Below are 57,297 nucleotides of genomic sequence, written 5' to 3' on the forward strand. Positions count from 1 at the left end.
TCGCCCGCGCCCGCGCGGGCGGACGGCGTTGATGCGCCGGGGGCGCTGCCGACGGGTGGGCGGGCCGGGTCGGGAGATCCGGGCCGGGCCGGTGGGACAGACGCCTGCGGACCGGTGCCGGGCGCGCCGCAGGACGCGGGCGTGGTGCCCGGGGAGCCGGGTGGGACGGCTGTCACCCGGCCCGGGGCGTCCGGGCCGTGGGCCGGTGTCGCCGGGGGAGGCTCGGCGCCCGACGCCCCCGTGGAGGCGGGCGGGCCGGCGTCGCATCCGGAGGACACGGTCACGGGGCCGGCGGAGCCCGCCCCTCCCCACGGCACCGCGGTGACACCCCAGGACCCGCCCGCCGGCGGCGGTGAACCGCTGCCGGCGGCCGGTCCGCCGGCTGCGGGCGCTGCGGACGCCGGCGCGTCGGTGGGCCGCGCTGCCGGGGCCGGCCCGGTGGCGGGCGGGGACAGCGCGGCGGGCGGGGACACCACGGGGGTGCGCACGGGGTCCGGGGCCCGGGAGGCACGCCGGACGGCGGGCCCGGAGGCCGCCGACGCGCCCGGAGTGTCGCGGCCCGCCGGTGCGGACGGGCCCGGCGTCGGCGGGGCCGGTGCGGAGGAGGGGGACGGGCGGTTCACAGTCCGGCTGGCGAACTTCGAAGGGCCGTTCGACTTGCTGCTTCAGCTGATCGCGAAGCACAAGCTGGACGTCACCGAGGTCGCCCTGTCCCGGGTGACCGATGAGTTCATGGCCTACATCCGGGCCATGGGGTCCGACTGGGACCTCGACGAGACGACCGAGTTCCTGGTCGTCGCGGCCACCCTGCTCGACCTCAAGGCGGCCCGCCTGCTGCCCACCGCCGAGGTGGAGGACGAGGCGGACCTCGCCCTGCTGGAGGCCCGCGACCTGCTGTTCGCGCGGCTGCTGCAGTACCGCGCGTACAAGCGGATCGCCGACATCCTCGACCGGCGGCTGGAGGAAGAGGGCCGGCGCTACCCCCGTACCGTCGGACTCGAGGCGCACCACGCGGAGCTGCTGCCCGAGGTGGTCATCAGCATCGGCGCCGAGGGCTTCGCCCGGCTCGCGGTCAAGGCCATGCAGCCCCGGCCCGAGCCCCAGGTGTACGTCGACCACATCCACGCACCGCTGGTCAGCGTGCGGGAACAGGCCGGGATCGTCGTCGCGCGGCTCAGGGAGCTCGGCGAGGCGAGCTTCCGGGCGCTCGTCGAGGACACGGACGACACCCTGACCGTCGTCGCCCGGTTCCTCGCCCTGCTGGAGCTGTACCGGGAGAAGGCCGTCGCCCTCGACCAGGAGACCGCGCTGGGGGAGCTGACCGTGCGCTGGACCGGCGGGGCGGGGGACGCCGCACCGACGGTCACCGACGAGTTCGACCGGCCCCCCGAGCAGCCGCAGGATGAGAGGACGCCGTGAGCGAGGAGACGACCGGGACGCCCGCAGGACCGCGCACCGTGGCGGACCTCGACCTCGGGCCCGCCCTGGAGGCGGTCCTCATGGTCGTGGACGAGCCCGCGACCGAGGAGCATCTGGCGAAGATCCTGGAGCGGCCCCGGCGGCAGGTCGCGGACGCGCTGCGCCGGCTGGCCGACGAGTACACCGTCCAGGGCCGCGGCTTCGAGCTGCGGCTGGTCGCGGGCGGCTGGCGCTTCTACACCCGCCCCGAGTACGCCCCCGCCGTCGAGCGCTTCGTCCTGGACGGCCAGCAGGCCCGGCTCACCCAGGCCGCCCTGGAGACCCTGGCGGTCGTCGCCTACCGCCAGCCGGTCAGCCGCAGCCGCGTCTCCGCCGTGCGCGGAGTCAACTGCGACGGCGTGATGCGTACCCTCCTCCAGCGGGGTCTGATCGGGGAGGCGGGCACGGAACCCGAAACAGGTGCGATCCTGTACACGACGACGAACTACTTCCTGGAGCGGATGGGCCTGCGCGGTCTGGACGAGCTCCCGGAGCTCGCGCCCTTCCTCCCGGAGGCGGAGGCGATCGAGGCCGAGACACTGGAAGGGGTCCCGTCGTTCGATCCGGACGCCCCGGATTCCGAGGACGCAGACGACAAGACGGAACTTTGATGCGAAGCAGCAGCGGCAGGAACAGCAGCGGAAACAACGGCGGGAGCCGTGGTGGCAACAGCGGCGGCCGCGGCGGAAGCGGCGGTGGCCGCGGCAGTCACCGCGGTGCCGGCAACGACCGCGACGACCGGCAGGGCGGTCGTCCGAAGAAGCCGCGCCCGGAGGAGCGGCGCTACGACGTCGGCCCCGGCGCCACCCAGGAGGGGCCCAAGTCGGGCCGCGGGCCGGCGGCCCGCGGAGGCGCCAAGGGCGGGCCGAAGAAGCCCCTGCAGCGGGGGCGCTCGGTCCCGGCCACGTCCCGCGAGTACGAGGCACGGGCCGAGGAGCGCAACCGGGAGCGGTACGCGGGCAAGAAGGACGTGAAGCTCCCGAAGACCTTCCCCGGCGCCGAGCAGGAGGGCGAGCGGCTGCAGAAGGTGCTCGCGCGGGCGGGCTACGGCTCCCGGCGGGCCTGCGAGGAGCTGATCGACCAGGCACGGGTCGAGATCAACGGCGAGATCGTGCTCGAGCAGGGCCGCCGCGTCGACCCGGAGAAGGACGAGGTCAAGGTCGACGGCCTGACGGTCGCCACGCAGTCGTACCAGTTCTTCTCACTGAACAAGCCCGCCGGTGTGGTGTCCACCATGGAGGACCCGGAGGGCCGGCAGTGCCTCGGTGACTACGTCACCAACCGTGAGACCCGGCTCTTCCACGTGGGCCGGCTGGACACGGAGACCGAGGGCGTCATCCTGCTCACCAACCACGGCGAGCTGGCGCACCGGCTGACCCACCCCCGGTACGGCGTGAAGAAGACCTACCTCGCGCACATCGTCGGCCCGATCCCGCGCGACCTGGGCAAGCGCCTGAAGGACGGCATCCAGCTCGAGGACGGCTACGCGCGCGCGGACCACTTCCGCGTCGTGGAGCAGACCGGAAAGAACTACCTCGTCGAGGTGACGCTCCACGAGGGCCGCAAGCACATCGTGCGCCGCATGCTCGCGGAGGCCGGCTTCCCGGTCGACAAGCTGGTGCGCACCGCGTTCGGGCCGATCACCCTGGGCGACCAGAAGTCGGGCTGGCTGCGGCGGCTGTCGAACACCGAGGTCGGGATGCTGATGCAGGAGGTCGAGCTCTAGGGGTTGTGCGTTCCGCCCGCACCCCCCTTTAATAGTCACACCGACTATTAAAGGGGGGTGCGGGTCATGGACGGCTACGACAAGTACGCCTTCGAGCCGTTCGCCGTCACCGTCGACCTCGCCGTCCTCACCCTCCGCGCGGACGCGCTGCACGTGCTGCTCGTCGAGCGCGGCCAGGAGCCCTTCGCCGGGCGGTGGGCCCTGCCCGGAGGCTTCGTCCTCCCGGACGAGTCCGCGGAGCACGCCGCCCGGCGTGAACTGGGCGAGGAGACCGGGCTCGCGGACGTCTCCGGCCTGCACCTGGAGCAGCTGCGGACCTACAGCGACCCCGGCCGCGACCCCCGGATGCGGGTCGTCTCCGTCGCCTTCGCCGCCCTTCTTCCCGACGCCCCCCGGGCGCACGGCGGCGGCGACGCCGCGCAGGCCCGCTGGACGCCGTACGAGGCGGCGCGGGGCCTCGCCTTCGACCACGACCGGATCCTCGCCGACGCGCGGGACCGGGTCGGAGCCAAACTCGAGTACACCTGCCTCGCCACCGCCTTCTGCCCGCCCGAGTTCACCCTCGGGGAGCTGCAGCAGGTCTACGAGACCGTGTGGGGCACCGCACTGGACCGGCCCAACTTCCGGCGCAAGGTCCTCGCCACCCCGGGCTTCGTCGAGGCCGTCCCCGGCGCGTCCCGTCTCACCGGCGGCCGGGGCAAACCCGCCGCGCTCTACCGCGCGGGCACCGCCGCCGCCCTCCACCCGCCGCTGCTGCGGCCGCCCCCGGAAGGACGCCCCGCATGACCACGACCACCCTCACCAAGCGCGCCGCGACAGGAACGCTCACCGGACTCGCCCTCGGGGACGCGATGGGCTTCCCCACCGAGTTCAACGACGTCCCGTCGATCCTCGCCAGGACCGGCCCCTGGCGGGAGATGGACCTGCCCCGGCCGGCGATCGTCACGGACGACACCCAGATGACCCTGGCGCTCGGACGGGGCCTGCGCACGGCCATGGACCGCGGTCCGCTCACCCCGAAGCGGCTGGAGCGGCCGGTGCGTGAGGAGTTCGTGGAGTGGTACCGCTCGCCCGAGAACAACCGCGCGCCCGGCAACACCTGCCTCGAGGCCTGTCACCTGCTGGCCCGCGAGGACCGGCTCTGGCAGGACGCCAGTCAGACCGGCTCCAAGGGCTGCGGCGCCAACATGCGCGTCGCGCCGATAGGTCTGGCCCCCGGCCTGACCGACGAACAGCGCGCGGGTGCCGCCCAGTTGCAGTCCGCCCTGACCCACGGACACCCCACCGCGCTCGCCGCCTCCGACCTCACCGCCCACGCCGTACGGCTGCTGGCCCAGGGAGCCGAGCCGACCGGCCTGGTCGGACTGCTGCGTTCCTACGCCTACGACAACCGCACCCGGTACCACGAGTTCTGGCTCGGCGACCTGTGGACCCGCGCCCAGGACCCCACCCCCGAGCACTTCATCGCCCGCGGCTGGGACGAGTGCCTGGAGATCCTCGGGCGCCTCCAGGACGCCGTGCGCACCGTCTCCCCGGAGACCGACCCGTGCCTGGCCACCGGGGAGGGCTGGATCGCCGAGGAGGCCCTGGCGACCGGCCTGCTCTGCTTCCTGCTCTTCGTCGACGAGCCCCTCACCGCCCTGCGCAGGGCCGCCTGCACCGCGGGCGACTCCGACTCCATCGCCTGCCTCACGGGAGCCTTCGCCGGGGCCCACCTGGGCGCGGACGCCTGGCCGGCCGAGTGGGCGGACCGTATCGAGTACCGGGACGACCTGCTGGCGCTGGGGACGCTCTGGGACGCTTGAGCGGTGACCGACACCCTGGACCTCCATCTGCGCCCGGTGATCGACGAACAGCCGGACCCGCTGCTGTTCGCCACCGTCTCCGGCGCGCACCTCTACGGCTTCCCGTCCCGCGACTCCGACGTGGACCTGTGGGGCGTGCACCTGCTGCCGGCCGCCGACCTGGTCGGGCTGCGCGAGCCGGAGGAGACCCGGTCCCGGATCCGGGTCCGGGACGGCGTCGAGATGGATCTGGTCACGCACGACCTGCGCAAGTTCGTCCGCCTGATGCTGCGGCGCAACGGCTATGTGCTGGAACAGCTGCTGTCCCCGCTGATCGTGCACACCACCGAGGCGCACCGGGAGCGCGAGCCCATGACGCAGGCGTAGATCGTGTGGTCGCTGACCAGGGTCTCGGGGCGCATGCCAGGTGAGCGTACGCGGCGGCTCACCCCAGGCGGATCGAATTTCCCTCCACGGTGATCCGCTCCGCGGGCAGCGGCCTGGTGGCGGGGCCCCGTTCCACCGAGCCGTCGGTCATCCTGAACCGGCTGCCGTGGCAGGGACAGTCGATGGTGCCGTTCGCGACCTCGGCCACCAGGCAGCGCTGATGGGTGCAGATCGCCGAGAAGGCCTTGAAGTCACCCTCGGCCGGCTGGGTCACCACGACTTCCGCGTCCTTGAACACCGTCCCCCCGCCCACCGGGACGTCGGAGGTGGCGGCCAGCACCTGCCCGGGGCCGCCGCTGTCCGGGGACGGCCCGTCCCCGTCGCCGTCCCCGCCGTCCGAGCCGCAGCCCACGGCCAGCGCCACCGCGCCCGTCGTCAGCAGGACCGTGCGGCGCGTGGCGTGAGGGGTCATGACGTCACTCCGGAGAAATGGGGGGGAAAGCGGCGATGACACAGTGCCCGCATCTTGACACCGAAAGCGGCACAGGTGGCGCAAGGAGCGGCGAAGTGACCCCGATCGTGCATGTCGTCCCGTCTCAGCGGGTGACCGCGCGGCGCCGCTCCCGCCCCGGTCTGACTACGCTGGATGACCGAACAGCAGGCACGCACGTCAGCAAGGAGCATCGTCGTGGCGGTACGCGCGGTCCGGGGGGCCGTCCAGTTGGAGCGGGACGAATCCGGTCACATGGCGGAGCGGGTCGGCGAACTGCTCACCGCCGTGCTCGAGCGCAACGGCCTGCACCCCGACGACCTGATCAGCATCTGGTTCACGGCCACGCCCGATCTGCGCTGCGACTTCCCGGCCGCCGCCGCCCGCAAGCTCGGCATCGTCGACGTCCCCCTGATCTGCGCGCAGGAACTCGATATCGAGGGCGCCATGCCCCGCGTGGTCAGGGTCCTCGCGCACATCGAGTCCGACCGGCCCCGCGCCGACATCGCGCACGTGTACCTCGGCGCCGCGGCCACCCTGCGCAAGGACATCGCCCAGTGAGAACCGCCCTGGTCATCGGCACCGGACTCATCGGCACCTCCGCGGCGCTCGCCCTGTCCCAGCGGGGCGTCGCCGTCCACCTCGCCGATCACGACCCGGAACAGGCCCGTACGGCCGCCGCGCTCGGTGCCGGCACGGACGAGGCGCCCGGCGGGCCGGTGGACCTGGCGATCGTCGCTGCCCCGCCCGCCCATGTGGCCGGCGTGCTCGCCGACGTGATGCGCCGCGGCGCCGCCCGCGGATACATCGACGTGGCCAGCGTCAAGGGAGGACCACGCCGCGAGCTCGAGGCGCGCGGTCTCGACCTGTCGCCCTACATCGGCACCCATCCCATGTCCGGCCGGGAGAAGTCCGGCCCGCTGGCCGCCACCGGCGACCTCTTCGAGGGCCGGCCCTGGGTGCTCACCCCCACCCGGGACACCGACACCGAGGTGCTGAACCTCGCCCTGGAACTGGTCTCGCACTGCAGGGCCGTGCCCGTGGTGATGGACGCCGACGCCCACGACCGTGCGGTGGCCCTCGTCTCCCACATGCCGCACCTGGTCTCCAGCATGGTCGCCGCGCGCCTGGAGCACGCCGAGGAGGCCGCCGTACGGCTGTGCGGGCAGGGCATCCGGGACGTGACCCGGATCGCCGCCTCCGACCCCCGGATGTGGATCGACATCCTGTCCGCCAACCCCGGACCGGTCGCCGACCTGCTCACGGACCTCGCCGCCGACCTGGACGAGACCGTACGGGCGCTGCGCGCGCTGCAGTCCTCCGACGAGGACAAGCGCCACGAGGGCGGCAGCGGCATCGAGGACGTGCTGCGCCGCGGCAACGCCGGACAGGTCCGGGTCCCCGGCAAGCACGGATCCGCGCCGCGCGTCTACGAGACCGTGGCGGTCCTCATCGACGACCAGCCCGGCCAGCTGGCCCGCATCTTCGCCGACGCGGGCCGCGTCGGCGTCAACATCGAGGACGTCCGTATCGAGCACGCCACCGGACAGCAGGCCGGCCTGGTGCAGCTCATGGTGGAACCCAAGGCGGCCCCGGTCCTCACCGCGGGGCTGCGCGAACGGGGCTGGTCGATCCGGCAGTAGCGGGCCCGGGACCCCGCGGCCGCGGGGGCCGGATCGTCCGCTTGTCGGAAGGGTTCCGGGGGGCCGGTAATCTGGTGCGGGGCGCATGTGCGCCCCGTCCACCGCACTCCACCGCACCAGGAAGGTGTTCCTCCGTGGATAACGGCGCCGCCAAGCCCGTGATTGTCGCCATCGACGGTCCCTCCGGCACGGGCAAGTCGAGCACGTCGAAGGCCGTGGCGGCGCAGCTCGGCCTGCACTACCTGGACACCGGCGCCCAGTACCGGGCGATCACCTGGTGGATGGTGAACAACGGCATCGACATAGATGACCCGTCCGCGATCGCCGCCGTCGCGGGCAAGCCGGAGATCGTCTCCGGCACCGACCCCAAGGGCCCCACCATCACGGTCGACGGCGTCGACGTGGCCGGCCCGATCCGTGAGCAGGACGTCACCTCCAAGGTCAGCGCCGTCAGCGCGGTCCCCGAGGTGCGCGCCAGGATCACCGAACTGCAGCGCACGATCGCCTCCGCGGCCGTCGCCGGCATCGTCGTCGAGGGCCGTGACATCGGCACCACCGTGCTGCCGGACGCCGACCTGAAGATCTTCCTCACCGCCTCCGCGGAGGCCCGTGCCGCCCGCCGCAGCGGCGAGCTCGAGGGCGCGGACCTGCACACCACCCGCGAGGCGCTGATCAAGCGGGACGCGGCCGACGCCGGCCGCAAGACCTCCCCGCTGGCCAAGGCCGGCGACGCGGTCGAGGTGGACACCACCGAGCTGACCCTTCAGCAGGTCATCGAGTGTGTCGTCACCCTCGTCGAGGGGAAGCGGGCGGGGAAGTGACCGACGTCCCATCGGCGCGGAGCGCCGAGGTCGGGCGGCGCATCGGCGTCGGCCTGATGTACGGGCTGTTCAGACCCCGTGTGCTGGGCGCCTGGCGGGTGCCGGCGGCCGGTCCGCTGATCTTCGCCGTGAACCACTCGCACAACCTGGACGGCCCGATGGTCATGGGCGTGGCGCCCCGGCCGACGCACTTCCTGATCAAGAAGGAGGCGTTCATCGGACCGCTCGACCCCTTCCTGACCGGCATCGGGCAGCTGAAGGTCGACCGGCACAGCATCGACCGCACGGCGATCTCCCGGGCGCTCGGTGTGCTGGAGCGGGGCGGGGTCCTCGGTATCTTCCCCGAGGGCACACGCGGCGAGGGCGACTTCGCCGCGATCCGCGCGGGACTCGCGTACTTCGCCGTGCGCGGCGGCGCGCCGATCGTGCCCGTCGCCGTCCTGGGAAGTTCCGACCGTCCCGGACGGTTGGTCACAGCACTGCCTCCACTGCGTTCCCGCGTCGACGTCGTCTTCGGCGACCCGTTCGAGGCCATCGAAGGGGCGCGAAGCTCCGGTGCGGGCGGCAGTGGAAGACGTACGCGCAAGGCGCTGGACGAGGCGACCGAACGCATCCAGAAGCAGCTCACCGCTCATCTGGAGAACGCCACGCGCCTCACCGGGCGCTAGGGTCTGCCACGGGTTCGCGTGGCACAGACCCTGCGACACTTGAGTAGTGGATCACCCGTTGTGTGCGGGGTTCCACCGATCACCACGATGAACGACGAGGTACGGACTTCATGAACGACCACATCCAGCCCGACGGCTCGGAGGCGTACGAGGGTGCGCACGAGCACGATCACGGGTCGCTGGGCGATGCCGAGTTCGCGGAGTTCATGGAGCTCGCCGCGGAGGAGGGCTTCGACCCCGAGGACGTCGAGGGCGCGATCGAGGCCGCGGGCCACGGCCCGCTGCCCGTGCTCGCCGTCGTCGGCCGGCCCAATGTCGGCAAGTCGACCCTGGTGAACCGCATCATCGGCCGCCGGGAGGCGGTCGTCGAGGACAAGCCGGGAGTCACCCGCGACCGGGTCACCTACGAGGCCGAGTGGGCCGGCCGCCGCTTCAAGGTCGTCGACACCGGCGGCTGGGAGCAGGACGTCCTCGGTATCGACGCCTCCGTGGCCGCTCAGGCCGAGTACGCCATCGAGGCCGCCGACGCCGTCGTCTTCGTCGTGGACGCCAAGGTCGGCGCCACCGACACCGACGAGGCCGTCGTCCGGCTGCTGCGCAAGGCCGGCAAGCCGGTCGTGCTCTGTGCCAACAAGGTGGACGGCCAGAGCGGCGAGGCCGACGCGTCCTATCTGTGGGCCCTGGGCCTCGGCGAGCCGCACCCGGTCTCCGCCCTGCACGGCCGCGGTACCGGCGACATGCTGGACCAGGTTCTGGAGGCCCTGCCCGAGGCGCCGGCGCAGACCTTCGGCACCGCGGTCGGCGGCCCCCGCCGGGTCGCCCTGATCGGCCGGCCGAACGTCGGCAAGTCCTCGCTGCTGAACAAGGTCGCGGGGGAGGAGCGGGTCGTCGTCAACGAGGTCGCCGGCACCACCCGGGACCCGGTCGACGAGCTGATCGAGCTGGGCGGCAAGACCTGGAAGTTCGTCGACACGGCGGGCATCCGCAAGCGTGTCCACCTCCAGCAGGGCGCCGACTACTACGCCTCGCTGCGCACCGCGGCCGCCGTCGAGAAGGCCGAGGTGGCCGTCGTCCTGATCGACGGTTCCGAGTCCATCTCGGTCCAGGACCAGCGCATCGTCACCATGGCCGTGGAGGCGGGCCGCGCGCTCGTCCTCGCGTACAACAAGTGGGACACCCTCGACGAGGAGCGCCGCTACTACCTGGAGCGGGAGATCGAGACCGAGCTCGGCCAGGTCGCCTGGGCGCCGCGGGTGAACGTCTCGGCGCGTACCGGACGGCACATGGAGAAGCTGGTCCCGGCGATCGAGGCGGCGCTGGAGGGCTGGGAGACCCGGGTTCCGACGGGCAGGCTGAACGCGTTCCTGGGCGAACTGGTCGCGGCCCACCCGCACCCGGTCCGGGGCGGCAAGCAGCCGAGGATCCTCTTCGGCACCCAGGCGGGCACCAGGCCGCCGCGGTTCGTGCTCTTCGCCTCCGGCTTCATCGAGGCCGGGTACCGGCGTTTCATCGAGCGCCGGCTGCGCGAGGAGTTCGGCTTCGAGGGGACCCCGATCCACATCTCCGTGCGGGTGCGTGAGAAGCGCGGCCGGAAGAAGTAGCGGACGAGCGGCACGGTGAAGGGGCGGTCCCGGCCGGGACCGCCCCTTCACCGTGCTCCGGTCAGGCGCCCCTGCGCGGCGCCGGCGGCAGCCCGGCCGGCACGTGGTGCATCCCGGAGGCGTTCCGGCCGACCGTGCCGACCCGCTGCCACTGGGGCTGCCCGCCGTCGGTCCGGGAGGTGCCCGCCCCGGCGCCGTACGCGCCGCTCATCAGGGAGGCGCCGAAGGAACCCGGGCTGTGGCCGCCGTACGCGCCCGTACTGCTGTGCGGGATGTTCCCGAAGGCGGTGAAGCCCATGTCCTCCTCGCCGCTGCGGTCGCCCGGCAGCGAGCGGAAGGACTTGACGTACTCGGTGTAGAGGGCGTCGTAGATCGGCGTGGCCGAGTGACCGCTCCGGGAGTCCTGCGCCGGGCGCACGGGGGCGGGGACCGAGGCGAGGGACTGGCGGCGGGGAACGTCGTATGCGTGCACGTATGTCCAAACGACCCCGCTCCGCAAGGGATGCGGCCCTTTTGGGGCTTTCGCCGGTCGCGCCGCGGCGGGTTTCCCGCGGCGCGACCGGCAGTGCTCGGGCGGGGCGGTCAGATGCCCGCGAGCGGCAGTGCCGCCGCGACCAGCTTGCCGTTCGCCGCCGCCTTGTCCAGTGCGTCGCGCAGCAGGTCCTCGCGCGGCTGACGGCCGATCGAGCCGACCGGGGCCGCGAACAGCAGCACCTGCTGGTGCTTGTTGGCGGCCGCCCGCCAGCCGTCGGTGACCTGGAGCGGCTGGTGGGCCTGCCACCAGGCCACCGGGCGGCCGCCGTTCGGGTTCGGCTGGAGCACGGCGTGCAGCTGGCCCGCGGCGAGCAGCACCGACCAGCCGTGCAGCACCGGCGGTACGGCCGACAGCTCGGTCAGCGGCATGAAGCCCTGCTCGATGAGCAGGGGCAGGAAGTCGTCGCCGGCCCCGAGCGAACCGGGCCGGGCGACCGGCGCGGTCGGTTCGACGACCAGGGCCGGGTGCAGCTCCCCGGCGATCAGGGCCAGCCCGCTGGTGACTCCCAGCACGGCCTGTTCGGGGGTGACGTGCGCGGCCTCCGGCTCCGGGGTGTGGTCGCCGATGGCCCGTACGGCACCCTGGAGCTGCTCCTCGGTGACCTGTACGACCTGCGAGGGCAGGCAGGTGGCGTGGGCGAAGGCGAGCACGGCGGTCTCGTCCCCGATGAACAGGACAGTGCTGGTGCGCTCCTGCTCGGGGTCGCCCTGGGTGCGGCAGGAGGTGCAGTCGTAACTGCCCGGGGCGGACTCTCCGGCGAGCAGGCGGGCTGCTTCTTCGTCGCCGATCTCGGCGCGTACCTCGTCGCTGACGTCGAGCATGCGCGGCACGGGTGGCTCCCTCAGGATGCGTGCGTGGCGAGGCCGGGTGGCTCCCGGCCCGTGGTCCGGGCGGGTCCCCGGCTCATGAAGAAGACAACGGGCGATCCGAGGCGGGAGTCACGCCCCGGGGCGAACGTAATCGAACCATCCGGCGCGCGGGGTCACGGAGGGCACCGCGTTCCGTGCACATCGTCAACTGGCGGAGGTGGCGCGGCTGTTGAGGGGGCGGGGCGTTCGGCGGGAAGTCCGGCGACCTGTCGACAAATCCGGAAATCAGGGAATGAAGCGGGTGGCCGGAAATCGATGGTACCCACCGCAGCGGCACAGGCCCGGCACGACAGGTCGCCGTACGATCCCGGCGGCCGGGACTTCCCGGAATCCTCACGGCCGGCGCCGGCCGGCCCGGCCGACGCGGTCAGCGCGGCTCATGACCGGATTGCTCGCTCTCCGGCTCGGGCTGGGGCGTCACGGCCGCGTACTGCGGATGGTGCAGGTCGAAGGCCGGCGACTCCGAGCGGATCCGGGGCAGCGTCGTGAAGTTGTGCCGCGGTGGCGGACACGACGTCGCCCATTCCAGGGAGCGCCCGTAACCCCACGGGTCGTCGACCTCGACCCGCACGCCGTACCTGGCCGTCTTCCAGAGGTTGTAGAGGAACGGCAGAGTGGACATTCCGAGCAGGAAGGAGCCGATGGTCGAGACGGTGTTGAGCGCGGTGAAGCCGTCCGCCGCCAGATAGTCGGCGTAGCGGCGCGGCATGCCTTCGGCACCCAGCCAGTGCTGCACCAGGAACGTGGCGTGGAAGCCGGTGAACAGCGTCCAGAACTGGATCTTGCCGAGCCGTTCGTCGAGCATCTTCCCGGTGAACTTGGGCCACCAGAAGAAGAACCCGGCGAACGTCGCGAAGACGACGGTCCCGAAGACCACGTAGTGGAAGTGCGCGACGACGAAGTACGAGTCCGTCACATGGAAGTCCAGCGGCGGCGACGCCAGCAGCACCCCGGTCAGGCCGCCGAACAGGAACGACACCAGGAACCCGGTCGCCCACAGCATCGGTGTCTCGAAGGACAGCGAGCCCTTGATCATGGTGCCGGTCCAGTTGAAGAACTTGACCCCCGTCGGCACCGCGATCAGGAAGCTCATGAAGGAGAAGAACGGCAGCAGCACCCCGCCCGTGGCGAACATGTGGTGCGCCCACACCACGGCCGACAGTCCGGTGATGGCCATGGTGGCGCCGACCAGCGTCAGATAGCCGAACAGCGGCTTGCGGCTGAAGACCGGGATGATCTCCGTGACGATGCCGAAGAACGGCAGCGCGATGATGTAGACCTCGGGATGGCCGAAGAACCAGAACAGGTGCTGCCACAGGAGTGCCCCGCCGTTGGCCGCCTCGAAGACCTGGGAGCCGAACCTCCGGTCCGCCTCCAGCACCAGCAGAGCCGCCGCGAGCACCGGGAACGCCAGCAGGACCAGGATCGACGTGAAGAGCGTGTTCCAGGTGAACAGCGGCATCCGGAACATCGTCATCCCGGGCGCGCGCATCCCGATGATGGTCGTGATGAAGTTGACCGCGCCGAGGATCGTGCCGAACCCGGCCAGCGCGAGGCCCATGATCCACAGGTCGGGACCGACGCCGGGCGAGTACTCCAGGCTGTTCAGCGGCGCGTAGGCGAACCAGCCGTAGGCGGCCGGGCCTCCGGTCACCACCAGCGAACCGAGCACGATCAGTCCGCCGAAGAGGAACAGCCAGTAGGAGAGCATGTTCAGCCGGGGGAAGGCCACGTCGGGCGCGCCGATCTGCAGCGGCATCAGTTCGTTGGCGAACCCGGCGAAGGTGGGCGTCGCGAAAAGCAGCAGCATGATCGTGCCGTGCATCGTGAACAACTGGTTGAACTGCTGGTTGTCGACGATCTGCAGGCCGGGCCGGGCCAGCTCGGCGCGCATCAGCAGCGCCATCGCCCCGGCGATCAGGAAGAACACGAACGACGTGATCAGATAGAGGTGTCCGATCTTCTTGTGGTCGGTGGTGGTCAGCCAGTCGATCACCACGCGCCCCCGCCGCCCCTCGTGCGCCGGCCGCTCCGCCGCCCGGACGGTCTGCGTCCCCATCGCTCGCTCCCTCGCTCCTCGCACACCGGGCCCGCCGGAGCCCGCGCCGCAGGTACCCCGGACCCACGTCATGATGCTCGCCTCCTTGGGTCCTCCGACAGAGGGCGTGGCGGATCGTGTGACGGGAATGGGTATTTCTTGTGAGCACGGACTTCCCCGGGTCCCGCGCGGCGGTGAAAAGGAAGGGGTCCAGGGATCACTTCTCCGGCTATTACCGCCGGGCTTTTACGCGGGGTCGGTGTGACACGCGGGAATTACGTTCGAATACCTGCGGAAGGGGGAGGCGAAGGTCCGTCCGGGTGAAGGCCACCGTCACGGACGTCTGTCGTGATCCTGTGACACAAGTGTGACCGCGGGGGTACCGCGGACCCCGCTTCCGGCGTGGACTTCCCCGCTCACGGACCAGGGCATAGCCTCGCCGTATGGCACCCATTCCGACACCCCCCGCGGAGCCCCACGACAGTCCGGACGCCTATGTCGGCCTCGCCGCCGACCGGGCCGAGCACCTCGCGCGCGAACGCGGCTGGGCGACGGTGCGGGCGCTGGCGCCGGGGACGATCATCACCATGGAGTACCGCGCGGGCCGGCTGAACTTCGAGGTGAAGGACGGCCGCGTGGCGCGCGCCTGGAAGGGCTGAGACACCCGGCGGCCCCGGTCCCGCGGCGCCTTCCGCCAGGGAACCGGGGCCGCCGGGTGCGCATACGCACCGGACGTGTCCGGCGTCCGCCGTCAGGGGCGGGTCGCCGACGTCGCCCCGCGCGGGTGGCGCTCCGGGTGCGGTGGACGGCGGCTGCCCGCCGGGGAGACCGGGGAGCGCTCCGCGCGGGTGGTGTGCGGGCCGGGCGCCAGATGGGCCGGCGGCCGGGCCGAGCGGCCCGTGGGGACGGGGCCGGCTACGGGCTCCGTGCGGTCGGTGAGCGGCTTGAGCATGACGGGCTGCCCGACCGCGTCCTTCGCCGGGGCCTTCCGGCCCGGACGCGCCAGCCAGCGGTCCCGCAGGTCGAACACGCGGGTCTCGGTGCGTGCGATCAGCGGTTCGAACCACGGCAGCGCGAGCAGGATCAGCAGGCCCGCGGCCCAGCCCAGGACCACATCGCTCAGCCAGTGCGTCCCGATGTAGACGGTGGACAGTCCCACGCCCAGCGAGGTCACCGCGGACACGGCGGACAGCCAGCGGCGCGCTCTCGGGGTGGAGGCCAGGTAGGCCAGGATTCCCCAGGTCACCACGGCGTTGGCGGTGTGGCCGCTGGGAAATATATCGCCGCCGAGCCACATCTCGCTGGAGCCGATCTCGGTCGCGTAGTGCGGTCCGAGCCGTCCCATGCCGTACTTCGCGGCACCCACGGTGACGTTGAGCAGCAGCAGGGAGACGCCCAGGGCGAGCAGCGGGCGCAGCGTGTGCTGCCGCCAGGAGCGCCAGCCCAGCCAGGACGCGACCATCACGGCGGTCGGGCCGCGCTGGCCCAGCACCACGTAGTAGTCCACGAAGGCGTGGAGCTCCGGCCACTGCTGGTAGGGACGGAAGAACATCACCTGCCAGTCCAGCCGGACCAGCCAGGAAGTGATCACTACGGCCCACACGATCGCCACGTAGAAGGCCAGGGTGGCGCCGAAGAGCACCATCCGGTGCCGGCTCATTCGCGGCATGCCGATGTGAGCCGGTCGTTCCGGCTCACGGTCCAGCCTCGCGAACACCCGGTCCAGACGGGTGTGTTTCCGTTCGGTACGCACCCAATCGACGTTACAGCGAGTGAGCGGGGAAGCCCGGCGAATCAGCGTCTTTGTGATGACGATGTGATGTGGGATTCCTCTCAGGAGGGCCTTTATTTTCTGTTGATCCGCGGTGCGGTCATGAATTCTTTAGGCCATTCAGGGGCACGGTTCTTATCGCTTTTCTGTATGCGTTCACCGCAGCCTGGTGTGGAATTCTCCCGGTGCTCACCGGCCGTCCGCCGGGTCAGGGCGGCCCGGAGCCGTTCAGCCAGAACGCCCCGTACGCCGCCGACGCCGCCGCGACCGCCCCCACGACCAGCGCCGGGCGGGGTGCGCGCAGCCGGGCCAGGGCGAGCGCGAGGGGCACCAGCAGGGGGAAGGCGGGCAGCAGCAGCCGTGGCTTGGAGCCGAAGTAGCTCGACGCGCACAGGGCGAGCGCGGTGACGACCCCCGCGTACACCAGCAGGGGGAGCGGCTGCCGCCGGCGTACGCAGACCACGTACAGCCACACCAGGAGGCCGACGCCGAGAACCAGTCCGACTCCGGCCAGGGCGGACGGGAACGACGTGAATCTGCCGGCGATGAAGCGGGCGAAGGCGTACCCGCCGTCGAACCCGTTGCGCCAGCCCGCCTGCACCTCCAGATAGGCCGGCGGGCCGTTCCCGGTCCGGTGCCCCACCCACAGGACGTAACCGGCGGCTCCCAGGGGCGCGAGCAGCATGCCGAGGACCCGGCGCAGGCGGACATCGGGGGCGCCCAGGACCCGTGGGGCGCCGTCCGGCGCAGGCGCGCGCGGGGTGGTGGCGGAGGTACCGGCGTGCTCGCCGGTGCGCGCGCCGTCCCCCGGCGCCGCGCTGCGATCCCGCCCGAAGGGGGTGTCCCCGCGAGGGGCGTCGGCGCGGTCCCGCAGGAAGGAGACCACGGCTGCCGCCCACAGCGCCGCGACCACCGCCAGCCCCACCGGCCGGGTCAGCCCCGCCAGGCCCGCGAGGACGCCCGCCGTCACCCAGCGGCCGGTCAGCACGGCGTACAGCGACCACGCGGCGAGCGCGGTGAACAGGGACTCGCTGTACGCCATCGACTGCACGATCCCGACCGGCAGCACCGCCCACAGCAGCACCGTGTACACCCCGGCCCGGCGCCCGTACACGTGGTCGACCACGGCGAAGACGCCCCAGGCCGCGGCGAGCGAGGCCACCGCCGCGACAAGGAACCCGCCGTCGGCGTACGACAGCGGCGACACCGCCGCCACCAGCCGCTCCAGCCACGGGAGCAGCGGAAAGAACGCCAGGTCGGAGTGCACGTCCCCGTTGGGCAGCCGCACTTCGTAGCCGTAACCCAGCTCGGCGACGCGTGCGTACCAGAGCGAGTCCCAGCGGGCGGTCAGCAGGGTGTACGCGCTCTTGCCGCGCGCCTCGCTCCACAGGGCCAGCACCACCAGGCCCAGGGCACGCACGGCGGCGTACCCGAGGAGTGCCGGTGCGGCCCGGCGCAGCGCTCCGGACCGGGCCGGGGTGGCGCGTGTCTCGAGATCGTTCACGGGCCCGATTATCGTCCCGGGGCGGAACCGGACCGTCCCGCAGGGGCGTGCCCACAGGGGAAAGGACGTGGTGTACGCCACACCGATCCGCCGGAACTGTGCGAGGCCCGCCACTCGACCTCCGCGTCCGCTGGCGTACTCTGACGTGTCACTCGCCGTTCGTTGCGCGGGCCGGAGACCACCGCTCCTCTCCGGCCGAGTCTCGGGGGAGTCCCCACCCCATGAGCCCGCCGAGCGCGAGGGAACATCTGGGAGGTACGTGTACATGTCCGGGACGACCACGGCCGCCGCGCTGCGCCGTCGGGCGGCCGGGGCCGGTGCCAACCGCTGGGTGGTGCTCGTCGTCCTCTGCGTCAGCCTGCTGCTGGTCGCCGTCGACGCCACCGTGCTGCACGTGGCGGTCCCCGCCGTCACCGAGGACCTCAGGCCCGGCGCGGTGGAACTGCTCTGGATCGTTGACGCCTACCCCTTGGTCTGCGCCTCGCTGCTGATCCTCTTCGGCACCCTGGGTGACCGGGTCGGCCGCAGACGCGTCCTTCTGTTCGGATACGCCCTGTTCGGTGTCGCCTCCGGCATGGCGGCCCTCGCGGACACTGCCGAGCTGCTCATCCTGGCACGGGCGCTGCTCGGCGTCGGCGGCGCGATGATCATGCCGGCGACCCTGTCGATCCTGCGCCAGGTCTTCCCGGACCGGCGCGAGCGCGCCCTCGCCATCGGTGTCTGGAGCGCGGTGGCCGCCGTGGGCGCGGCGGTCGGCCCGCTGGTCGGCGGCTTCCTGATGGAGCACTTCTGGTGGGGCTCGGTCTTCCTGGTCAACATCCCGCTGATGGTGGTCGGTCTCCCGGTGGGACGGCTGCTGCTGCCGGAGTCCAAGGGGCCCGCCGACGGACCCTGGGACGTGGCCGGCGCGCTGATGGCCGCCGCGGCGCTCTTCTCGCTGGTCCTCGGGGTGAAACGGCTCGGCGGCGGGGAATCCGTCACCGGCGTGTGGACCGTACTGCCGCTGCTCCTGGGCGCCGGACTGCTGACCGTCTTCGTGCGCCGGCAACGGCGCCGCGCCCATCCGCTGGTCGACCTGCGGATGTTCGCCCGGCCGGCGTTCAGCACGTCGGTGGGCTGCATCGTGCTGGCGATGCTCGCCCTGGTGGGCCTGGAGCTGATCGCCGCCCAGTACCTCCAGCTGGTACTGGGGCTCTCCCCGCTGGAGACCGGGCTGCGCCTGGTACCGCTGACCGTCGCGGCGATGGCGGCGGGACTGGCGGGTGCGCGCATGCTGCGCCGGTTCGGACCGCGCCGCATGGTCTGCTCCGGCTTCTGTCTGACGGCCGGCGCGGTGGTGCTGCTGACCGCGATGGGCGGACACGACAACGCCCCGCTGCTGGTCACCGGTTTCGTGCTGCTCGGCTTCGGTCTGGAGACCACACTGTTCGGCGCGTACGAGTCGATGCTCAGCGAGGCGCCGCCGGAGCGGGCCGGCGGGGCGGCGGCCATCGGTGAGACCTCCTACCAGCTGGGTGCCGGAATAGGGATCGCTCTGCTCGGCAGCGTGATGAACGCGGCCTACGGCCCCGGCGTCGCCGGCGTCCCCGGGGTTCCGGCGGCCGAGTCCGCCGCCGCACGGCATTCCCTGGGCGAGGCGCACGAGGTGGCGGCTCAGCTCGGAGGCCCGGCCGGCGAGGCCCTGCGGCAGGCGGCGCGCCACGCGTTCGTGCACGGGCTGCACGTGACCCTGCTGGTGAGCGCGGGGCTGCTGCTGCTCGGTGCGGCGATGGCGCTGAGGCTGCCGAGGGTGATGCAGTGCGAGGCCGCGCCCGTCGGGCTGCCGGCACCGCGCGAGGCCGTCGAGCCCCGTGTCCTCCTGGGCGACGGGGTGAGCCACGGCCCCGCCCACGCCCGCCCGGCCGGGGTGGACGTGCGGGAGACGGCGTCGTAACGTCGCCCCGAGCCGTGACTAGCAGTGCTAGTCGATGTCCCGGAGTTGTCCGGATCCGTCCCCGGAGGGTGTCCCATGTCCGCGTCCGCGAAGTTGCCCCCCTTCGATCCCGCCGACCCCCTCGGCCTCGACGAGCTGCTGGAGCCGGAGGACCTGGCGATCCGGGACACCGTGCGCGGGTGGGCGGCCGACCGGGTGCTGCCCCATGTCGCGGACTGGTACGAGAAGGGCGAGCTGCCCGGCATCCGGGAGCTGGCCCGGGAGCTCGGCGGGATCGGCGCGCTCGGCATGTCCCTCGACGGCTACGGCTGCGCGGGTGCGAGCGCCGTCCAGTACGGACTCGCCTGTCTGGAGCTGGAGGCGGCCGACTCCGGCATCCGCTCCCTGGTCTCCGTGCAGGGCTCGCTCGCCATGTACGCCGTCCACCGCTTCGGCAGCGAGGAACAGAAGCAGCGTTGGCTGCCCGGGATGGCCTCCGGCGAGGTCATCGGCTGCTTCGGTCTCACCGAGCCCGATGCCGGCTCCGACCCCGGTTCGATGCGCACCTACGCCAGGAAGGACGGCACCGACTGGGTGCTGAACGGGCGCAAGATGTGGATCACCAACGGGTCGGTGGCCGGTGTCGCCGTGGTGTGGGCGGGGACCGACGAGGGGATCCGGGGCTTCGTCGTGCCCACCGGCAGCCCGGGGTTCTCGGCGCCGGAGATCAGGCACAAGTGGTCGCTGCGCGCCTCCGTCACCAGCGAACTGGTGATGGACGACGTACGGCTGCCCGCCGACGCCGTGCTGCCGGAGGTGACCGGCCTCAAAGGGCCGCTCAGCTGTCTCTCGCACGCCCGGTACGGCATCGTCTGGGGCTCGATGGGCGCCGCGCGGAGTTCCTTCGAGGCGGCGGTCGACTACGCGAGGACGCGGGAGCAGTTCGGGCGTCCCATCGGCGGGTTCCAGCTGACACAGGCCAAGCTCGCCGACATGGCGGTCGAACTGCACAAGGGAATTCTGCTCGCCCATCATCTGGGGCGGCGCATGGACGCCGGCCGCCTGCGTCCCGAGCAGGTCAGCTTCGGCAAGCTCAACAACGTCCGCGAGGCCATCGACATCTGCCGTACGGCCCGTACGATCCTCGGGGCCAACGGGATCTCGCTCGAGTACCCGGTGATGCGGCACGCGACGAACCTGGAGTCGGTGCTCACCTACGAGGGCACCGTCGAGATGCACCAGCTCGTGCTGGGCAAGGCGCTCACCGGGCTCGACGCCTTCCGGTGAGCGTCCGAAGGGGCAGGGCCGGCGAGCGGCCCTGCCTCAGCTCTGGTTGAAGAAACCGTCCGAACGGTGGGCGGCCGGTTCGCCGCTGACGACCTCGGTGTCGGCCGGGCTGAGCAGGAACACCCGGTTGGACACCCGCTCGATGGAACCGCGCAGGCCGAAGATCAGGCCCGCGGCGAAGTCGACGACGCGCTTGGCGTCACCCGCGTCCATGGCCGTGAGGTTCATGATGACGGGAACGCCCTCGCGGAACAGTTCGCCGATGGCGCGGGCGTCCCGGAAGCTGTCCGGGGTGACCGTGCCGATGCGGCGGCCCTTCTCCTCGGCGACGTCCGCGGCCACCTTGACCCGCGGATCGGTGACCCAGGCCTCCCCGGTCTCGGGCCCGTCGGAGTAGTCGTCGTCGTAGTAACGCTCGTCTTCGTTGTCGTCGACGAGGCCAAGCCAGGCACTCGCCTTGCGTACCGATCCCATGGACGCCTCCTCTCACAGCGGTCTTTTCTGCTTTCCGCATCCCTATGGTCGTCCATGATGCGGATGGCGCGCCAAGTGGATAGACGCCGCACGGGGGGTTTGTGACGGTACTGGTGCACAGCGAATCCGTCGAGAGTCCGTGTTTCCCAAGGGTTTTGGTGTAAACGGATGCTGACTGTGAGTGAAATATGATTCTTCCCGGCATCCGGGTGATGAGGGGTGCGTACGGGTGAACGCGGTGAGCGCTACGATGCGGCCGCTCAGCGTCGTACAACTGCACGGGGGAACGTAGTGTTCGGAATGGTCAGGCCGTGTCGGCACCGGCTCGGGGAGAAGCTCACCACCCAGTGGATGGCCCATTTGTGCGGGCTCTGTCTCGCGCTGCGCCAAGACCACGGCCAGCTCGCGCGCATCGTCACCAACTACGACGGGCTGCTGATATCCGTTCTGACGGAAGCTCAGTCCGGTTTTGCCGAAGCGGGACGGCGCACCGCGGGGCCCTGTCCGCTGCGCGGTATGCGCACCGCTTCCGTCGCACACGGTGAGGGCGCGCGGCTCGCGGCGGCCGTCTCCCTCGTCCTCGCCTCCGCCAAGATGCGCGACCATGTCGCCGACGGTGACGGCCTGCTGGCGCGCAGACCGGTGGCGCTCGCCGCGCACCGGGTCGCTGCGGGCTGGGACCGGGCCGGGGCACGGACGGGCGCCGGCGTCGGCTTCGACACGGCCGTCCTGCTCGACGCCGTGGACCGGCAGGCCGGGATCGAGACGCTCGCCGGCCCCGGCACCCCGATCCTCACCGTCACCGAGCCGACCGAGACCGCGACCGCGGCGGCCTTCGCGCACACCGCCGTGCTCGCCGGCCGGCCGCACAACGCCGGACCGCTCGCGGAGGCGGGGCGTCTCTTCGGGCGCCTCGCGCACCTGCTGGACGCCGTGGAGGACCGGGAGGCCGATGCCGCCTCGGGCGCCTGGAACCCGCTCGCCGCCACCGGCACCCCGCTGGAGGAGGCCCGCCGGCTCGCCGACGACGCGGTGCACGGCATCCGTCTCGCCCTGACGGAAGTGGACTGGGGATCCGGCGTCCCCGGGGGGCACGGCACGGGCGGAGTCCTGGCGCACCGGCTGCTCGTCCATGAACTGCCCAACTCCGTTCATCGTGCCTTCGGTACGGTCTCCTGTGCCCATGGAAGCGGCGCCTATGCCCCGCCCGGTGGCCCCGGCGCCCCGATGCCTCCCGGGCCGCCGCGCCGGGACCGGCGGGGACTGGTCACCGGCTGCGCGGTCTGGCTGGGACTCGCCTGCACCTGTCAGATGTGCTGCGGCACCTACGAGGACCCCTGGACCGGCGAGCCCAGGCGGGGATCCTGCTCCAACTGCGACTGCAGCGGATGCTGCGACTGCTGTGACTGCTGCGGTGAGGGCGGCGGCTGTGACTGCGGCTGCAACTGCTGAACCGGGATCTGCGCGCGCAACGCCGGGAGGGGCCGACGGTCCGTCGGCACGGCACCCGGAGGGGCGAATTCCGGACACCTCGCCGTTGTTCGACCGGTCGTCAGATGGAGGTGACCGCTGGTAACGCGACTTCGCGCGTGGATCAAAACTCATACATGGTTCAAAGGTTGACGTCCAAAAGACACCCTTGCGCCGACCGGTCGTTCGGCCGAATACTCGCCACCAGCGCTTGTCAGGGGCACGGCGGGTTCGGAATCCGGACGCGTCTCCGCTGACTGCGCCTCACGGGCCCACAACCCCACGAGGGCCCCCTACTTCCTTTGTGGAGGAACGACAAGTGAGGATCAAGCGCACCACCCCCCGCAGTGGCATCTCGAGACGGACCCGGCTGATCGCCGTATCGACCGGACTCGTGGCCGCCGCCGCGATCGCGATCCCCAGTGCGAACGCGGCCGACACCCCGTCCACCTTCAGCTCCGCCGAACTCAAGGGCGTCAGCGGCTCGGTGCTGCAGGCGGACATCCCGGGCACCGCCTGGGCCGTCGACAGCAAGACCAACCGGGTCGTCGTCACCGTCGACAGCACCGTCTCCCAGGCCGAGATCAACAAGATCAAGCAGCAGGCCGGGGACGACGCCGGGGCGATCACCGTCAAGCGGACCCCGGGCAAGTTCAGCAAGCTCATCCAGGGCGGCGACGCCATCTACTCGAACAGCGGACGCTGCTCCCTCGGCTTCAACGTCCGGTCCAGCAGCGGCGCCGAGTACTTCCTGACCGCCGGTCACTGCACCCAGGGCGCGGGCACCTGGTACGGCAACTCCAGCCGGTCTCAGGTCCTCGGCTCGACCGCCGGCTCCAGCTTCCCGGGCAACGACTACGGCATCGTGCGCTACACCGGGTCGGTCAGCCGCCCCGGCACCGCCAACGGCGTGGACATCACTCGTGCGGCCACCCCGGGCGTGGGCACCACCGTCCTCCGCGACGGCTCCACCACGGGCACGCACAGCGGCCGGGTCACCGCCCTCAACGCGACCGTGAACTACGGCGGCGGCGATGTCGTCGGCGGCCTCATCCAGACCACGGTCTGCGCCGAGCCCGGCGACTCCGGTGGCTCGCTCTACGGCAGCAACGGCACCGCGTACGGTCTGACCTCCGGTGGCAGCGGCAACTGCCGCACCGGTGGTACGACCTTCTTCCAGCCGGTGACCGAGGCCCTGAGCGCCTACGGGGTCAGCGTCTACTAGGACCGGTTCCGCACCACCGGTTCCACGGGTTCCGCCGAATCCATCGGCATCCGGCAGCACGACGAGCCCCCGCACGCGAGTCCGCGTGCGGGGGCTCGTCCGTGTCCGCCTGCCGGGGCGGCGTCCGGCGGTCTTCGGGTCCGGCGCCGGAACCGGTGCGAAAGCAACTTCCGTCCACCACGCCTCGGGTGGAGCCGGACCACGAGGGTCGATTTCAAGCCACCGACGTATCCCGTGGTCCGTACCGCCGGATACCCCTGCGTAATGTTTGCTGCGCGAACGACCCTACGTGTCCATGACCAGTCAGGACATAGGGGGCGCGCGGCCGTTGCCGTACGCGCGTCCTGAAGTCGACCTTGTGTGCTCCCTGTGGGATTCGGAAGAGTGGGCGCCGTTCGACCGGCACGGGCGTGGCTTCTTTCGTCTTCCACCCCCGTGGCCGTACGCCTTCCGGTCCGGTGAGGTCCCCACAACCTTCCGGGCCGTCCCCCCACAGGAGGACGTGAGTTGAAGCACCGACGCATACCCAGGCGACGTGTGGCCATGGCGGGTGCGGGCATCGCCGCGCTGGCCGCCGGCGCGGTCACCTTCCAGACTGCGAACGCGAGCGAGGTGCCGGCGGACGCCGCGCCCCGGACACTCTCGGTCCACGCGGCCGGAAAGCTCGCATCGACGCTCGCCCAGGACCTGGGCGCCGACGCGGCGGGAACGTACTACGACGCGAAGAGCAAGAGTCTTGTGGTGAACGTGCTCGACGAGGCCGCCGCCGAGGCGGTCGAGTCGGCCGGAGCCGAGGCGAGAGTCGTGACGAACTCCCTCGCCGCGCTGAAGGGCGCGCACACCACCCTCGAGCAGGACGCCACCATCCCGGGCACCGCCTGGGTGACCGACCCGACCACCAACAAGGTCGTCGTCACCGCGGACCGCACGGTCTCCGCGGCCGAGTGGGCCAAGCTGACCGAGGTCGTGGACTCGCTGGGCGCCAAGGCCGAACTCCAGCGCACCAAGGGCGAGTACAAGCCCTTCGTCGCGGGCGGCGACGCCATCACCGGAGGCGGCGGGCGCTGCTCGCTCGGCTTCAACGTGACCAAGGGCGGCGAGCCGCACTTCCTCACCGCCGGGCACTGTACCGAGGGCGTCTCCACCTGGTCGGACTCCTCGGGCGGCGTGATCGGTGAGAGCGCGGCGTCCAGCTTCCCGGGTGACGACTACGGCCTGGTGAAGTACACGGCCGACGTGGACCACCCCAGCGAGGTGAACCTCTACGACGGCTCCACGCAGGCGATCTCCGGCGCCGCCGAGGCCACCGTGGGCATGCAGGTCACCCGCAGCGGCTCCACCACCCAGGTGCACTCCGGCACGGTCACCGGTCTGGACGCCACCGTGAACTACGGCAACGGCGACATCGTCAACGGTCTGATCCAGACCGACGTGTGCGCCGAGCCCGGCGACAGTGGCGGCTCGCTCTTCTCGGGCGGCAGCGCGGTCGGCCTCACCTCCGGCGGCAGCGGCGACTGCGCCTCGGGCGGCACGACCTTCTTCCAGCCGGTGACGGAGGCCCTGTCGGCCACCGGTACACAGATCGGCTGAGCACACCTCGTCACGATGTCCCGTCCCTCCGTCACGGCAGGGGCGGGACATCGTGCGTTTCCGGGTGTTTGCACAGGTGGGGAGGGGTCACCCGGGTGTCGCACGGGTGTCGCACACACATTCGAGAATTGGTCTATGGTGGGGGTGAGGTCAGTGGGAACAACTGTTCGAGAGTCGGTCGGGGCTCACGAGTACGGGAGGTGCGTGTGCCGGGTTTCACGCATCTGCGCACCGTCTCCGGGTTCTCCCTGCGCTACGGCGCCTCCCACCCGGAGCGGCTGGCCGAGCGGGCCTCGGAGCGGGGCATGGACGCCCTCGCCCTCACCGACCGGGACACTCTCGCCGGGTCCGTCCGCTTCGCCAAGGCCTGTGCGAAGGCCGGTGTCCGACCGCTGTTCGGCGCGGAACTGGCGGTGGCGGCACCTGCGGCGTCCTCGGCGCCGGAGGACGCGTCCGTGCGGCGCAGGGGGGTCCCCCCGCCGAGCCGGGAACGGGGCAGGCGCCGCGCCCCGGTGCGCGGCGGTGCCTTCATCGACGAGTCGGCACCGCGTGTCACCTTCCTCGCCCGGGACGGCGCCCGCGGCTGGGCCGACCTGTGCCGCCTGGTCTCCGCCGCCCACACCGCGGACGGGACCCCGCTGCTGTCCTGGGACGCCAACCACGCCGACGGGCTGACCGTCCTCCTCGGCCCCGACTCCGACGTCGGCCGTGCCCTCGCCGCGGGCCGCCCCGACCGCGCCGCCCGGCTCCTCGCCCCCTGGCGCGAGGTCTACGGCGACGCCCTGCGCCTGGAGACCGTCTGGCACGGCCGCGAGGGCACCGGTCCCGGCTCCCTGCGGCTGGCCGCCCGCACTCTGGGGTTCGCCGCCGAACAGCGCGTCCGGCCCGTGCTCAGCAACGCGGTCCGCTACGCCGACCCCGGCCTCGGCCCGGTCGCCGACGTGCTGGACGCCGCCCGCCTGCTGGTCCCCGTCGACCCGGCCAGGGGGCTGGACTCCGGCGAGGCATGGCTCAAGGGCCAGGAGGCCATGCTGGGAGCCGCCGAGCGGGTGGTGGAGGCCGCGGGCTTCCGGCGCGAGGCCGCCCTCCGGCTGCTGGACCGGACGCGGGCCACGGCCGCCGAGTGCATGGTCGACCCCGAGGACGACCTCGGCATGGGCAGCGTCCACTTCCCCGAACCGCACCTCGTCGGCGCCGGCCGCCGCACCGCCCAGCGGGCGCTGGCCTCCCGGGCGGCGGCGGGCATGGTGCTGCGCGGGTACGCCGGCCGCCGGGAGTACTGGGAGCGGATGCACCACGAGCTGGACATCATCGCCCACCACGGCTTCGCCTCCTACTTCCTCACCGTCTCCCAGGTCGTCGACGACGTGCGGGACATGGGCATCCGGGTCGCCGCACGCGGTTCCGGCGCCGGTTCCCTGGTCAACCACCTCCTCGGCATCGCCCACGCGGACCCGGTCGAGCACGGGCTGCTGATGGAACGCTTCCTGTCCAGGGAGCGGGTCGTGCTGCCCGACATCGACATCGACGTGGAGTCCGCGCGGCGCCTCGAGGTGTACCGCGCGATCATCGGCCGGTTCGGCGCCGAGCGGGTCGCCGCGGTCGCCATGCCGGAGACCTACCGGGTGCGCCACGCCATCCGGGACGTCGGCGCGGCGCTGTCCATGGACCCGGCCGAGATCGACCGGATCGCCAAGTCCTTCCCGCACATCCGCGCCCGCGACGCCCGCGCGGCGCTCGAGGAACTGCCCGAGCTGCGGGAACTGGCGGGGGAGAAGGAGAGGTACGGCAGGCTGTGGGAGCTGGTCGAGTCCCTGGACGCGCTCCCGCGCGGTGTCGCCATGCACCCTTGCGGTGTCCTGCTGTCCGACGCCTCCCTGCTGACCCGTACACCGGTCATGCCGACCAGCGGCGAGGGCTTCCCCATGGCGCAGTTCGACAAGGACGACGTGGAGGACCTCGGGCTGCTCAAGCTCGATGTGCTGGGCGTGCGGATGCAGTCGGCGATGGCGCACGCGGTCACCGAGGTGGAGCGGGCGACGGGGGAGCGGATCGACCTGGACGCGGTGCCGGAGGACGATCCGGCGACCTACGGACTCATCCGGTCCACCGAGACGCTCGGCTGCTTCCAGATCGAGTCGCCGGGCCAGCGGGACCTGGTCGGGCGGCTCCAGCCGTCGGCCTTCCACGACCTGGTCGTGGACATCTCCCTCTTCCGGCCCGGTCCGGTCGCCGCCGACATGGTGCGCCCGTTCATCGAGGCCCGGCACGGGCGGGCTCCGGTGCGCTACCCGCACCCGGATCTGGAGGAGCCGCTGAAGGGGACGTACGGGGTGGTCGTCTTCCACGAGCAGGTCATCGACATCGTGGCCACCCTGACCGGCTGCGGGCGCGGCGAGGCGGACCGGGTGCGGCGCGGGCTGTCCGACCCCGACTCGCAGGGGCGGATCAAGGTCTGGTTCGCGCAGCACGCGGCGGCCCGCGGCTATGACGCGGAAACGATTCAGCGCACCTGGGAGATCGTCGAGGCCTTCGGGTCCTACGGCTTCTGCAAGGCGCACGCGGTCGCCTTCGCCGTCCCCACGTACCAGTCGGCGTGGCTGAAGGCGCACCACCCGGCCGCCTTCTACGCGGGGCTGCTCACCCATGACCCCGGGATGTACCCGAAGCGGCTGCTGCTGGCGGACGCGCGGCGGCGCGGGGTGCCGGTGCTGCCGCTGGATGTGAACACGTCGGGGGTCGCACACAGGATCGAACTGGTGTCTGAATCAAAGGGACTGAAGGGACTGAAGGGGCCGGAGCAGAAAGGGGCGGAGGGAACGAAGGGGCCCGCGGGGGTGTGGGGGCTCCGGCTGGCGCTCTCCGACGTGCACGGCATCAGCGAGGCCGAGGCCGCCCGGATCGCCGGCGGGCAGCCGTACGCCTCCCTGCTCGACTTCTGGGAGCGGGCCCGCCCCAGCCGCCCGCTCGCCGGACGTCTCGCCCAGGTCGGCGCCCTTGACGCGTTCGGCGCCAACCGCCGTGATCTGCAACTGCATCTGACCGAACTGCACCGGGGCGCCCGCGGCGGACGCGGCGACCAGCTCCCCCTGTCCGGCGGCCGGAGGACCGCCCCGGCCGGACTGCCCGACCTCACCGAGTCGGAGAAGCTCAGCGCCGAACTGGGCGTGCTGTCCATGGACGCCTCGCGCCATCTGATGGACGACCACGGCGCCTTTCTCCAGGAACTGGGCGTGCTCTCCGCGCGGCGGCTGCGCGAGGCCCGGCACGGGGACACCGTGCTGGTCGCGGGCGCCAAGGCGGCCACCCAGACCCCGCCCGTCCGCTCCGGCAAGCGGGTCATCTTCTCCACCCTGGACGACGGCACGGGCCTGGTCGACCTCGCCTTCTTCGACGACTCCCACGACGCCTGCGCCCATACCGTCTTCCACTCCTGGCTGCTGCTGGTGCGCGGAGTGGTGCAGCGACGGGGCCCGCGCAGCTTCAGCGTGGTCGGCTCCGCCGCCTGGAACCTCGCCGACCTGCTGGAGATCCGCCGGGAGGAGGGCCTGGAGGGAGTCGCCGCGCGGCTCGCCGAGCCGGCCGGAGCCGGCGCGGAGCCCACCGGCGAGGACGACGGCGACGGTCCGGCCCGCAGGCGGCTCGCCGGTTCGGACGGGCGGCCCGCGCCGGCCGGCTCCGCGGCCCGGGACCCGATGGAGGACAGGACGATCCGCATGCCCACGGGGTACGAGATGCACCCCTGGGCCGATCTGCGCCCCGCGGGCGAAGGGCCCGCGGTGGGAAGGAAGTTGTGGCACCAGAGTCCGGGGAGTGCGGGATGACCATTCTCTGCGTACGTTTCCAGCTGCCTCCGGTGTACGAGGCGGCCCTGCCGGGGCTGCTCGGCCTGCTGGAGGAGTTCACCCCCGTCGTCCAGGCCCTGCCGCCGGACGGGGCGCTGGCCGATCTGCGCGGCGCCGAACGGTACTTCGGGCGCACCGCCCTCGAGCTGGCCTCGGTGATCCGGGTGCGCGCCCTCGCCCTGCACGGCGTCGACTGCGTGATCGGCGCCGGGCCCGGCCCGATGCTGGCCCGTATGGCCCTGCGGGAGGCCCGGCCGGGGCTGACCCGCGCGGTGCCCGAGGGCGAGGTGCGGGAGTTCCTCGCCGGCCGGCCCGTCGTCGCGCTGCCCGGCGTCGGCACCAGGACGGCCCGCACCCTGTGCGAGTACGGTCTCGACACCCTCGGCCGGGTCGCCGCCGCCCCGCTGTCCACGCTGCAGCGGCTGGTGGGCGCCAGGACGGGGCGCGAACTGCACGAGAAGGCGAACGGCGTCGACCGCGGCCGGGTCGTCCCGAACGCCGTCTCCCGGTCACTGGCCACCGAACGCCCCTTCGGCCGCGACGAACTGGACCCCGGACGGCACCGCCGCGCCCTGCTCTCGGCCGCCGGGGAACTGGGCACCCGGCTGCGCGCCCTCGACAAGGTCTGCCGCGGCCTCACCCTCACCGTGCGCTACGCCGACCGGTCCGCGACCACCCGCACCCGCACCCTCCCCGAGCCGACCGCCCACTCGGCCGCGCTCACCAGGGCGGCGTACGGCCTGTACGAGGTACTCGGTCTGCAGCGCGCCCGGGTCCGCTCGATCGCGCTCCGAGCGGAGGGCCTCGACCCCGCCGAGCGGGCATCCCACCAGCTCACCTTCGATCCGGTGGACGAGAAGGCGCGCAGGATCGAGGAGGTCGCGGACCGGGCACGGGCGAAGTTCGGCCCCCACGCGGTGATGCCGGGCACGCTGGCCGCGTAGGCGCCGTCGGCTCGGTTCGCCCACGGCGGCACGGTGCGCGTGCCGTCGAGGGCGATCAGCAGCTCGCCGTCGAGCAGACGGAAGAACCCCTCCCGGCTGACGGTGTGCGCGGGCGCCCGGCTCGTCGTGCTGACCGAGACGGGGTGGGCGCGGCCTGCGCCCGGGCGGCGGAGGCCGCGCGGGTGCGGGGTGAGGTCCTGGGGGAGGCGGAACTGCGCGCGCTGCGGGAGCGGTTGCTGCGCATCGCGCCCGGCGGCCCGATTCGTCCCGCTTGGTGACGCCTTATCAGTCGGACGCGATCGCGCGCGGGCCGATACGGGGAGTTTTTGCCGACCCGTAACTTCCCCCTTTAACTACTCACCCGTAACTTGACGAGTGAACAGCATCCTCGTGATCCGGATCACAGGGCGTAGGACCCCCACCCTTCCCCCTTGAGCCGCAAGGAGATCACACGATGCTGCCCTGGAAGCGGGTGATCAGACCGCTGGCCGCGTTCCTCCTGGCCGCCGCGGCCGTCACCGTCCCCTCCGCCGCGAACGCCCAGGCCGCCGCCGCCCCCAGCTCCGGCTGGAACGACTACACCTGCGTGCCCTCCGCCGCCCATCCCCGACCCGTCGTCCTGGTCCACGGCACCTTCGGCAACTCCGTCGACAACTGGCTGGGCCTCGCGCCCTACCTGAAGCACCGCGGCTACTGTGTCTTCTCCCTCGACTACGGCCGGCTCCCCGGCGTCCCCTTCTTCCACGGTCTCGGGCCCGTCGAGAAGTCCGCCGAGGAGCTCGACGCCTTCGTCGACAAGGTGCTCGCCGCGACCGGCGCCGACGAGACCGACATCGTCGGCCACTCCCAGGGCGGCATGATGCCGCGCTACTACCTCAAGTTCCTGGGCGGAGCGGACGAGGTGAACGCCCTCGTCGGCATCGCGCCCAGCAACCACGGCACCACGCTCGGCGGCCTCACCGCGCTGCTGCCGTACTTCCCGGGCGCCGGGGACCTGCTGAGCGAGGCCACCCCCGCCCTCGCCGACCAGGTCGCCGGCTCGGACTTCCTCACCAGGCTCAACGCGGGCGGCGACACCGTGCCCGGCGTCCGCTACACCGTCATCGCCACCCGGTACGACCAGGTCGTCACCCCGTACCGCAGTGCCTATCTGAGCGGTCCGAACGTGCGCAACGTGCTGCTCCAGGACCTCTGTCCGCTCGATCTGTCCGAGCATCTGTCGATCGGGCTGCTCGACCGGATCGCGTTCCACGAAGTGGCCAACGCCCTCGACCCGGCCCGGGCGAGACGGACCACCTGCGCCTCGGTGTTCGGCTGACCCGTGCGGGCGCGCGGCGCACGTGCGGGGGCCCTGTCCGGCCTGAGCCGCCGGACAGGGCCCCCGAGTCGGTTCAGCGGCCGGACCGTCCGGCCGCCGTGCGCCGCCGTGCGGAGGCGAACAGCGCCGCCGAGCCGAGCGCCAGCGCCGCGGCGCCGCCGACCATCAGATACGGGGTCCCGGCGTCACCGCCGGTCTCCGCGAGGTTCTGCGAAGCACCGGCCGCCTTCGGCCGGTTGGGGGCCTGGGCGGTGCCGCCGTCCGCGACCGGCTTCGCCGAGGTGCTGGGGTCGTCGTCGCCGTGCCCGTGGTTCTCGATGGTCGACTTGTCGGCACCGTCCTTGATCTGCTCCTCGGACGGAGCGGAGGCGGCCGGTACCGGGACGGCCTCCTGCCGCGGGGTGTCGCCCGGCTCGCCGGCCTCACCGCCGGCCTCCTCGCCGTCCGCCTTCTCCTCGCCCGTCTGGTTTCCGCCCGTCTGGTTCCCGCCGCCGAAGGCGACGTCCGAGCAGGAGTAGAACGCCTCCGGGCTGTCCGACCGCTGCCACACCGCGTAGAGCAGCTGCTTGCCGGAGCGCTCGGGGAGGGTGCCGTTGAAGGTGTAGAAGCCGCCCGACGCCGCCGGGTCGGTGGACGTCGCCACCGGATTCGCCAGATCCAGGTCGTTCCAGGCGAGCGGCTGCGACGGGTCGTAGCCCGGCTTCGTGATGTACACCTTGAAGGTCCCCTTGTGCGGGGCCGTCACGCGGTACTTGAAGGTGTACGAGCCACTGTTCACCGCGGTCGCGGGCCAGTCGGCGCGGGCCAGGTCGAGGCCCTTGAACGCCTCGTCGCCCGCGCTGCACAGCTTGCCGTCGGGGATGAGCTCCTGGTGGCGTCCGCCCGCGTCGCCGATGCGGACGCCGTTCCAGTCGTAGAGCGCCTGGGTGCCGCCGGCCGCGACCGCCGCACGGCACGCCGCCGACCGGGGGCTCTCGGGACCCTCGGCGTAGCACTGCGCGACCCGGCTGACCGGATCGCCCATCGAACCGTGCGCGGCCGCCGGTGCGGCGAAGAGTCCGGTCAGGGCGAGCGGAACGAGACCGGCGGTGGCGACAGCGGCCTTACGGCGTGCGGACATGGGGCAGCAACTCCTCGGAACGGCGATCTCTGGATCCTGGGGGTGGATCCCGTGGGGGTGGCTCAGAAGCTAGCCCCGAAGAACCGGGAAATCGCCCGCCGAAGGCCCTGGAGAGGGATCCTTATGGCCGCGTTAAGGGAGTGCTCAGGCTGGGATCAGGTAGCCGCCGTGCGGGGCGTGACCGCACCCGTGCGCGCGGAGGCGGGGCCGGTGTCCGCGCCGGGCGCCGCGGGCGCGCTCAGCCGTCGGGCCACCAGGTGCGGGCGATGTCCTTGCGGACCTCGGGGCGCCCCGCGGGGCGCTCGTCCCTCTCCTCGCGGACCCGGCGGGTGTCCGTCTTCCTCGGGGGCTTCTGCACGGTGACACGGCGCATGGCTGCCTCCTCCGGGGTCCACCGGGTTCCGTGTTCTCACGGGAGTGGACCTTTCGGGGGACAGTTCCTCATCGGTCCCGATCTGTCTGTGGCGGCCGTCACCAATCGATTGTCAGTGGCAGGTGTCACTCTGGGGCCATGACCACGCATGACAGTGACGGCACGGGCACGGACGGTGCCGGCTGGGACGTGCGCGCCGCCTCCTTCGACGAGCAGCCGGACCACGGACTGCGTGACCCGGAGGTGCGCGCGGCCTGGGCCGGGCGGCTGCGGTCCTGGCTGCCCGGACGCGCGGGGGACGTCCTGGACCTCGGCTGCGGCACCGGCAGCCTGTCGCTCCTCGCGGCCGAGCAGGGGCACCGGATCACCGGGGTCGACCGCTCCCCGGCCATGGTGGCGCTCGCCAGGGAGAAGCTCGCAGGCCGTGACGCGGTGTTCCTCACCGGCGACGCGACGGCTCCGCCGGTCGGCGGGGAGCGCTACGACGCCGTCCTCGTCCGGCACGTGCTGTGGGCTCTGCCCGAACCGGAGCGGGCCCTGCGGCACTGGCGGGACCTGCTGCGCCCGGGTGGGCGGCTGGTGCTGATCGAGGGGGTGTGGGGGACGGTGAGCCCGGCCGGCATACCCGCGGACCGGCTCACCGCCCTCCTCGCCCCGGCCGGCGGACAGGTGCGCGTGGAGCGGCTGTCCGGGGACGCGGCGCTGTGGGGCCGGGAGGTGGACGACGAGCGCTACGCGGTGATCGCGGTCCCGGGGTGAGCCGCGACTCTCACGCGAGCAGCGCGCCGAACCGGCCCCCGTGGGCCCGGGCGTCCAGTTCGTCGAGGGCGGCCACCGCGGCGGCCGCCGCCTCGGGGTCGGTGCCGAGCAGACCACTCGCCGCGAACTCGTCCTCGTCCAGCCGCCGTACGTCCGTGCCGTCCGCGGAGACCCACAGGTCCAGGTCGAGATCCTCGACGACCAGCCGCCCGGCCGAGAGCTCCGCCGGCCGCGTGATGTCGCAGTAGTGCCCCTTGAGGGTGCCTTCGGCGGTGCGGACCTCCTTCACCGAGTACCACCGGTCGCGCCAGTAGTGCTCCGTGAAGACGTCCCCCGGCTCGAAACGGACGAAGCCGAAGTCGCGCACACCGGCCCCCGCCCAGGGGGCGCGCACGCTGACATGGACGCCGTCGTCGGCGAGCAGTTCCGCGGGATAGCGGATCTTCATCCGTCCCGCCTTGACCAGGACGACCTCCACCCGCGCCGGCCCGTCAGCCGCGTGTGCGGACATACCGCACCTCCGTCCCGCAGATCTCGTAGCCGAACCACTTGTTGATCGCGATCATCGGCTCGTTCCCGGTGTCGTTGCCCGTGAACGCCTCCGTGTACCCGGCCGCGCGGGCCCGATGCAGGGAGTCGTTCTTCGCGAGCTTGGCCAGGCCCCGGCCGCGGTGGGCGCGGGCGGTGCCGGTCATCCCCGTGGCGTACCGGGTGCCGCCGTCCGCGCGGGCCGCGGAGAAGGCGGCGGGACGGCCGTCGACCAGCGCCACGGTGGTCAGCTCCGCGCTGAACAGCGGATGCCGCCAGGTCTCCGCCAGCCAGGCCTCGTAGTCGGTGAGCTCGGTGTCCACGTCGCTCGGCTCGTCCGCGGTCGTCTCCGCGTCCAGTTCGAAGAGCGGGCGCGGGTCGGCGGCGAAGTCGGAGGCCGGGCGCAGTTCCACACCCGGCGGCGGCTCCCGGAGCGGGGGCAGGGCGCCGTTCGCCAGGTCCAGACGGAGGAAGTGGGCGGAGCGGCCGGCCCGGTAGCCGTGCCGTCCGGCGAAGGCGCGGTTGCCCGGCTCGTCCAGCACCCAGGCCAGCAGCCTGGTGGCCCCGTGAGCGGTCAGGTGCTTCTCGGCGGCGCGTACCAGCAGGGTCCCGGCGCCCCGGCGCGTGTGCTCCGGGTGGACGTACACGTTGAGGCTGCCCTGGCCGGGCTCGGCGCTCTCGTGCGTCAGGTGCACCTGGGCCGTGCCGATCACCTCTCCGTCCGCCACGGCCACCAGGGGCCGGTAGTGGGCGTCGGGACGCAGCTGGGTCAGGTCGTGGGCCAGGGAGCCCGGGGTGACGAGGATGAACGGCAGCGCGGCATGCCGGACGCGGGCGAAGCCCTCGAGATCGGCGCGCGCGTCGGGGCGCAGGTCGCGGACGGTCACTGTCATGAGGGCGCACGCTACGGGGGCGTGGCCGGGGGACGCCTCCCATTTTCCGGCGGGTGCGGGACAATCGGGCCGTGACCTTGAAGATCCATATCGATGACGACACACCGCCGTACGAGCAGGTGCGGGCGCAGATCTCCGAGCAGGCCCGGTCGGGTGTGCTGCCGGTGGGGTACCGGCTGCCGACGGTGCGGGGGCTGGCCGGGACGCTCGGCCTCGCGGCGAACACGGTGGCCAAGGCGTACCGGGCGCTGGAGGCGGACGGGGTGATCGAGACGCGGGGGCGCAACGGGACGTTCGTCGCTGCGGCGGGGGCAGGAGCGGAGCGGGAGCTGGCGTCCGCGGGCCAGGCGTATGCCGCGAGGGCGCGGCGGCTGGGGTGCTCGGAGGAGGAGGCGCTGGCGGCGGTGCGGGACGCACTGCGTGCGGCGTACGGGTGAGCGGTGTCCTGGCGGGGCCCTGCTTGCGGGTGCGGGTGCGGGTGCGGGTGCGGGTGCGGGTGAGGGTGAGCGTGCGGGTGGGTTGGGGCTGGGCGCGCAGTTCCCCGCGCCCCTGGGGGCTGGGGTGGGCGTCGGCTGTGACGCTGCCGCCGTCCGGCCGTCCCGCCGTTGCCGGGGTGTTGGTCGGTGAGGGGGTTCTACAGGTACAGGCCTGCTTCCGTGGTGGGGCGGGGTTCCGGGAGGGTGGTGGGGGACGTGCCGCGGCGCAGGGCGTACAGCTCGGCCAGGGTCGCGCCCTCGCGGCCGACGCCCTCCTCGGTGCCCAGCCAGTTCACCGCCTCCGCGCGGGTCAGCTGACCCACCTCGATCCGGGCCAGGCAGCGGCCGGGGCGGACCACGGCCGGGTGCAGGCGCTCCAGGTCCTCGTTGGTGGTGACCCCGACCAGGACGTTGCGGCCCTGGCCGAGCAGACCGTCCGTCAGGTTCAGCAGCCGGGACAGCGCCTGCCCGGCGGTGTGCTTGGCCTCGCCGCGGATCAGTTCGTCGCAGTCCTCGAGGAGCAGCAGCCGCCAGCGGCCCTTGCCCGCCGCGTCCTCCTCGCCGATCGCGATGTCCATCAGGTAGCCGACGTCGGAGAAGAGCCGTTCCGGGTCCAGCACGCAGTCCACCTGGCACCAGTCCCGCCAGGACCGGGCCAGCGTGCGCAGTGCGGAGGTCTTGCCGGTGCCCGGCGGGCCGTGCAGCAGGAGCAGCCGGCCGGAGATGTCCTCGGGGGTGGTCTTCATCAGACGGTCCATCGCGTCCGCCACCGGCGCGGTGTAGTTGGACCGGATCTCCTCCCAGGTGCCCGCCGAGATCTGCCGGGTGGTGCGGTGCGGGCCGCGCCTGGGGGAGACGTACCAGAACCCCATGGCGACGTTCTCCGGCTGTGGTTCGGGCTCGTCCGCCGCGCCGTCGGTGGCCTCGTCCAGGATCTTCGCGGCGAGGTCGGCGCTGGTCGCGGTGACCGTGACGTCGGCGCCCCGGTTCCAGCGGGAGACCAGCAGCGTCCAGCCGTCGCCCTCGGCCAGGGTGGCGCTGCGGTCGTCGTCCCTGGCGAGCCGCAGCACTCGCGCGCCCGCGGGCAGCAGGGTCGCGCCGGAGCGCACGCGGTCGATGTTGACGGCGTGCGAGTACGGCTGCTCGCCCGTCGCGAAGCGGCCGAGGAACAGCGCGTCGACGACATCGGACGGGGAGTCGCTGTCGTCGACGTTGAGCCGGATCGGCAGTGCGTCGTGCGGGTGCGCGGACATGCCGCCATGATCGGTCACCGGGACGCCGCGCGCACCCGGTTTCCGAGGTGCGCGCGGATCGTCACCGTACGGGCCCGTCTGTTCGATCCGGCGGGCGGCGGATCAGCCGTCCGGCCTGGCGGGCGCGGCGCGCCATCGCGTACCCCTTGGTCAGGGCCCGGTCCCCGGTGACGGCGCGGGTGACGGCCCGGCCCCTCGACCAGCCGTTCGACTCGGCCGTGGACGTGGACCTGCGCACCGTCAGGCGCCGCAGGGCGTACGGCCGCTGGGCGCGGCGGGCGAGGCCGACGGCGAGGGCGATGCGGCCCACTCCGTAGGGGGCGTCAGGGGTGGAGGATCCCCGCGGCCGGATCTCGTCCAGGAACGAACGGTAACAGTTTTGGCATGGACACTTCCAGTCAACACGCGTAGTTGGTACCACGGTTGGGGCAGAGATCCTGCTAAAGGGAGGTTCCATGAGACGTTCCCGACTTGTCCTCTTCCTCGGCGCACTCCTTCTCGCCGTCACCACCGCCCTCACCGGGGCCGCGGCCGCGCACGCGTCCCAACAGGCCGCGCCCGGCGGCTACGTGGCGCTCGGCGACTCCTACTCCTCGGGTGTCGGAGCCGGTAGCTACATCTCCTCCAGTGGCGACTGCAAGCGCAGCACGAAGGCATACCCCTACCTCTGGGCGGCCGCCAACTCACCCTCGTCCTTCGACTTCACCGCCTGCTCGGGCGCTCGAACGAGTGATGTTCTCTCCGGGCAGCTCGGCCCGCTCTCCAGCTCCACCGGCCTGGTCTCGATCAGCGTCGGCGGCAACGACGCCGGTTTCGCCGACGTCATGACGACCTGTGTGCTCCAGTCCGAGAGCTCCTGCCTCGACCGGATCGCCACCGCGCGGGCGTACGTCGGCTCGACGCTGCCCGGCCGGCTCGACGGCGTGTACTCGGCGATCCGCGACCGGGCGCCGAACGCGGAGGTCGTGGTGCTCGGTTACCCCCGCTTCTACAAGCTCGGCACCACCTGCATCGGCCTCTCCGAGACCAAGCGGAAGGCGATCAACGAAGCCGCCGACCTCCTCGCCGGCACCATCGCCCAGCGCGCCGCGGCGCACGGCTACGCCTTCGGTGACGTCCGCACCACCTTCACCGGCCACGAGATCTGCTCCGGCAGCTCATGGCTGCACAGCGTGGACTGGCTCAACATCGGCAACTCGTACCACCCGAAGGCGGCCGGCCAGTCGGGCGGCTACCTGCCGGTGCTGAACGCGGCGGCCTGACCGGTCAGTACTCCTCGTCCTGCGAACCGGAGGCAGTCTCGGAGGCCCCGCCCGTCGGGGTCTCCGACCCGCACGTCACCGAGAACGGAACCGTCCGCGAGGTGGTGTGCACCGGCTCGCGGACCTCGACACCGATCGCGCTCCGGTACGTCCCGCTCTCCGAGTACGTCGTCACGGAGACCGTGTCCTCCTTCGACCGCCCGCCCCCCTCGGGGAACGACAGCTTCCGCCAGCCGGGATCGGCCACCGAGCCGTCCTCGGCCACCCAGCGGTAGGACACCTCGGCCGGCAGCCGGCCCACGGTGAACGTCGCCGTGAAGGCGGGCGCCCGCTCACCCGGCGGCGGACAGCTCCCGGAGTACTCCGTGCGCGCGCCGGTCACCGTGACCGACACGGTCCGCGGCGGCGGAGCGCCCGCTCGTTCATCGTCGTCCCCGACGGTGGGCGAGGGCGCCGGATCCTCCGTGCGCGGCGCCCCGCCGGCGCCCTCGGTCCCTTCCTCACCGGTCCGCGCGGGTGAACTCGCGCCTTTGCCGGCGCTCTTGCCCTCCGGTCCGCCGCCCTGGCGGTTCAGCAGGGCGTACGTCAGCCCGGCCAGCGCCAGGGCCAGGACGACCACGCCCGCGACCAGGACGACGGCACCGCGCCGGTCGCGCCCCGGCCGGGTGACCGCGGTGGCCGGATCTCTCGTGAGCGGCTGCCGGGGAGCGGGCGACGGCGTCACCGCCGGGGACGCAGCCGGAAGCGGAAGCGCGGCCACCGTGGGGGCGTACGGCCCCGGACGTGTCGTGTCCGCGCGCGAGGCCCCGCCCGCCGCGATGAGCCGCAGCTCCTCCTGCGCCCGCTCCGCCGACAGCCGCTCGGCCGGTTGCTTGCGCAACAGCCCGTCGATGACGGGGGCGAGCGGACCGGCCCGTCGCGGCGGTGGCAGCTCCTCGTCCACGATCGCCCGCAGCGTGCTCAGCGGAGTGTCGTGCCGAAAGGGCGAGACGCCCTCCACCGCCGCGTACAGCAGCACGCCGAGCGACCACAGATCCGACTCGGGTCCCGGCGTACGCCCCAGCGCACGCTCCGGGGCGAGGAACTCGGGCGAGCCGACGACCTCCCCGGTCATGGTGAGTGCGGAGCTGCCCTCGACCATGGCGATCCCGAAGTCGGTGAGCACGACCCGTCCGTCGTTCGAGATCAGCACGTTCCCGGGCTTCACATCCCGGTGCAGCACCCCGGCCCCGTGCGCCGCCCGCAGTGCGGTGAGCACCTCCGCGCCGATGCCCGCGGCCCTCGGCGGCGCGATCGGGCCCTCCGCTTCCAGCACCTCGGCGAGCGACAGGCCGCGGACCAGTTCCATGACGATCCACGGGCGCCCGTCCTCGGTCGCCACGTCGTACACCGTCACGACGTTGCGGTCGGCGATCCGGGCCGCCGCCCACGCCTCACGCTCCAGACGGGCGTACATCCGCTCCACGTCCGACGCCGGCAGTCCGGCCGGGGCGCGCACCTCCTTGACGGCGACCTCGCGGTGCAGCAGCTCGTCGCGGGCCCGCCACACCGTTCCCATCCCGCCCTCGCCGAGCGGTGACAGCAGCCGGTAGCGGTCCGCGATCACCCGCTCACTGCCCGGTTCTTCGGACACGGCGCCCCCATTCGCATCCGGGCGAGTTCTCCCTCCCTGTGAAAGTAGCTCAGCCGAGTGCGGATGCGGCCCCCCTGAACAGCAATCCGGCTCCCAGGACCACGACGACGAAGGCCGACCCCAGGGGCGCACTCCGGCGCACCAGGGCCGCCCAGGGGGCAGCCGTCCAGCGCGGACGCCGGGCGAGCAGCCGGGTCATGCCGCTGCCGGCCTTGACGACCGCGTACCCGGCCGCCGTGAGGGTGAGGGCCAGCCCGACCCCGTACGCGACCACGAGCAGCAGCCCGAACCAGGCATGGCCGAGCGCCGCGGCGCCGACCAGCACCACGACGGCGGACGGGCTGGGCACCAGCCCGCCGGCGAACCCGAGCAGGATCGTGCCGCGCAGGGTGGGCGCGGTGGGGTGGGTGTGGGTGCGGCCGCCGTGGGTGTGCTCGACGTGGGTGTGAGCGTGGGGGTGCTCGTGGCCGGACGGGTGGTCGTGGCCGTGGCCGTGGTCGTGGTCGTGGTCGTGGGGGTGCTTGTGGCCGGACAGGTGGCCGTGATCGTGGTCGTGGTCCTGCCCGTGTTCGTGCCGGTGGCCGTCCCCGTGCCGGTGGCCGTGTGCCCCGTGGTCCCGGCCGCGCAGGGCTCGGCGTACGAGGCTCGCGCCGGCCAGGGTGACCAGGACGCCGCTGGCGATGCCCAGCCAGGCGATCACCGAGGGCGCGGCGGCCGAACCCGCCGTGACCAGCAGGCCCAGGGCGACCACGCCGAGGGTGTGGGTGACCGTCACCGAGGCGGCCATCGGCAGGACGTCCCGGAGCCGGGCCCTGGCTCCGCGCGCCGCCGCCGTCGCGGCCATCAGGGTCTTGCCGTGGCCCGGGGCGAGCGCGTGCGCCGCACCGAGGACGACGGCGATCAGCAGGGCGAGCGCGGCGAAGCCGGCGGTCAGGTCGCGCCGGGCGACGATGTCGTCGAGTGCGCGGGTCCAGCGGTCGGCGCCGCGCGGCAGCACGGCGGAGGCGGGCGCGTCGGCCTCCTCCTCCGCCAGGGCCGGACCGCCGGGGCGCAGACGCAGGGTCGCCGTCCTGGTGTCGGCCGGGGACGAGAGCAGTTCCTCCGGATACCGGGTCAGTTCGCGGGACAGCGAGGCCGAGGGCACGTCCGAGGCGGTGAGCGTCGTACGGTCCCCCCGCGCGGTGATCTCCCGCCAGCCCGGCCCGGACGCCGCGCCCGCCCCCCGGAAGCGGAGCTCCACACCCTCCCGTTCCGGGAGCGGCGCGGTCAGCCGGCACTCCACGCGGAGGGTGTCGAGCCCCGCCTGGCCGGGACGCACCCGCGCGCGTGCGTCCCGGACGGCCAGCGGGACGGTACGGCCGTCGACCCGCACCTCGCTCTCCCGCGCGGCGGTGGCACAGCGTTCCCGGGCCCACCCGTCCCGGCCCAGCCGCTCGACGTCCGGGCCGGCCTGTGTGGCCGGGATCTCGGCGAGGTCCTCGACATGACGGACGCGGAGTTCACCGGGTGCGGTGATCAGCCCGTCGTAGCGGTTGACGGTGAAGTTGCCGAGCGGGTGCGCGCTCGCCGTGCCGGCCGGGAGCAGCGTGAGCGCGCCGGCGGCGGTGAGCACGGCGGCGCCGGCGGCGAGGGAACGGCGGGGGATCAACGCGCCGCCTCCAGCTCCGCGAGCGCGGTCCGTGCCGCGCGGGCGCCCAGCGGCGAGAATCCGGGATTCAGTTCCAGCGCCGCGGTGAGGGAGCCGCGGGCGGCGCGCTCGTGCCCGGCGGCCTTCTCGATCATTCCCCGGTGGTAGAGGAAGACGGCGTTGCGGTAGCCGGTGGCCGTGGCCCGCCGGGCGTACCGGAGGGCCTCCTCGTCCCGTCCGTTGACGTGCAGCGCCCAGGCGAGAGCGTCCGCGGTGTGCACACTGTGCCGCCGCTCCCACTCCGCGCGGGCCGCGCGCAGGGCCTCGGCCGGGTCGCCGTGGTCGGCCGCGGCGAGCGCGGTGTCGAGGTCGGCCTCCACCCCGCCGACGCGGGCCAGCGCGAACCAGGCGTCGACGAGGGCGTACTGGTCGCGTGCCTTCGCACGGTCGCCGTCGGCGCCGCGCGTCTCGTACAACTCGCCGAGCGCGACGAGCGGACCGGGCAGCGGGGAGCGGGCGACCACACGCTCCAGTGTCCCGACGGCCCCCGCGTGGTCGCCGCTCGCGGCCTGGGCGCGCGCCCGGCCCTCCAGGGCCGGAAGATGGCCGTCGTCGGCGGCGAGCGCCCGCGCGTAGTGCGTGAGGGCCGTCCGGTACTCGCCCTGGTTCCAGGCGAGCTGTCCCAGCGCGGTCGCCACGTACGCCACGTCGGCCGGCGAGGCCGCGCCGTCCAGGGCCCGTTCCAGCACCTCCCGCGCGGTGCGTACGTCGCCCCGCAGTTCCCGTACGTAGGCGTACCGCGTGAACACGGGGACCCCCGGCCGCCTGCGGTCGGCGGTGGACGCGGCCTCGGCGGCCTCCCCGTACCGGCCGAGCTCGACCAGGGCGTCGATACGGGAGCACAGGGCGCGCTCGCTGTAGGGGTTCTGTTCCAGGGCCCGGCCGGCGTGCTCCAGGGCCCCGGTGAAGTCGTGCCGCGCGGCGGCGAGGGCAGCCTGTCCGGCGAGGGCGGGCTCGTTGTCCGGTTCCAGGGCGAGGGAACGCTCGAGCGCCCGCTCGGCCTGCGGGTAGCGCGAGGGGTCCCCCTGGAGGCGCGCCTGCTCGACGTAGGCGGTCCCCAGGGTGGCCCAGCCACCGAAGTCCCGTGGCTGCGCACGCAGGTGGGCCTGCAGGGACCGGATGCCCGCCCCGAGATCACCGCCGGCGAGCACACCGGCCGCGACCGTCCCGCCCGCCGCGGTCGCGTCCCGCCCGGCCTCCCGGTCCCCGCCCGCCGCGACGCTTGCGGCGGTCATCGCGACGGCCAGCAGGACGGCGCAGGAAGCGGCGTGCACCCCGGGCCCCCGGCGCGCGGCAGCGGCGAACCGCCGAAGCGCCGCGATCCTCCCCGGCGCGACGCCCGCACCGTCGAGGGTCGCCGGCTCCCGGATCTCACCGTCGGCGGTCGCCGGCTCCCGGAATCCGGCTTCCGCCTCCGTCCGCGGACCGCCCTCCGGCCCGTCCTTCCCCGCCACCCGCTTCCCCGCCGCACCGGGGCCGGTGTCCGACCCGTCCCCGGCTGCCGGGCCGTCCTCCGCCCGCGCGGGCCCAGCACCGGCCCGCCCCGTCACCGTGTCCGGAGCGGCGTCCGGCCGGTGGTGCGCCCCCGGGCGCCGCGCGGCCCCCGGCGCGGGTGCGCGGACCGTGCCGGCGCCCTCGTCGTCGGCCGTCCTCGGCACGGGCCCGGCGCCCGGGGCACCGGGCCCGTCCGCCCGGCCGGGCCCCTCCTTCGGTGTCCCGCCCCCGGCGGGCGGTCGTACGGGGTCCGGTGTGTCCTCGGGGCCGGAGACCGGCGGTACGGCCGCCCGCTCGTTCTCGCGGGCGCTGTCGTTGGTGCGGGGAGCCATGGCCTCTGTCTCTCCTCGGTGCTCGGAGGCGCGGCCCGTGCCGTGGGGGTCGGGGGACGGGCCGCGCCGGTCGTCGGGGTGGGCCGGAGTACCGGCCGCCGGGGTCAGTACGCCCGGCCGCGCATCCGGCGCCACCACATCAGCGCCACGCCGATGAGCAGCAGCCCGCCGGCGCCGGCCCCCGCGGACGCGGCGATCAAAGCCGTGTCGTCCGAGCCGTCCGCACCCGCGGGCCGCAGCGCGTCACCGAGCTGGTTGCGCACGTCGTTGGCGCTGTCCACACCCTTGGCGAGCGGGCCGCGTGACCCCTCCGTGGGGTTCGCCAGGTACGGGAAGGCCGCCCCGAACTCCTTGTCGTTGGCGTCGACCGCGTCACCCAGGTCGTTCTCCGCACCCACCAGCTCGCCCTCGACGACCTGCAGCGCGGCGTCGATCACGTCGTCCGTCAGCCGCCGCCCGTTGGGGAAGCCGGCGGTGTCCCCGTCCAGGACACCCAGCCGCTTCGGCTCGGCGGCCGGCTCGATCGAGGTGTTGAGGCGCAGCATCTCCGACGGTGTCACGTGCGGCGGCTGGTTGAGCCCTTCGACGCCTTTCAGGAACACGTCGACCAGGTCGTCGCGCGGCTCGTCCGGAGCGGGGATCTTGTAGATCGCCTCGATGAGCTTCGGCAGCTCCGGCTCGGTGACGTTCTTCAGGAACTGCGCGTCGTCCCACGGCCCGGACGCGTTGAACGTGTCCTTGTCCTTCAGCGGGTTGACGACCTCGTTCACCAGCGGGTTGCCCAGCCGTGACACCTGGACGAAGTCCCCCTCGGCGTTCTTGCGCTGCGTCGTCGACCAGACACCGACCACCGGCTGGTCCGCCGACTCGGTGATCATGGCGGTCGGGACCTGGAGCGCCAGGGAGTTGACGTTGTACCCCTTGAGCGTGTCGTTGCCGACCTCGGAGAGGTTCCCGCCGTACAGCAGGTCGAACACCCGCAGGTCCAGGAAGAACGGGTCGTCCGCCTGGCCGGCGAACGTCGTCGCCCCGCCCGCCAGTTCGTACACCGCCTGCTTGCGCAGCGTGTCGTAGTCCGGCATGGAGGCCTTGCCGACGTTCGACGGCGCGACCGGCACATCCTCCGCGATCTTCGTGCGGGACACCGCGTGCTGGTCCTTCAGCTTCAGCAGCTCGATGTCGTAGGTCTGGGTGATGTTGAGGTCCTGGTCGTCCAGACTGGTGACCGGGCCGGTGTTGTAGAGGAACGTCTTGTCGTTCTTCGTGTGCGTCGTGAAGGTGTAGCGGAAGAGCAGCTCGCCCTGCGCGTCACCGTTGTTGTCGATATGGATGTCGTACTGGGCGTCCTCGGCGAACGTGAAGAAGTTCGGCCCGCCGGCCGGTTCCTCGAAGGGGATCCAGTTCGCGATGAGCGTCGTCGTGTCCGGCTTGTCGGGGCTGACGAACGCGTACAGGTCCGTGTTGTCGTACTGCGGGGTGCCCGATATCAGCGGGGCCTCCCGGTGGGAGGAGGCGGAGGCCGCCTCGGGTTGCAGCGCGGTCACGCCGGCGGCTGCGAGCCCCCCGGCCGCCAGCGCGCCACAGATCAGGGTCGCGAGACTCCTGCGCCCCGCGCCGGTCCTGGAGTTAGGTGTCATGCCGTCCGTCCTCAGTGCCAACTTGCCTGACGCACTGGGATTCGGAGCATGGAGCGGGCCGGATTGGTCGACTTTCGAGAAGAGTTGCCGCACCCCTCCCGCGACGCCGCTCCGCCCGTAGCATTTCTCGCTGCCGGCCCGCGTTTTCGGCCCGGTGATCCGTACTTCCCATCCGGAGGCGCGCTCGCTGCGCATGCCTCGTGCGACCGGGCGGCCCCGAGGGGGCCTGTGAGACCTGTAGGAGGGGACACGCGTTGGAGGCGGACGAGCTGCTGGTGCTTGTGGCCGCGGGCGACCAGAAGGCGTTCGAGCACCTGTACGGAATGGTCTCCGGCCCCGTGTACGGGCTGGTGCGGCGCGTGGTGCGCGATCCCGCGCAGTCCGAGGAGGTGGCTCAGGAGGTGCTGCTCGAACTCTGGCGCTCCGCCGCGCGGTTCGACCCGGGCCGGGGCAGCGCGCTGTCCTGGGTGCTCACCCTCGCCCACCGCCGCGCCGTCGACCGGGTGCGCAGCGCCCGTGCGGCGGGCGAGCGCGAGCAGCGCGAGGCCCGGCGCGGTCACGGCCCCGCCTTCGACCAGGTCGCCGAGGAGGTCGAGGCCGGGCTCGAACGTGAGTGGGTACGCCGCTGCCTGGACCGTCTCACCACGCTCCAGCGGCAGTCGGTCACCCTCGCCTACTACGACGGCTACACCTACCGGGAGGTGGCCGAGCGGCTGTCGTTGCCGCTGGGCACGGTCAAGACCCGTATGCGTGACGGCCTCACCCGCCTGCGCGACTGCCTGGGAGGCGCGGCATGAGGCTGTTCGGCCGACCGGGAACCCGCGGCGCGGCGCACTCGCTGGCCGCCCCCTACGCCCTCGACGCCCTGGAGCCCGCCGAGCGCGTCCGCTTCGAGAAGCATCTGAGGTCCTGCGGCCGCTGCACCGCCGAGGTGCGCGATCTCGCCGAGGACGCCGTCCGTCTCGCCTGGTCCACGGCCGCCCCCGCGCCGCCCGCGATGCGGGACCGGGTGCTGGCAGCCGTACGGACCACGGCGCAGGAGCCGGCGCCGCAGGACCCCGCACGGGCGCGGGCGACACAGCTGCCGCCCCATGTCTGGGGCGCCGCGCCGCCGCCGCGTGACCGGGAGCGGCGCCGGTCACCGCTGTTCGTGCCGTTCGCGACGGCCACCGCCGCCGCGGCGCTGGTCGTCGCCTCGCTCTTCGCCGTCCAGGCGGACCGCACCCAGGACCGGCTGAACGCCGAACGCGACCGGTCACGTGAGATCGCCCACGTTCTGGCCGCCCCGGACGCCCGTGCGAGCAGTGGCCAGGACGCGCGGGGCCGCACGATCGGAGTGATCGCCTCCGCGTCGACGCGCGGCGCGGTCGTCACTCTGGGCGGATACGGAGACCCTCCGAACGGACGTGTGCGCCAGCTCTGGCTCATGGGCCCGGGGGAGCGGCCGCGGTCCCTGGGGCTTTTCGCGGGCGACACGCCCCTGGTCGTGTCCGGCCTCGACACCTCGGCGACGTCACTCGCGGTGACCGTCGAGCCCGGCGGCGGCTCACCGCAGCCCACCGGCCAGCCCATCGTCCAACTCGCCCTGAAAACGGTCGGATTCGGAGAGTAACCGACGCGGGTTCGTCAACACCCTTACGGGGAAGGTGAATCCCGTGACCTCGATACACGAGTGCCCGGCCGGGGAGATAGGGTTACCCTGCCCGGGCCGGGTGGACTCGTACGGGTGGGGAGTGACATGGAACAGATAACAGTGCGCAGCAGGGCCAGGATCCCTGCGATCACCTGCGGTAGCAGCGCGAGCAGTTCGCGCCTCGACCGCCATCTTTCGGTTCTGTCGGGACCGGCGGTCCCGCAGCGGGAGACGGCCGAGGCGACGTCGCTGATGCGCGAGCTGACCGCGCGTGAGCCCGTGCACGGCCGCGGCGCCAGGGGCTCACGGGCCCGGATGAGCCGCGTCTCGCTCTTCGCCCCGCTGCGTCGACTGCGCCGCTCCCTCTTCGGCAGCCGGTAGCGCCCGCGCCGGGCGGTCCAGCCGTCCCGGCGCAGCGCCCCGCCGGGTCCGTCCCCGCGGCACCCCCATTCCACATGTCCCCCCGCCGGCGCCCCCGGTCCCACCCGGCTGCGATCCCGGGGGCCCGCCGGCCGTTCCCCTCCTCCCCGTGCCTCACCGCCTGCCGCGCGCGTACTCCCGCACCGCGAGGGGCGCGAACACCGCGAGCAGCACCGCGCACCGGACCAGCGACCCCGCGACGGGATGAGCCACCGGCCACGCCGCCCCGTCCGGTACGGACGCGTTGCCGAACAGATCCCGCGGAGCCGTCGCCACCGCGCTGATCGCATTCCACTCCGCCACCGTGCGCAGCCAACCAGGCAGCCCCTCGGTGGGGAGGTACGCGCTGGACAGCAGCGGCCGCAGGAAAAGACCGCCCCGCCCAGCCGACCGGCCGCCTCTCCGAGGCCCAGGCGTGCGGCCAGGCGTGCGGCCGGAGTCGCCGTTCCGGTCCGTGGCCCGTGCGCGGTGGTCCTCAGAGGAGGGTGAGCTGGCCCTCGGGGCCCTCCTCGTGCGCGTCGAGCACCGAGGCGGGGCGGCGGGCGGAGCCGGGGACCGGGAGCACGCCCGCCCCGCGCAGTTCGGCCGGGGTGATCGGGGCGGGGATCGGCTGCTGCGTCAACATCGCCCGCTGCGGCCGCAGTTCGGCCAGCAGGGCGAGGACCGTGATCAACTCCAGGAGTTCCGAGGTCCAGGCCTGCGGCCAGGCGTGCGGCCGGATCGCGGTCAGGGTGCCCGGTTCGGGTGCCTCCGTGCGCGCCGCGAACCACTGCTCCAGCACCCGTACGCCGCCGGCCTCGTAGTCCCACGCCTCCGGCGGTACCGGAGCGACGCGGCCCTCGTCGACCAGCAGAGCCTCCTCCTCCCGGTCGTAGCGCACGGTCAGCGGCCGGGAGGGCAGCGGGGCGCGCACGTACGGGCGGCGCCCGCCCGGCAGCCTGGGCCGTTCCCCGTCGCGCCGCATCAGCCACAGCATCCGGCGGCCCACCGCCACCCCCTGTTCCCAGGTCTCCGGGTCCCCGGTGAGCGGCACCGCGAGCCCGCGCGGTGCGGGGTGTGCCACGGCCGCGGTCCAGGCGAGGACGTCGACGGGGGAGAGGCCGTGACCGAGCCGGGCGGTGAGATGGTCCGTCAGTCCCGGCGCCAGATTGGGCTCGGCGGCGCCCGGCCTGCGGTACAGCGGACGGACGCGTCCCGTGCGGAGCACAGGCAGCAGGGAGGTGACGAGCAGCGGCGGTCCGGCGCAGTCGCCGGCGCCGGCACCGCCCCGCGCGGGGCCGGCCTCGACGGCGAACACCTGTCGCTCGTCCGCCACTCGCCACAGCTCGGGCCGGGCGGCGTCGATCAGCCGCTGGTCCGGGATGAGCCACTGCTCGTCGAAGGGGGCGTACAGGATCCGCACCGGCTCGGGGCACGGGCCCGAGGCGCGGGCCAGCTTCTCGGTGCCGCCGTTCCGGCCCGGCAGCCGTCCGACCGCCGTGTGCGGGGTGCGGGAACGGGTCGGCCGGAACAGCAGCTCGCGGTCGGCTCCCCCGGCCTTCATCAGGGCGTCCCAACGGGCTTTCAGGGACGTCGCGTCGGGGGCCGCCGGCCACCCCCGGCCGAGGCGCGGCGGTGCGACGGACCACGGCATGAGGTCCGCCAGCAGCGGAGCGTCGTCGTGCGTCACGCTGGGCATCGTACGACCCCGGACCCCGCCGGCGGACTCCCTTTCCCCGCCTCCGGACGGGAGGCGCCCGGCACACCCGCCTGACGCCACGGGGCGGTCCGCCGGGCGGATCAGGTGGCGTCCAGCGTCACCGTGAAGGAGAAGCGGTCACCCCGGTAGCTGATGACGGCCACGTCCAGGACCCGGCCGCCGGTGTCATAGGTGATGCCGGTGTAGTGCAGGATCGGGCTGAGCAGCGGGACCCGGAGCAGACGGGCCGTCTCCGGATCGGCCAGCCGTGCCTCCACCGTGTCCGTGATCCGGCTGATGTCCGCCCCGACGGCATCCCGCAGCACCTTGGTCATGGGCCATCGCACCAGGTCGTCCAGGTCGATCAGGGGGGCCAGTTCCGGGCGGACGTAGTTGCGGGCGTGGTTCGTCGGCTCGCCCGTCTTCTCGTCGCTGCGCAGCCGGTGGTAGGCGGCCGCCTCGGACAGGTCCGGGAAGTGCTCGGCGATCTCCGCCGGCACCGGAGCCGGGCCGTGCTCCAGCAGTTCGGTGGTCATCCCGGACTGCTGGGCGACGATCGCGTCCACCGAGCCCAGCAGCCGCACCGGGGCGCCCCGCCGGGCGCCGGGCTCGATGAACGTGCCGCGCCGGCGGTGGCGGGTGATCAGCCCCTCGTCCTCCAGCTCCTTCAGCGCCTGCCGCATGGTGAGCACGCTCACCCCGTAGTGCCCGGCCAGCTGTTCCTCGGTGGGCAGACGCAGGGGGTCCCGGGGCGAGCGGCCGAGGATCGAGGCGCGCAACGACTGCGACACCTGATACCAGAGCGGCAACTTGCGGTTCAGGACGATCGAATCCGGAGCAAAGGAGGTCACGGGCTATCCGTACCGGTCGACAACGGTTCAGTGCAACGGGCGGAAGGTGCGCTCGATCCCGTGCCACACGTCGTCGTACCCCGGTTGCAGGTGCTCGGCCCGTGCCGCCTGAGGGGTCAGGGAGACCGGCCAGCGGGTCTCGAACATGAACGCCAGGCCGTCGTCGATCTTCTGCGGGCGCAGCTCCGCGGCGCTCGCCTTCTCGAAGGTGTCCCGGTCCGGGCCGTGCGCCGACATCATGTTGTGCAGCGAGCCCCCGCCCGGCACGAAGCCCTCCGCCTTCGCGTCGTACGCGCCCTCGATCAGGCCCATGTACTCGCTCATCACGTTCCGGTGGAAGTACGGCGGACGGAAGGTGTCCTCGCCGACCAGCCAGCGCGGGGCGAAGACCACGAAGTCCGCACCGGCGACGCCGGGGGTGTCACTCGGCGACGTCAGCACGGTGAAGATCGACGGGTCCGGGTGATCGTAGGAGATGGTGCCCATCACGTTGAAGCGGCGCAGATCGTAGGCGTACGGCACATGGTTGCCGTGCCAGGCTACGACATCCAGCGGGGAGTGGTCATAGGTGGCCGACCAGAGGTTGCCGCAGAACTTGTTCACCACCTCCACGGGACGCCCGACGTCCTCGAACGCCGCGACGGGCGCCCGGAAGTCCCGGGCGTTCGCCAGCCCGTTGGCGCCGATCGGACCGAGGTCGGGGAGCCGGAACGGCGCCCCGTAGTTCTCACACACATATCCGCGGGCGGACTCGTCCAGAAGGTCCACACGGAACCGCACCCCGCGAGGCATCAGCGCGATGTGTCCCGGCTCCACACGGAGCAGCCCGAACTCCGTGCGCAGCAGCAGGCCGCCGCGCTCGGGGACGATCAGCAGCTCACCGTCGGCATCGCTGAACACGCGGTCCATCGAGGCGGTGGCGTGGTACAGGTGCACGGCCATACCGGTGCGCTGGGCGACGTCGCCGTTGCCCCCCAGGGTCCACAGGCCGGCCAGGAAGTCGGTGCCTTCGGCCGGCTCCGGCAGCGGGTCCCAGCGCAGCCGGTTGGGGTCGGGGACCGTCTGGGTGAAGGGCGCGGTCCGCAGTGCGCCGTTGCCCGTGCGGGTGAACGCCGGGTGGGCCGCCGAGGGACGGATCCGGTACAGCCAGGAACGGCGGTTCTCCGCCCGCGGCTCGGTGAAGGCCGAACCGCTCAGCTGCTCCGCGTACAGTCCGAAGGGCGCGCGCTGCGGCGAGTTGCGCCCCTCGGGCAGGGCGCCCGGGATCGCCTCGGAGCTGTGCTCGTTGCCGAAACCGGAGAGGTGCTCCAGCCCTTCGGCGGTCCTGCGAGCTCCCTCGCGCCCGGATGCGCCCACGCGGGCGGTGCCCCCATCGCTCATGTTCGCTGCTCCCTCGGAGTCCGATTCCTATGGGACACCGTAGGATTGCGATTTCCCCGGCGCAAGAGGGCGCGCGATCCCGGTCCCGTTCGCTCCCTTCTCCTCTCGGCGGAGGACACGGAACCCGACTTCAGGTGGATCCGCCCGCTCGCACCACTGTTCTAGGCTCCCGGCATGACGTGGACACGGAGGCCGATCACCGCGCTCGCGGTCTGTGCCGTGCTGCTGGCCGGATCCGCGGGCTGCGCCTCCCGCGCGGCCCAGGGCGAGGGCGAAGTGACGTCCTCACCCGTCGGCCGGCTCCTCGACGAGCGGGACGAGGACGGGAGCCCCTACCGCGAGGTGGACGAGGAGGAGGCGCCCGAGGTGGGGGTCGAGGTCGTACCCGACTCCGAGGGCGGCTGGGACGTACGGCTGCGGGTGCGCAACTTCCGCTTCTCCCCGGACGGCACGGACAGGCGGGTGGTGGCCGGCCGCGGTACGGCGCGTCTCGAGGTGAACGGCCACCGTGTCGCCCTGCTGCGCACCCCCGAGTACCACCTCTCCGGCGACTTCGTCCCGCGCGGCACGCACAAGGTCACCGCGCGGCTGTACGCCGACGACGGCTCGGTGTGGGCCGTGGACGGGGAGCCGGTGGAGAGTACGGCCGACATCACGGTCTCGTGGGAGGAGCCGAGCGCGGACCCGAGCGTGGAGCCGATCGCGGGGACGTCCGCGCTCGGTGCCGTTGTGCCCGGGGTTCCGGCGTCCGGGTCCCCGGCGGCCGAGGTGCCCGGGGCCGGGGCGTCCGCGTCCGGTGCCGTGGACGGCCGTGGCCGTGGCGGAGGGCGGGGTTCGCCGGCCGGTGCCGGGCGGGCATGGTGACACCCGTGCCCGACGCGACCCCGCTCCGCAGAGCGCCCGTGCAGCGGCGCAGTGCCGAGCGCCTGGCCAGAATCCTCGACGCCTGCGCCGCGCTTCTCGACGAGGCGGGCTACGACGACCTCAGCACCCGTGCCGTCGCGGAACGTGCCGGGGTGCCCATCGGCTCCGTCTACCGCTTCTTCGGCAACAAGCGCCAGATGGCCGGCGCCCTCGCCCAGCGCAACCTGGAGCGCTTCTCCGAACGGGTCACCGAACGGCTCCGGGACACCGGGGACCGGGGCTGGCGGCACGCCATGGACGTCGTGCTCGACACCTATCTGGACATGAAGCGCACCGCACCCGGCTTCTCCCTGGTCGACTTCGGCAACCAGATCCCGGTCGGCACCCGCCGCGCCGAACCCAACCACGCAGTCGCCGACCGTCTCACCGACCTGCTCTCCGCCTACCTGGGCCGCGAGGCCGACGAGGACCTGCGCCGCGCCTTCCTCATCGCCGTCGAGACCGCCGACGCCCTCGTTCACCTGGCGTTCCGCATCACGCCCGAGGGGGACGAGAAGGTGATCGGCGAGCTGCGTGAGATGCTGCGCGCCTATCTGGCCCGGGTGCTGGACTGAGACGAGGGTGCACGCCGCCCCTCCCCAGCATGCGTACCGGTCGGTATGCTCGGCTCGTCCGCGCCACCACCGCCGCCGCCGTACCGGGAGGCCCCGTGTCCCGCACCGCCCTGCGTATCTGCCCCTTGTGCGAGGCCACCTGCGGTCTGGTGCTCACCGTCGACGACGGCCGGGTCACCGGCGCCCGCGGCGACCGTGACGACGTGTTCAGCAAGGGCTTCATCTGCCCCAAGGGCGCTGCCTTCGGCGCACTGGACGCCGACCCCGACCGGCTGCGGGGCCCGCTCGTCCGGGTCGACGGCGAGCTGCGGGAGGCCACCTGGGCGGAGGCGTTCGACGCCGTGGCCGCCGGGATACGGCCCGTGGTCGAGCGGTACGGCCCGCACGCCGTGGGTGTCGTCCTGGGCAACCCCAACGTGCACACCATGGCCGGTGCCCTCTACCCGCCCCTTCTGATCGCGGGGCTCGGCACCCGCAGCGTGTTCACCGCCTCCACGGTCGACCAGATGCCCAAGCACGTCTCCAGCGGACTGCTCTTCGGCGACGCGAACCTCATCCCCGTACCCGACCTCGACCGCACCGGCCACCTGCTGCTGATCGGCGCCAACCCCCTGGAGTCGAACGGCAGTCTGTGTACGGCCCCTGACTTTCCCGGCCGGCTCAGGGCGCTCAGGGCCCGCGGCGGCACCCTGACCGTCATCGACCCCCGCCGCACCCGCACCGCCCGCCTCGCCGACCGCCACCTCGCCATCCGTCCCGGCACGGACGCCCTGCTCCTCGCGGCGATGGCGCACACCCTGTTCGAGGAGGGCCTCGCCGACCTCGGCGAGCGGGCCACGCACATCCAGGGCGTCGACGAACTCGCCGCCGCGCTGGACGATTTCACTCCCGAGGCCGTCGCCGCCGCCTGCGACATCGACGCAGCGGCCATCCGCACCCTCACCCGTGAACTCGCCGCCGCCCCCACCGCCGCCGTCTACGGCCGCATCGGCAGCTGCACCGTCCCGCACGGCACCCTGGCCAGCTGGCTCGTGGACGTCCTCAACATCCTCACCGGCAACCTCGACCGTCCCGGCGGAGCGCTCTTCCCGCAGGCGGCCACCGACCGGACTCCGCGCCCCGCCGGCCCCGGCCGCGGCTTCGCCCTCGGACGCTGGCACTCCCGGGTACGCCGGCACCCGGAGGCCAAGGGAGAACTCCCGCTGTCCTCCCTCGCCGAGGAGATCGACACCCCCACCGCCGAGGGCGAGCCGGTCCGCGCCCTCGTCGCCGTCGCCGCCAACCCGGTGCTCTCCGCCCCGGACGGCGACCGCCTCGACAAGGCGCTGGGCGGCCTCGACTTCATGGTGAGCGTCGATCCGTACCTCAACGAGACCTCACGGCACGCGGACGTCGTCCTGCCGCCGCCCCCGCCCGCGCAGAGCCCGCACCACGACTTCGCCTTCAACACCCTCGCCGTCCGCAACCAGGTCCGCTACACCCGCCCCGCCGTCCCCCTGGAACCCGGCCGGATGGCCGAGACCGAGATCCTCGCCCGGCTCGTCCTGGCCGCGACCGGCATGCACGGCGCCGATCCGGCCGCCGTGGACACCCTGGTGATCGACCAGACCCTCGGCAAGGCGGTCCAGGCCCCGCACTCCCCGGTCCACGGCCGCGACCCGCAGGAGCTCGCCGGCCTGCTCACCGGCGAGAACGGCCCCGAACGGCGCCTCGACATGATGCTGCGCCTCGGCCCCTACGGCGACGGCTTCGGCGCCGACCGGGACGGACTCACCCTGGACCGGCTGCTCGCCCACCCGCACGGCATCGACCTCGGCCCCCTGCGCCCGAGGCTGCCCCAGCCGCTGAAGACCCGCAGCGGCAGGGTCGAACTGCTCCCCGAACCGATCGCCGCCGATCTCCCGCGCCTGCGCGCGGCCCTGGACGGGCGCCCCGGCGGGCTCGTCCTCGTCGGCCGCCGCCATCTGCGCTCCAACAACAGCTGGATGCACAACGTGCCCGCCCTCACCGGCGGCTCCAACCGCTGCACCCTGCACCTGCATCCCGAGGACGCCGAACGCCTCGGCGTGGAGAACGGACAACCGGTCCGCGTCAAGGGCGCCGGGGGAGAGGTGACCGCCCCCGCCGAGGTGACCGACGCCGTGCGCCCCGGGGTGGTGAGCCTGCCGCACGGCTGGGGGCACGACCGCCCCGGCACCCGCCTGGGACACGCGGCCGCCGATCCCGGAGTCAACGTCAACCAGCTCCTCGACGGCAGCCTCCTCGACCCGCTGTCGGGCAACGCCGTCCTCAACGGGGTGCCCGTCGAGCTGGCCCCGCTGACCGCCGCCGCGCCCGAACGCTCGGGCCTGTGACCTGAGCAAAGCTGTGACCTGGGGTTTTGCTCTTATTGCTCGCGGGCCGACGTCTTGCTGACGCGCCTTCGCCGCACCTAACGTCGTCGCACCGCCGGCCCTGGTGGGAGTTCAAGGGCGAACGTTAGGTGTCCATTCATGCTGACCATCCTCGGCTTCGCCATGATCGCGACCTTCCTGGTCCTGATCATGATGAAGAAGATGTCGCCGATCGCGGCACTCGTGCTGATCCCCGCACTGTTCTGCGTGTTCGTCGGCAAGGGGGCGCACCTCGGTGACTACGTCATCGACGGCGTGTCCGGCCTCGCCCCCACCGCGGCGATGCTCATGTTTGCGATCGTCTACTTCGGTGTGATGATCGACGTCGGACTCTTCGACCCCGTCGTCCGCGGAATCCTGCGGTTCTGCAAGGCGGACCCGATGCGGATCGTCGTCGGCACCGCGGTGCTCGCCGCGATCGTGTCCCTGGACGGCGACGGGTCCACCACCTTCATGATCACCGTGTCGGCGATGTACCCGCTGTACAAGCGCCTCGGGATGAGCCTGGTCGTGATGACCGGTGTGGCCGCCATGGCCAACGGTGTGATGAACACCGTCCCCTGGGGCGGCCCGACGGCCCGCGCGGCGACCGCGCTGAAGCTCGACGCCGCAGACATCTTCGTTCCGATGATCCCCGCCCTGCTGGTCGGGCTGCTGGGGGTCTTCGTCCTGGCCTACGTGCTGGGACTGAGGGAGCGCAGGCGGCTGGGCACGGTGACGCTGGACGAGGCGGGGAGCCGGGAGTCCGCCGAGAAGCCCACCGGGGAGCGGGAGGCGGCGCTGGTCGGCGCGGGGAGCGCGACAGGCGACTCCGTCCCGGCGAACCGCGGCACGGGTGCCGGTACCGGTGCCGGTACGAATCCTGGTACGGGCACGGGTCCCGGTACGGACTCCGGAAGGGAAGAGGCCGCCGCGGACTCCGACGACTTCCAGGGACTCGACCCCGACCGCCCCACTCTGCGCCCCAGGCTCTACTGGTTCAACGCGCTGCTCACCGTCTCCCTGCTCACCGCCATGATCACGGAGTTGCTGCCGATCCCGGTGCTGTTCCTGCTCGGCGCCGCTCTCGCGCTCTCCGTCAACTTCCCCCACCTCCCCGACCAGCGGGCCCGTATCGCGGCCCACGCCGACAACGTCCTCAACGTCTCCGGCATGGTCTTCGCCGCGGCCGTCTTCACCGGCGTCCTCCAGGGCACCGGCATGGTCGACAGCATGGCCAACTCGCTGGTGAACACCGTCCCCGACGGCTTGGGCCCGCACATGGCCCTGGTCACCGGCGTGCTCAGCCTGCCGCTGACCTACTTCATGTCCAACGACGGCTTCTACTTCGGTGTCCTGCCCGTACTCGCCGAGGCCGGCGCCGCGCATGGTGTCTCCCCGCTGGAAATGGCCCGCGCCTCCCTGGTCGGCCAGCCGCTGCACATGTCCAGCCCGCTCGTCCCCGCCGTGTACGTCCTGGTCGGCATGGCCAGGGTCGAGTTCGGCGACCACACGCGGTTCGTGGTGAAGTGGGCCGCCCTGACCTGCCTGCTGATCCTCGGGGCCGGTGTCCTGTTCGGCATCGTCTGAGCCGGCCGGCCGGGGGAAGGAACCGATCATGACGCCCGGTGGGAACCGCCGCTGGCTGCTCCGCCTCGTCATCGCCTTCGGCTTCGCGCAGGCGGCGGTGTCGATGGCCCGGCCCGCCGTCTCCTACCGGGCGCTGGCGCTGGGCGCCGACGAGACGGCGGTCGGTGTGATCGCGGGCGGGTACGCGCTGCTGCCGCTGTTCGCCGCCGTACCGCTCGGCCGGCGCACCGACCGGGGCCGCTGCGCGCCACTGCTGTGGGCCGGCGTGGTGCTCATCTCCGGTGGCTGCGCGCTGAGCGGCCTCGCGGGCTCGCTGTGGACGATGGCGCTGTGGAGCGGCGTGATGGGCCTCGGCCACCTCTGTTTCGTCATCGGTGCGCAGTCGCTCGTCGCCCGCCGGTCCGCACCGCACGAACAGGACCGCAACTTCGGCCACTTCACCATCGGTGCCTCGATCGGGCAGCTGGCCGGTCCCATCGCGGCGGGCGCGCTGATCGGCGCGGACATGGCCCGCAGCAGTGCGCTCGCCCTGCTGGTGGCGGGAGCCGGCGGTGCGGTCGCCCTCGCCTCGCTCCGGCGTATCGAACAGCCCGCGTCCCGCACACCCCGCGGCACGGAACAGGACGAGCGGGTGCCGGTGCGCGGCATCCTGCGGGCCAGGGGCGTCCCCGCGGGCATCCTCATCAGCATGGCCGTGCTGTCCGCGACCGACATCCTCACCGCCTACCTTCCGGTGGTCGGCGAACACCGGGGTATCGACCCGGCTGCCATCGGCCTGTTGCTCAGCCTCCGCGCGGCGGCCACGATCGCCTGCCGGCTGGTGCTCACGCCCCTGCTGCGGCTGTTCGGCCGTACCACGCTGCTGACGGTGACCTGTCTCCTGGCGGGCCTGGCGTGCGCGGCCGTGGCGGTGCCGGTGCCGGTCCGGGCGCTGGCGGTGATCCTTGCCGTGCTCGGCTTCTGTCTGGGCGTCGGTCAGCCCCTGTCCATGACGACGGTCGTCCGGGCCGCACCCGCCGAGGCCCGTTCCACGGCCCTCGCCCTGCGCCTGACCGGCAACCGCCTGGGCCAGGTCGCCGCACCCGGGG

Annotated in this window: 49 protein-coding genes and 3 pseudogenes (1 of these 52 only partly in view); 31 read left to right on the forward strand and 21 right to left on the reverse strand. The window is 72.9% G+C overall.

Annotated elements, in window-relative coordinates; all coding sequences use genetic code 11:
- The first annotated feature begins 321 nt into the window (after positions 1-321).
- The 6 genes and pseudogenes from HTV45_RS12875 to HTV45_RS12900 form a co-directional block, all read left to right on the forward strand.
- Positions 322-1,419: a ScpA family protein gene (locus HTV45_RS12875; protein ID WP_308309523.1), complete on the forward strand. Its 1,098-nt coding sequence runs from the start codon at positions 322-324 to the stop codon at positions 1,417-1,419.
- Positions 1,416-2,069, forward strand: a complete 654-nt coding sequence (gene scpB / locus HTV45_RS12880; protein ID WP_215205870.1) for an SMC-Scp complex subunit ScpB — start codon at positions 1,416-1,418, stop codon at positions 2,067-2,069. The genes HTV45_RS12875 and scpB overlap by 4 nt, the downstream gene beginning before the upstream one ends.
- On the forward strand, positions 2,069-3,184 hold the full coding sequence (locus tag HTV45_RS12885; protein WP_215205871.1) for a pseudouridine synthase: 1,116 nt from the start codon (positions 2,069-2,071) through the stop codon (positions 3,182-3,184). Before scpB ends, HTV45_RS12885 begins: the two co-directional genes overlap by 1 nt.
- A 66-nt stretch (positions 3,185-3,250) precedes the next feature.
- Positions 3,251-3,970, forward strand: coding sequence for an NUDIX domain-containing protein (locus HTV45_RS12890; protein ID WP_215205872.1), 720 nt, complete (start codon positions 3,251-3,253; stop codon positions 3,968-3,970).
- The gene (locus HTV45_RS12895) at positions 3,967-4,989 is read left to right on the forward strand and encodes an ADP-ribosylglycohydrolase family protein (protein WP_215205873.1); all 1,023 of its coding nucleotides are present in this window, start codon (positions 3,967-3,969) and stop codon (positions 4,987-4,989) included. The genes HTV45_RS12890 and HTV45_RS12895 overlap by 4 nt, the downstream gene beginning before the upstream one ends.
- A gap of 3 nt (positions 4,990-4,992) precedes the next feature.
- A pseudogene (locus tag HTV45_RS12900) lies at positions 4,993-5,331 on the forward strand (nucleotidyltransferase domain-containing protein); the annotation flags it as partial.
- A gap of 82 nt (positions 5,332-5,413) precedes the next feature.
- Here the strand turns inward: HTV45_RS12900 and HTV45_RS12905 are convergent.
- Positions 5,414-5,827: a Rieske (2Fe-2S) protein gene (locus tag HTV45_RS12905; RefSeq protein ID WP_215205874.1), complete on the reverse strand. Its 414-nt coding sequence runs from the start codon at positions 5,825-5,827 to the stop codon at positions 5,414-5,416.
- A gap of 216 nt (positions 5,828-6,043) precedes the next feature.
- On the opposite strand from HTV45_RS12905, the gene aroH reads away from it, so the two are divergent.
- The 5 genes from aroH (at position 6,044) to der (ending at position 10,578) form a co-directional block, all read left to right on the forward strand.
- A complete protein-coding gene (gene aroH, locus HTV45_RS12910; protein ID WP_215205875.1) occupies positions 6,044-6,406 on the forward strand; it encodes a chorismate mutase in 363 nt (120 codons plus the stop codon).
- Positions 6,403-7,488, forward strand: a complete 1,086-nt coding sequence (locus HTV45_RS12915) for a prephenate dehydrogenase (protein ID WP_215205876.1) — start codon at positions 6,403-6,405, stop codon at positions 7,486-7,488. Before aroH ends, HTV45_RS12915 begins: the two co-directional genes overlap by 4 nt.
- A gap of 134 nt (positions 7,489-7,622) precedes the next feature.
- Positions 7,623-8,309, forward strand: coding sequence for a (d)CMP kinase (cmk, locus tag HTV45_RS12920; protein WP_215205877.1), 687 nt, complete (start codon positions 7,623-7,625; stop codon positions 8,307-8,309).
- Positions 8,306-8,977, forward strand: a complete 672-nt coding sequence (locus HTV45_RS12925; RefSeq protein WP_215205878.1) for a 1-acyl-sn-glycerol-3-phosphate acyltransferase — start codon at positions 8,306-8,308, stop codon at positions 8,975-8,977. The genes cmk and HTV45_RS12925 overlap by 4 nt, the downstream gene beginning before the upstream one ends.
- A 110-nt stretch (positions 8,978-9,087) precedes the next feature.
- Positions 9,088-10,578, forward strand: a complete 1,491-nt coding sequence (der, locus tag HTV45_RS12930; RefSeq protein ID WP_215205879.1) for a ribosome biogenesis GTPase Der — start codon at positions 9,088-9,090, stop codon at positions 10,576-10,578.
- A gap of 61 nt (positions 10,579-10,639) precedes the next feature.
- Here the strand turns inward: der and HTV45_RS12935 are convergent, their stop codons facing one another.
- From HTV45_RS12935 to ctaD, 3 genes are all read right to left on the reverse strand, one after another.
- Positions 10,640-11,050: a hypothetical protein gene (locus HTV45_RS12935; RefSeq protein WP_215205880.1), complete on the reverse strand. Its 411-nt coding sequence runs from the start codon at positions 11,048-11,050 to the stop codon at positions 10,640-10,642.
- 110 nt (positions 11,051-11,160) lie between these two features.
- A complete protein-coding gene (locus HTV45_RS12940; protein WP_215205881.1) occupies positions 11,161-11,943 on the reverse strand; it encodes a hypothetical protein in 783 nt (260 codons plus the stop codon).
- Positions 11,944-12,349: 406 nt separating this feature from the next.
- Positions 12,350-14,041 (reverse strand): cytochrome c oxidase subunit I, encoded by a 1,692-nt coding sequence (ctaD, locus tag HTV45_RS12945; protein ID WP_215205882.1) that lies wholly within the window; start codon positions 14,039-14,041, stop codon positions 12,350-12,352.
- Positions 14,042-14,463: 422 nt separating this feature from the next.
- Between ctaD and HTV45_RS12950 the strand changes: the two genes are divergently transcribed.
- Entirely contained in the window at positions 14,464-14,679 is a 216-nt protein-coding gene (locus HTV45_RS12950; protein ID WP_215205883.1) for an I78 family peptidase inhibitor, read from the forward strand.
- Positions 14,680-14,771: 92 nt separating this feature from the next.
- Here HTV45_RS12950 and HTV45_RS12955 read toward each other — a convergent pair whose 3' ends face one another.
- Positions 14,772-15,773, reverse strand: coding sequence for a phosphatase PAP2 family protein (locus HTV45_RS12955; RefSeq protein ID WP_215205884.1), 1,002 nt, complete (start codon positions 15,771-15,773; stop codon positions 14,772-14,774).
- 226 nt (positions 15,774-15,999) lie between these two features.
- Complete coding sequence (locus HTV45_RS12960) at positions 16,000-17,295, reverse strand: glycosyltransferase family 39 protein (RefSeq protein ID WP_215205885.1); 1,296 nt, start codon at positions 17,293-17,295, stop codon at positions 16,000-16,002.
- A 265-nt stretch (positions 17,296-17,560) separates the two neighbouring features.
- On the opposite strand from HTV45_RS12960, the gene HTV45_RS12965 reads away from it, so the two are divergent.
- Positions 17,561-19,228, forward strand: coding sequence for an MFS transporter (locus HTV45_RS12965; protein ID WP_215205886.1), 1,668 nt, complete (start codon positions 17,561-17,563; stop codon positions 19,226-19,228).
- Positions 19,229-19,303: 75 nt separating this feature from the next.
- Entirely contained in the window at positions 19,304-20,494 is a 1,191-nt protein-coding gene (locus HTV45_RS12970; protein WP_215205887.1) for an acyl-CoA dehydrogenase family protein, read from the forward strand.
- 36 nt (positions 20,495-20,530) lie between these two features.
- On the opposite strand, the gene HTV45_RS12975 is transcribed toward HTV45_RS12970, so the two are convergent.
- Positions 20,531-20,968: a cell division protein SepF gene (locus HTV45_RS12975; RefSeq protein ID WP_149550732.1), complete on the reverse strand. Its 438-nt coding sequence runs from the start codon at positions 20,966-20,968 to the stop codon at positions 20,531-20,533.
- A gap of 291 nt (positions 20,969-21,259) precedes the next feature.
- Here HTV45_RS12975 and HTV45_RS12980 point away from each other — a divergent pair, with 291 nt between their 5' ends.
- The 6 genes from HTV45_RS12980 to HTV45_RS13005 all read left to right on the forward strand — a co-directional run bounded on the left by HTV45_RS12980 (position 21,260) and on the right by HTV45_RS13005 (position 31,360).
- Positions 21,260-22,420: a DUF5685 family protein gene (locus HTV45_RS12980; RefSeq protein WP_215205888.1), complete on the forward strand. Its 1,161-nt coding sequence runs from the start codon at positions 21,260-21,262 to the stop codon at positions 22,418-22,420.
- Between the two features lie 337 nt (positions 22,421-22,757).
- Positions 22,758-23,663: a S1 family peptidase gene (locus tag HTV45_RS12985; RefSeq protein ID WP_215205889.1), complete on the forward strand. Its 906-nt coding sequence runs from the start codon at positions 22,758-22,760 to the stop codon at positions 23,661-23,663.
- A gap of 543 nt (positions 23,664-24,206) precedes the next feature.
- Positions 24,207-25,253, forward strand: a complete 1,047-nt coding sequence (locus HTV45_RS12990) for a S1 family peptidase (RefSeq protein WP_251692047.1) — start codon at positions 24,207-24,209, stop codon at positions 25,251-25,253.
- A gap of 206 nt (positions 25,254-25,459) precedes the next feature.
- Positions 25,460-29,077: a DNA polymerase III subunit alpha gene (locus HTV45_RS12995; RefSeq protein WP_215205891.1), complete on the forward strand. Its 3,618-nt coding sequence runs from the start codon at positions 25,460-25,462 to the stop codon at positions 29,075-29,077.
- On the forward strand, positions 29,074-30,042 hold the full coding sequence (locus HTV45_RS13000; protein ID WP_215205892.1) for a hypothetical protein: 969 nt from the start codon (positions 29,074-29,076) through the stop codon (positions 30,040-30,042). Before HTV45_RS12995 ends, HTV45_RS13000 begins: the two co-directional genes overlap by 4 nt.
- Before the next feature lie 454 nt (positions 30,043-30,496).
- The gene (locus HTV45_RS13005) at positions 30,497-31,360 is read left to right on the forward strand and encodes a triacylglycerol lipase (RefSeq protein WP_215205893.1); all 864 of its coding nucleotides are present in this window, start codon (positions 30,497-30,499) and stop codon (positions 31,358-31,360) included.
- A 73-nt stretch (positions 31,361-31,433) separates the two neighbouring features.
- Here the strand turns inward: HTV45_RS13005 and HTV45_RS13010 are convergent, their stop codons facing one another.
- Both HTV45_RS13010 and HTV45_RS34820 read right to left on the reverse strand, forming a co-directional pair.
- Entirely contained in the window at positions 31,434-32,480 is a 1,047-nt protein-coding gene (locus HTV45_RS13010; RefSeq protein ID WP_215205894.1) for a lytic polysaccharide monooxygenase, read from the reverse strand.
- Between the two features lie 238 nt (positions 32,481-32,718).
- Entirely contained in the window at positions 32,719-32,853 is a 135-nt protein-coding gene (locus HTV45_RS34820; RefSeq protein WP_285899638.1) for a hypothetical protein, read from the reverse strand.
- A 138-nt stretch (positions 32,854-32,991) separates the two neighbouring features.
- Here HTV45_RS34820 and HTV45_RS13015 point away from each other — a divergent pair, with 138 nt between their 5' ends.
- On the forward strand, positions 32,992-33,612 hold the full coding sequence (locus tag HTV45_RS13015) for a bifunctional 2-polyprenyl-6-hydroxyphenol methylase/3-demethylubiquinol 3-O-methyltransferase UbiG (protein ID WP_215205895.1): 621 nt from the start codon (positions 32,992-32,994) through the stop codon (positions 33,610-33,612).
- Between the two features lie 10 nt (positions 33,613-33,622).
- Here HTV45_RS13015 and HTV45_RS13020 read toward each other — a convergent pair whose 3' ends face one another.
- The gene (locus tag HTV45_RS13020; protein ID WP_215205896.1) at positions 33,623-34,123 is read right to left on the reverse strand and encodes a DUF402 domain-containing protein; all 501 of its coding nucleotides are present in this window, start codon (positions 34,121-34,123) and stop codon (positions 33,623-33,625) included.
- A complete protein-coding gene (locus HTV45_RS13025) occupies positions 34,104-35,033 on the reverse strand; it encodes a GNAT family N-acetyltransferase (protein ID WP_215205897.1) in 930 nt (309 codons plus the stop codon). Before HTV45_RS13025 ends, HTV45_RS13020 begins: the two co-directional genes overlap by 20 nt.
- A 71-nt stretch (positions 35,034-35,104) precedes the next feature.
- On the opposite strand from HTV45_RS13025, the gene HTV45_RS13030 reads away from it, so the two are divergent.
- Positions 35,105-35,470 (forward strand): GntR family transcriptional regulator, encoded by a 366-nt coding sequence (locus tag HTV45_RS13030; RefSeq protein ID WP_215205898.1) that lies wholly within the window; start codon positions 35,105-35,107, stop codon positions 35,468-35,470.
- Positions 35,471-35,667: 197 nt separating this feature from the next.
- Here the strand turns inward: HTV45_RS13030 and HTV45_RS13035 are convergent, their stop codons facing one another.
- Positions 35,668-36,762, reverse strand: a complete 1,095-nt coding sequence (locus HTV45_RS13035) for a DUF5925 domain-containing protein (RefSeq protein WP_215205899.1) — start codon at positions 36,760-36,762, stop codon at positions 35,668-35,670.
- Between the two features lie 61 nt (positions 36,763-36,823).
- A pseudogene (locus tag HTV45_RS13040) lies at positions 36,824-37,063 on the reverse strand (polysaccharide deacetylase family protein); the annotation flags it as partial.
- A gap of 154 nt (positions 37,064-37,217) precedes the next feature.
- Between HTV45_RS13040 and HTV45_RS13045 the strand changes: the two are divergent.
- Positions 37,218-38,024 carry an SGNH/GDSL hydrolase family protein gene (locus HTV45_RS13045; RefSeq protein ID WP_215205901.1) on the forward strand — a complete coding sequence of 269 codons (807 nt, stop codon included), beginning with the start codon at positions 37,218-37,220 and terminating at the stop codon, positions 38,022-38,024.
- Between the two features lie 4 nt (positions 38,025-38,028).
- Here the strand turns inward: HTV45_RS13045 and HTV45_RS13050 are convergent, their stop codons facing one another.
- The 4 genes from HTV45_RS13050 to HTV45_RS13065 all read right to left on the reverse strand — a co-directional run bounded on the left by HTV45_RS13050 (position 38,029) and on the right by HTV45_RS13065 (position 44,807).
- Positions 38,029-39,657, reverse strand: coding sequence for a protein kinase (locus HTV45_RS13050; RefSeq protein ID WP_308309531.1), 1,629 nt, complete (start codon positions 39,655-39,657; stop codon positions 38,029-38,031).
- A 49-nt stretch (positions 39,658-39,706) separates the two neighbouring features.
- A complete protein-coding gene (locus HTV45_RS13055; RefSeq protein ID WP_215205902.1) occupies positions 39,707-41,305 on the reverse strand; it encodes a nickel transporter in 1,599 nt (532 codons plus the stop codon).
- Complete coding sequence (locus tag HTV45_RS13060) at positions 41,302-43,170, reverse strand: tetratricopeptide repeat protein (protein WP_215205903.1); 1,869 nt, start codon at positions 43,168-43,170, stop codon at positions 41,302-41,304. Before HTV45_RS13060 ends, HTV45_RS13055 begins: the two co-directional genes overlap by 4 nt.
- A 104-nt stretch (positions 43,171-43,274) precedes the next feature.
- The gene (locus HTV45_RS13065; RefSeq protein ID WP_215205904.1) at positions 43,275-44,807 is read right to left on the reverse strand and encodes a DUF4331 domain-containing protein; all 1,533 of its coding nucleotides are present in this window, start codon (positions 44,805-44,807) and stop codon (positions 43,275-43,277) included.
- A gap of 254 nt (positions 44,808-45,061) precedes the next feature.
- Here HTV45_RS13065 and HTV45_RS13070 point away from each other — a divergent pair, with 254 nt between their 5' ends.
- The 3 genes from HTV45_RS13070 (at position 45,062) to HTV45_RS13080 (ending at position 46,821) form a co-directional block, all read left to right on the forward strand.
- The gene (locus HTV45_RS13070; RefSeq protein ID WP_215205905.1) at positions 45,062-45,604 is read left to right on the forward strand and encodes a sigma-70 family RNA polymerase sigma factor; all 543 of its coding nucleotides are present in this window, start codon (positions 45,062-45,064) and stop codon (positions 45,602-45,604) included.
- The gene (locus tag HTV45_RS13075) at positions 45,601-46,419 is read left to right on the forward strand and encodes an anti-sigma factor (protein WP_215205906.1); all 819 of its coding nucleotides are present in this window, start codon (positions 45,601-45,603) and stop codon (positions 46,417-46,419) included. Before HTV45_RS13070 ends, HTV45_RS13075 begins: the two co-directional genes overlap by 4 nt.
- A 126-nt stretch (positions 46,420-46,545) precedes the next feature.
- Positions 46,546-46,821 (forward strand): hypothetical protein, encoded by a 276-nt coding sequence (locus HTV45_RS13080; RefSeq protein ID WP_215205907.1) that lies wholly within the window; start codon positions 46,546-46,548, stop codon positions 46,819-46,821.
- Positions 46,822-46,974: 153 nt separating this feature from the next.
- Here the strand turns inward: HTV45_RS13080 and HTV45_RS13085 are convergent.
- The 4 genes and pseudogenes from HTV45_RS13085 to hmgA form a co-directional block, all read right to left on the reverse strand.
- Positions 46,975-47,261: pseudogene (locus HTV45_RS13085) on the reverse strand (ABC transporter permease); the annotation flags it as partial.
- A 74-nt stretch (positions 47,262-47,335) separates the two neighbouring features.
- Positions 47,336-48,538 (reverse strand): type ISP restriction/modification enzyme, encoded by a 1,203-nt coding sequence (locus HTV45_RS13090; protein ID WP_215205908.1) that lies wholly within the window; start codon positions 48,536-48,538, stop codon positions 47,336-47,338.
- A 101-nt stretch (positions 48,539-48,639) separates the two neighbouring features.
- Positions 48,640-49,389, reverse strand: coding sequence for a GntR family transcriptional regulator (locus tag HTV45_RS13095; protein WP_215205909.1), 750 nt, complete (start codon positions 49,387-49,389; stop codon positions 48,640-48,642).
- A 27-nt stretch (positions 49,390-49,416) separates the two neighbouring features.
- Positions 49,417-50,769: a homogentisate 1,2-dioxygenase gene (hmgA, locus tag HTV45_RS13100; protein ID WP_215205910.1), complete on the reverse strand. Its 1,353-nt coding sequence runs from the start codon at positions 50,767-50,769 to the stop codon at positions 49,417-49,419.
- A 174-nt stretch (positions 50,770-50,943) separates the two neighbouring features.
- On the opposite strand from hmgA, the gene HTV45_RS13105 reads away from it, so the two are divergent.
- The 5 genes from HTV45_RS13105 to HTV45_RS13125 all read left to right on the forward strand — a co-directional run.
- Positions 50,944-51,633, forward strand: coding sequence for a hypothetical protein (locus HTV45_RS13105; protein ID WP_215205911.1), 690 nt, complete (start codon positions 50,944-50,946; stop codon positions 51,631-51,633).
- Entirely contained in the window at positions 51,630-52,247 is a 618-nt protein-coding gene (locus HTV45_RS13110; protein WP_215206181.1) for a TetR/AcrR family transcriptional regulator, read from the forward strand. The genes HTV45_RS13105 and HTV45_RS13110 overlap by 4 nt, the downstream gene beginning before the upstream one ends.
- A 95-nt stretch (positions 52,248-52,342) precedes the next feature.
- On the forward strand, positions 52,343-54,601 hold the full coding sequence (locus HTV45_RS13115) for a molybdopterin oxidoreductase family protein (protein WP_215205912.1): 2,259 nt from the start codon (positions 52,343-52,345) through the stop codon (positions 54,599-54,601).
- A gap of 138 nt (positions 54,602-54,739) precedes the next feature.
- Complete coding sequence (locus HTV45_RS13120) at positions 54,740-56,209, forward strand: CitMHS family transporter (protein WP_215205913.1); 1,470 nt, start codon at positions 54,740-54,742, stop codon at positions 56,207-56,209.
- A gap of 28 nt (positions 56,210-56,237) precedes the next feature.
- A protein-coding gene (locus tag HTV45_RS13125; RefSeq protein WP_215205914.1) for an MFS transporter crosses the window boundary here: on the forward strand, positions 56,238-57,297 show its 5' portion. It continues 173 nt past the right edge of the window; the window shows 1,060 of its 1,233 coding nt (coding positions 1-1,060); the start codon lies at positions 56,238-56,240; its stop codon lies beyond the right edge, outside the window.

Source organism: Streptomyces sp. CHD11, assembly GCF_018638295.1.
GTDB lineage: Bacteria > Actinomycetota > Actinomycetes > Streptomycetales > Streptomycetaceae > Streptomyces.

Bases quoted from the DNA above. Each gene is read 5' to 3' on its own strand.
- HTV45_RS13000 (WP_215205892.1), top strand. From the start codon at position 29,074: ATGACCATTCTCTGCGTACGTTTCCAGCTGCCTCCGGTGTACGAGGCG.
- HTV45_RS12975 (WP_149550732.1), bottom strand. From the start codon at position 20,968: ATGGGATCGGTACGCAAGGCGAGTGCCTGGCTTGGCCTCGTCGACGAC.
- hmgA (WP_215205910.1), bottom strand. From the start codon at position 50,769: ATGAGCGATGGGGGCACCGCCCGCGTGGGCGCATCCGGGCGCGAGGGA.
- HTV45_RS13035 (WP_215205899.1), bottom strand. From the start codon at position 36,762: ATGTCCGCGCACCCGCACGACGCACTGCCGATCCGGCTCAACGTCGAC.
- HTV45_RS12950 (WP_215205883.1), top strand. From the start codon at position 14,464: ATGGCACCCATTCCGACACCCCCCGCGGAGCCCCACGACAGTCCGGAC.
- HTV45_RS13080 (WP_215205907.1), top strand. From the start codon at position 46,546: ATGGAACAGATAACAGTGCGCAGCAGGGCCAGGATCCCTGCGATCACC.
- HTV45_RS12990 (WP_251692047.1), top strand. From the start codon at position 24,207: ATGGCGGGTGCGGGCATCGCCGCGCTGGCCGCCGGCGCGGTCACCTTC.
- HTV45_RS13105 (WP_215205911.1), top strand. From the start codon at position 50,944: ATGACGTGGACACGGAGGCCGATCACCGCGCTCGCGGTCTGTGCCGTG.
- HTV45_RS13060 (WP_215205903.1), bottom strand. From the start codon at position 43,170: ATGGCTCCCCGCACCAACGACAGCGCCCGCGAGAACGAGCGGGCGGCC.
- HTV45_RS12970 (WP_215205887.1), top strand. From the start codon at position 19,304: ATGTCCGCGTCCGCGAAGTTGCCCCCCTTCGATCCCGCCGACCCCCTC.
- HTV45_RS13065 (WP_215205904.1), bottom strand. From the start codon at position 44,807: ATGACACCTAACTCCAGGACCGGCGCGGGGCGCAGGAGTCTCGCGACC.
- HTV45_RS13025 (WP_215205897.1), bottom strand. From the start codon at position 35,033: ATGACAGTGACCGTCCGCGACCTGCGCCCCGACGCGCGCGCCGATCTC.
- ctaD (WP_215205882.1), bottom strand. From the start codon at position 14,041: ATGGGGACGCAGACCGTCCGGGCGGCGGAGCGGCCGGCGCACGAGGGG.
- HTV45_RS12895 (WP_215205873.1), top strand. From the start codon at position 3,967: ATGACCACGACCACCCTCACCAAGCGCGCCGCGACAGGAACGCTCACC.
- HTV45_RS13005 (WP_215205893.1), top strand. From the start codon at position 30,497: ATGCTGCCCTGGAAGCGGGTGATCAGACCGCTGGCCGCGTTCCTCCTG.
- HTV45_RS12890 (WP_215205872.1), top strand. From the start codon at position 3,251: ATGGACGGCTACGACAAGTACGCCTTCGAGCCGTTCGCCGTCACCGTC.
- HTV45_RS13090 (WP_215205908.1), bottom strand. From the start codon at position 48,538: ATGCCCAGCGTGACGCACGACGACGCTCCGCTGCTGGCGGACCTCATG.
- HTV45_RS12905 (WP_215205874.1), bottom strand. From the start codon at position 5,827: ATGACCCCTCACGCCACGCGCCGCACGGTCCTGCTGACGACGGGCGCG.
- HTV45_RS13120 (WP_215205913.1), top strand. From the start codon at position 54,740: ATGCTGACCATCCTCGGCTTCGCCATGATCGCGACCTTCCTGGTCCTG.
- HTV45_RS12965 (WP_215205886.1), top strand. From the start codon at position 17,561: ATGTCCGGGACGACCACGGCCGCCGCGCTGCGCCGTCGGGCGGCCGGG.
- HTV45_RS13015 (WP_215205895.1), top strand. From the start codon at position 32,992: ATGACCACGCATGACAGTGACGGCACGGGCACGGACGGTGCCGGCTGG.
- der (WP_215205879.1), top strand. From the start codon at position 9,088: ATGAACGACCACATCCAGCCCGACGGCTCGGAGGCGTACGAGGGTGCG.
- HTV45_RS13010 (WP_215205894.1), bottom strand. From the start codon at position 32,480: ATGTCCGCACGCCGTAAGGCCGCTGTCGCCACCGCCGGTCTCGTTCCG.
- HTV45_RS12885 (WP_215205871.1), top strand. From the start codon at position 2,069: ATGCGAAGCAGCAGCGGCAGGAACAGCAGCGGAAACAACGGCGGGAGC.
- HTV45_RS13075 (WP_215205906.1), top strand. From the start codon at position 45,601: ATGAGGCTGTTCGGCCGACCGGGAACCCGCGGCGCGGCGCACTCGCTG.
- HTV45_RS13020 (WP_215205896.1), bottom strand. From the start codon at position 34,123: ATGTCCGCACACGCGGCTGACGGGCCGGCGCGGGTGGAGGTCGTCCTG.
- HTV45_RS34820 (WP_285899638.1), bottom strand. From the start codon at position 32,853: ATGCGCCGTGTCACCGTGCAGAAGCCCCCGAGGAAGACGGACACCCGC.
- HTV45_RS13045 (WP_215205901.1), top strand. From the start codon at position 37,218: ATGAGACGTTCCCGACTTGTCCTCTTCCTCGGCGCACTCCTTCTCGCC.